This window comes from Chondromyces apiculatus DSM 436, assembly GCF_000601485.1.
GTDB lineage: Bacteria > Myxococcota_A > Polyangia > Polyangiales > Polyangiaceae > Chondromyces > Chondromyces apiculatus.
Genome location: NZ_ASRX01000055.1, coordinates 1 through 57,671 on the forward strand (window position 1 = coordinate 1; position 57,671 = coordinate 57,671).

Annotated in this window: 47 protein-coding genes and 1 tRNA gene (1 of these 48 running past the window's edge); 20 read left to right on the top strand and 28 right to left on the bottom strand. The window is 70.1% G+C overall.

Annotated features, from left to right (window positions below; translation table 11 throughout):
- The first annotated feature begins 120 nt into the window (after positions 1–120).
- Entirely contained in the window at positions 121–861 is a 741-nt protein-coding gene (locus CAP_RS51090) for a DUF6968 family protein (protein ID WP_156041242.1), read from the top strand.
- 344 nt (positions 862–1,205) lie between these two features.
- On the opposite strand, the gene CAP_RS29445 is transcribed toward CAP_RS51090, so the two are convergent.
- The 4 genes from CAP_RS29445 to CAP_RS29460 all read right to left on the bottom strand — a co-directional run bounded on the left by CAP_RS29445 (position 1,206) and on the right by CAP_RS29460 (position 6,495).
- Positions 1,206–2,612: a putative sensor domain DACNV-containing protein gene (locus tag CAP_RS29445; protein WP_052376309.1), complete on the bottom strand. Its 1,407-nt coding sequence runs from the start codon at positions 2,610–2,612 to the stop codon at positions 1,206–1,208.
- 104 nt (positions 2,613–2,716) lie between these two features.
- A complete protein-coding gene (locus CAP_RS29450) occupies positions 2,717–2,911 on the bottom strand; it encodes a hypothetical protein (RefSeq protein WP_044247002.1) in 195 nt (64 codons plus the stop codon).
- Positions 2,899–3,873: a hypothetical protein gene (locus CAP_RS51095; RefSeq protein WP_197041405.1), complete on the bottom strand. Its 975-nt coding sequence runs from the start codon at positions 3,871–3,873 to the stop codon at positions 2,899–2,901. The genes CAP_RS29450 and CAP_RS51095 overlap by 13 nt, the downstream gene beginning before the upstream one ends.
- A gap of 213 nt (positions 3,874–4,086) precedes the next feature.
- A complete protein-coding gene (locus CAP_RS29460) occupies positions 4,087–6,495 on the bottom strand; it encodes a S9 family peptidase (protein ID WP_231511755.1) in 2,409 nt (802 codons plus the stop codon).
- Between the two features lie 77 nt (positions 6,496–6,572).
- Between CAP_RS29460 and CAP_RS29465 the strand changes: the two genes are divergently transcribed.
- Positions 6,573–7,484 carry a LysR family transcriptional regulator gene (locus tag CAP_RS29465; RefSeq protein WP_044247005.1) on the top strand — a complete coding sequence of 304 codons (912 nt, stop codon included), beginning with the start codon at positions 6,573–6,575 and terminating at the stop codon, positions 7,482–7,484.
- Between the two features lie 36 nt (positions 7,485–7,520).
- On the opposite strand, the gene CAP_RS29470 is transcribed toward CAP_RS29465, so the two are convergent.
- Positions 7,521–8,078 carry a GNAT family N-acetyltransferase gene (locus tag CAP_RS29470; RefSeq protein ID WP_231511756.1) on the bottom strand — a complete coding sequence of 186 codons (558 nt, stop codon included), beginning with the start codon at positions 8,076–8,078 and terminating at the stop codon, positions 7,521–7,523.
- Between the two features lie 37 nt (positions 8,079–8,115).
- Between CAP_RS29470 and CAP_RS29475 the strand changes: the two genes are divergently transcribed.
- From CAP_RS29475 to CAP_RS29485, 3 genes are all read left to right on the top strand, one after another.
- The gene (locus CAP_RS29475; RefSeq protein WP_044247006.1) at positions 8,116–9,315 is read left to right on the top strand and encodes a hypothetical protein; all 1,200 of its coding nucleotides are present in this window, start codon (positions 8,116–8,118) and stop codon (positions 9,313–9,315) included.
- A gap of 644 nt (positions 9,316–9,959) precedes the next feature.
- A complete protein-coding gene (locus tag CAP_RS29480; RefSeq protein WP_156041244.1) occupies positions 9,960–10,979 on the top strand; it encodes an iron-containing redox enzyme family protein in 1,020 nt (339 codons plus the stop codon).
- Positions 10,976–11,521 (top strand): GNAT family N-acetyltransferase, encoded by a 546-nt coding sequence (locus CAP_RS29485; protein WP_081865381.1) that lies wholly within the window; start codon positions 10,976–10,978, stop codon positions 11,519–11,521. Before CAP_RS29480 ends, CAP_RS29485 begins: the two co-directional genes overlap by 4 nt.
- A 1-nt stretch (position 11,522) precedes the next feature.
- On the opposite strand, the gene CAP_RS29490 is transcribed toward CAP_RS29485, so the two are convergent.
- Positions 11,523–11,894: a VOC family protein gene (locus CAP_RS29490; RefSeq protein ID WP_044247009.1), complete on the bottom strand. Its 372-nt coding sequence runs from the start codon at positions 11,892–11,894 to the stop codon at positions 11,523–11,525.
- A gap of 149 nt (positions 11,895–12,043) precedes the next feature.
- Here CAP_RS29490 and CAP_RS29495 point away from each other — a divergent pair, with 149 nt between their 5' ends.
- From CAP_RS29495 to CAP_RS29505, 3 genes are all read left to right on the top strand, one after another.
- Positions 12,044–12,694 (top strand): NADPH-dependent F420 reductase, encoded by a 651-nt coding sequence (locus tag CAP_RS29495; protein WP_044247010.1) that lies wholly within the window; start codon positions 12,044–12,046, stop codon positions 12,692–12,694.
- 6 nt (positions 12,695–12,700) lie between these two features.
- Entirely contained in the window at positions 12,701–12,982 is a 282-nt protein-coding gene (locus CAP_RS29500; RefSeq protein ID WP_156041245.1) for a hypothetical protein, read from the top strand.
- A 70-nt stretch (positions 12,983–13,052) separates the two neighbouring features.
- Positions 13,053–13,865: a hypothetical protein gene (locus tag CAP_RS29505; protein WP_044247012.1), complete on the top strand. Its 813-nt coding sequence runs from the start codon at positions 13,053–13,055 to the stop codon at positions 13,863–13,865.
- 10 nt (positions 13,866–13,875) lie between these two features.
- Here the strand turns inward: CAP_RS29505 and CAP_RS52685 are convergent, their stop codons facing one another.
- Complete coding sequence (locus tag CAP_RS52685; protein ID WP_081865382.1) at positions 13,876–15,225, bottom strand: pseudouridine synthase; 1,350 nt, start codon at positions 15,223–15,225, stop codon at positions 13,876–13,878.
- A gap of 89 nt (positions 15,226–15,314) precedes the next feature.
- Here CAP_RS52685 and CAP_RS29515 point away from each other — a divergent pair, with 89 nt between their 5' ends.
- Positions 15,315–15,668: a cupin domain-containing protein gene (locus CAP_RS29515; protein WP_044247013.1), complete on the top strand. Its 354-nt coding sequence runs from the start codon at positions 15,315–15,317 to the stop codon at positions 15,666–15,668.
- 1 nt (position 15,669) lies between these two features.
- Here CAP_RS29515 and CAP_RS29520 read toward each other — a convergent pair whose 3' ends face one another.
- Entirely contained in the window at positions 15,670–16,833 is a 1,164-nt protein-coding gene (locus CAP_RS29520) for an AAA family ATPase (protein ID WP_044247014.1), read from the bottom strand.
- Positions 16,834–17,009: 176 nt separating this feature from the next.
- Positions 17,010–17,081, bottom strand: a tRNA-Gly gene (locus CAP_RS29525).
- A gap of 363 nt (positions 17,082–17,444) precedes the next feature.
- Here CAP_RS29525 and CAP_RS29530 point away from each other — a divergent pair.
- Together CAP_RS29530 and CAP_RS55855 are read left to right on the top strand one after the other, a co-directional pair.
- Positions 17,445–18,713: an FHA domain-containing protein gene (locus CAP_RS29530; protein ID WP_231511757.1), complete on the top strand. Its 1,269-nt coding sequence runs from the start codon at positions 17,445–17,447 to the stop codon at positions 18,711–18,713.
- A 217-nt stretch (positions 18,714–18,930) separates the two neighbouring features.
- Positions 18,931–19,431 (top strand): YkgJ family cysteine cluster protein, encoded by a 501-nt coding sequence (locus CAP_RS55855; protein ID WP_370865997.1) that lies wholly within the window; start codon positions 18,931–18,933, stop codon positions 19,429–19,431.
- A 7-nt stretch (positions 19,432–19,438) separates the two neighbouring features.
- On the opposite strand, the gene CAP_RS29535 is transcribed toward CAP_RS55855, so the two are convergent.
- On the bottom strand, positions 19,439–21,601 hold the full coding sequence (locus CAP_RS29535) for a RelA/SpoT family protein (protein ID WP_044247016.1): 2,163 nt from the start codon (positions 21,599–21,601) through the stop codon (positions 19,439–19,441).
- Between the two features lie 162 nt (positions 21,602–21,763).
- On the opposite strand from CAP_RS29535, the gene hemW reads away from it, so the two are divergent.
- Positions 21,764–22,948, top strand: coding sequence for a radical SAM family heme chaperone HemW (gene hemW / locus CAP_RS29540; protein ID WP_044247017.1), 1,185 nt, complete (start codon positions 21,764–21,766; stop codon positions 22,946–22,948).
- Here hemW and CAP_RS29545 read toward each other — a convergent pair whose 3' ends face one another.
- From CAP_RS29545 to CAP_RS29595, 11 genes are all read right to left on the bottom strand, one after another.
- Positions 22,949–23,779 carry a carbon-nitrogen hydrolase family protein gene (locus tag CAP_RS29545; protein WP_044247051.1) on the bottom strand — a complete coding sequence of 277 codons (831 nt, stop codon included), beginning with the start codon at positions 23,777–23,779 and terminating at the stop codon, positions 22,949–22,951.
- Positions 23,776–25,044 carry a carboxypeptidase regulatory-like domain-containing protein gene (locus tag CAP_RS29550; RefSeq protein ID WP_044247018.1) on the bottom strand — a complete coding sequence of 423 codons (1,269 nt, stop codon included), beginning with the start codon at positions 25,042–25,044 and terminating at the stop codon, positions 23,776–23,778. The genes CAP_RS29545 and CAP_RS29550 overlap by 4 nt, the downstream gene beginning before the upstream one ends.
- Before the next feature lie 20 nt (positions 25,045–25,064).
- Entirely contained in the window at positions 25,065–27,779 is a 2,715-nt protein-coding gene (locus tag CAP_RS29555; RefSeq protein ID WP_044247019.1) for an FG-GAP repeat domain-containing protein, read from the bottom strand.
- 53 nt (positions 27,780–27,832) lie between these two features.
- Entirely contained in the window at positions 27,833–29,413 is a 1,581-nt protein-coding gene (locus CAP_RS45840) for a serine/threonine-protein kinase (RefSeq protein WP_052376311.1), read from the bottom strand.
- Positions 29,414–29,504: 91 nt separating this feature from the next.
- A complete protein-coding gene (locus tag CAP_RS29565) occupies positions 29,505–31,034 on the bottom strand; it encodes an AgmX/PglI C-terminal domain-containing protein (protein WP_052376313.1) in 1,530 nt (509 codons plus the stop codon).
- Positions 31,035–31,061: 27 nt separating this feature from the next.
- Positions 31,062–31,985 carry a hypothetical protein gene (locus CAP_RS29570; RefSeq protein WP_044247020.1) on the bottom strand — a complete coding sequence of 308 codons (924 nt, stop codon included), beginning with the start codon at positions 31,983–31,985 and terminating at the stop codon, positions 31,062–31,064.
- Positions 31,982–33,946 carry a c-type cytochrome gene (locus CAP_RS29575; protein WP_044247021.1) on the bottom strand — a complete coding sequence of 655 codons (1,965 nt, stop codon included), beginning with the start codon at positions 33,944–33,946 and terminating at the stop codon, positions 31,982–31,984. Before CAP_RS29575 ends, CAP_RS29570 begins: the two co-directional genes overlap by 4 nt.
- Positions 33,947–34,204: 258 nt before the next feature.
- Complete coding sequence (locus CAP_RS29580) at positions 34,205–34,480, bottom strand: hypothetical protein (protein WP_044247022.1); 276 nt, start codon at positions 34,478–34,480, stop codon at positions 34,205–34,207.
- Between the two features lie 463 nt (positions 34,481–34,943).
- Positions 34,944–35,624 (bottom strand): GTP-binding protein, encoded by a 681-nt coding sequence (locus CAP_RS29585; RefSeq protein WP_197041406.1) that lies wholly within the window; start codon positions 35,622–35,624, stop codon positions 34,944–34,946.
- Positions 35,625–35,889: 265 nt separating this feature from the next.
- The gene (locus tag CAP_RS29590; protein WP_197041407.1) at positions 35,890–37,839 is read right to left on the bottom strand and encodes a hypothetical protein; all 1,950 of its coding nucleotides are present in this window, start codon (positions 37,837–37,839) and stop codon (positions 35,890–35,892) included.
- Between the two features lie 379 nt (positions 37,840–38,218).
- Positions 38,219–39,886, bottom strand: coding sequence for an N-acyl-D-amino-acid deacylase family protein (locus CAP_RS29595; protein ID WP_081865385.1), 1,668 nt, complete (start codon positions 39,884–39,886; stop codon positions 38,219–38,221).
- A gap of 207 nt (positions 39,887–40,093) precedes the next feature.
- On the opposite strand from CAP_RS29595, the gene CAP_RS29600 reads away from it, so the two are divergent.
- From CAP_RS29600 to CAP_RS29615, 4 genes are all read left to right on the top strand, one after another.
- Positions 40,094–41,251 carry a polyprenyl synthetase family protein gene (locus CAP_RS29600; RefSeq protein WP_081865386.1) on the top strand — a complete coding sequence of 386 codons (1,158 nt, stop codon included), beginning with the start codon at positions 40,094–40,096 and terminating at the stop codon, positions 41,249–41,251.
- Entirely contained in the window at positions 41,248–42,273 is a 1,026-nt protein-coding gene (mvk, locus tag CAP_RS29605) for a mevalonate kinase (RefSeq protein WP_063748774.1), read from the top strand. The genes CAP_RS29600 and mvk overlap by 4 nt, the downstream gene beginning before the upstream one ends.
- Positions 42,270–43,259, top strand: coding sequence for a diphosphomevalonate decarboxylase (mvaD, locus tag CAP_RS29610; RefSeq protein ID WP_044247024.1), 990 nt, complete (start codon positions 42,270–42,272; stop codon positions 43,257–43,259). The genes mvk and mvaD overlap by 4 nt, the downstream gene beginning before the upstream one ends.
- A gap of 217 nt (positions 43,260–43,476) precedes the next feature.
- On the top strand, positions 43,477–43,953 hold the full coding sequence (locus CAP_RS29615) for a hypothetical protein (protein ID WP_044247025.1): 477 nt from the start codon (positions 43,477–43,479) through the stop codon (positions 43,951–43,953).
- A gap of 168 nt (positions 43,954–44,121) precedes the next feature.
- On the opposite strand, the gene CAP_RS29620 is transcribed toward CAP_RS29615, so the two are convergent.
- From CAP_RS29620 to CAP_RS52690, 3 genes are all read right to left on the bottom strand, one after another.
- Positions 44,122–45,036, bottom strand: coding sequence for an FHA domain-containing protein (locus tag CAP_RS29620; protein WP_044247026.1), 915 nt, complete (start codon positions 45,034–45,036; stop codon positions 44,122–44,124).
- 975 nt (positions 45,037–46,011) lie between these two features.
- Positions 46,012–46,869 (bottom strand): SDR family NAD(P)-dependent oxidoreductase, encoded by an 858-nt coding sequence (locus tag CAP_RS29625; RefSeq protein ID WP_044247027.1) that lies wholly within the window; start codon positions 46,867–46,869, stop codon positions 46,012–46,014.
- Complete coding sequence (locus tag CAP_RS52690; RefSeq protein ID WP_197041411.1) at positions 46,866–47,324, bottom strand: hypothetical protein; 459 nt, start codon at positions 47,322–47,324, stop codon at positions 46,866–46,868. The genes CAP_RS29625 and CAP_RS52690 overlap by 4 nt, the downstream gene beginning before the upstream one ends.
- A gap of 256 nt (positions 47,325–47,580) precedes the next feature.
- Here CAP_RS52690 and CAP_RS52695 point away from each other — a divergent pair, with 256 nt between their 5' ends.
- From CAP_RS52695 to CAP_RS29650, 4 genes are all read left to right on the top strand, one after another.
- Positions 47,581–48,519, top strand: coding sequence for a mevalonate kinase family protein (locus CAP_RS52695; protein WP_044247029.1), 939 nt, complete (start codon positions 47,581–47,583; stop codon positions 48,517–48,519).
- Positions 48,520–48,747: 228 nt separating this feature from the next.
- Complete coding sequence (locus CAP_RS29640; RefSeq protein WP_156041251.1) at positions 48,748–49,818, top strand: hypothetical protein; 1,071 nt, start codon at positions 48,748–48,750, stop codon at positions 49,816–49,818.
- Between the two features lie 192 nt (positions 49,819–50,010).
- Positions 50,011–51,186: a hydroxymethylglutaryl-CoA reductase, degradative gene (locus CAP_RS29645; protein ID WP_052376318.1), complete on the top strand. Its 1,176-nt coding sequence runs from the start codon at positions 50,011–50,013 to the stop codon at positions 51,184–51,186.
- Positions 51,183–52,361 (top strand): tetratricopeptide repeat protein, encoded by a 1,179-nt coding sequence (locus CAP_RS29650; RefSeq protein WP_052376320.1) that lies wholly within the window; start codon positions 51,183–51,185, stop codon positions 52,359–52,361. Before CAP_RS29645 ends, CAP_RS29650 begins: the two co-directional genes overlap by 4 nt.
- Positions 52,362–52,503: 142 nt before the next feature.
- Here CAP_RS29650 and CAP_RS29655 read toward each other — a convergent pair whose 3' ends face one another.
- From CAP_RS29655 to CAP_RS29670, 4 genes are all read right to left on the bottom strand, one after another.
- Positions 52,504–54,120, bottom strand: coding sequence for an IgGFc-binding protein (locus CAP_RS29655; protein ID WP_156041252.1), 1,617 nt, complete (start codon positions 54,118–54,120; stop codon positions 52,504–52,506).
- Positions 54,121–54,226: 106 nt separating this feature from the next.
- Positions 54,227–55,273 (bottom strand): hypothetical protein, encoded by a 1,047-nt coding sequence (locus CAP_RS29660; protein ID WP_156041253.1) that lies wholly within the window; start codon positions 55,271–55,273, stop codon positions 54,227–54,229.
- Between the two features lie 301 nt (positions 55,274–55,574).
- Positions 55,575–57,107 (bottom strand): NADH-quinone oxidoreductase subunit N, encoded by a 1,533-nt coding sequence (locus CAP_RS29665; protein ID WP_044247031.1) that lies wholly within the window; start codon positions 57,105–57,107, stop codon positions 55,575–55,577.
- On the bottom strand, positions 57,104–57,671 hold the end of the coding sequence (locus tag CAP_RS29670; protein ID WP_052376321.1) for a complex I subunit 4 family protein. It continues 1,325 nt past the right edge of the window; the window shows 568 of its 1,893 coding nt (coding positions 1,326–1,893); its start codon lies beyond the right edge, outside the window; its stop codon occupies positions 57,104–57,106. Before CAP_RS29670 ends, CAP_RS29665 begins: the two co-directional genes overlap by 4 nt.

Here is a 57,671-nt window from a genome sequence, read left to right on the forward strand (position 1 = left end):
GACGCCTGGATTGGGCGCCCAAGTCGAGTCTCGTGACATGGGGCTAATGACAGTGTCAGCTCGCAACCGGCTTATCGGAGTGCAAGTAGCCACCATGATTCAATCAGCACCATCTGAACCATGACAACCCGTGCAGATACCAACCCAATCGCAGTGCGGAACTTGCAGATTCGCACTGAGGACGGGACTGTCAGGGAGCTACTCATCGAGATCTATGCGCCGATATGCAATCAGACCGGTATGCCATGGCATTGTCGCTACCGCATCAACGGCCTCTGGCAGCGGCCTGTAGAAAGTGAGAGCGTGGGTGAAGACGCTATGCAGTGCCTGCATCTCTGCATTCAGGCGGTCGCAGGCGTGATGGAAGCCGCTCTGGCGAAGGGAATGATCTCGTACCCAGACGGCGAGAAATTTGACAACCTGGAGCTGTGCAAAGAGACCATCGCCAGCAGACGCCCACAAAAAATCAGGTCGGCACTGCGTACCGATAGGTCGCTAGCGCGCGAGATTCGCAAGGCGACATTGATGATCAGCAAAGATCCTGTGGCCGCACAGCGGATGCTGCGCACGCTGCGCCGACGTGCCTCTGCACAGGGGCTGGTTCCACAGATGCTCGTGTGTCTTGATGGCGAGCTAGCCTCCGCCAGAGAGGCGCACGACGATGCTGAGGAGTTGCGACTTCTGCGCGCTATCGCGAGTTGCCAGCCGTCAGCGCCCAACCTGGCCGCGCTGGGTGGAGCCCTGCTGCGGCGTGGGGAGGGCCGTGCCGCACGAACCTGGTTCCTGAGAGCAGCCGCTGTGGTGGAGCCTGGGACAAAGCTGGAGCGTATGATTGTCAGCAAGCTCAATAGATTGCCTTGAAGCGCAGATACAAGATGCTGTGGGCGAGTCAACCGCATGTGCCCCCACCGACAACGCCAAGGCGATCACGGGTCCCTTCGGCCAGACCACCACGCTCACGGCGCACGCCGAACGGCCGATACGCAGGGCCGGGCTGCGGAGATACAGCATGATGATGACGGTTGCTGGAGTTGGAGCCTCATGGTTGCTGGGGAACCTGAAGCCGATAGTAATTTCCTGACGCCGACGTCTCCGCAGGGAGGAGACACGCGAGCCCTGGTGCGCCGGTTCATGCGGCGGCCGCAGGGGGGTGGGCTGGAGAGAGTATCTGGAGGCTGGAGAGAGTATCTGGAGAAGGAGAAGTCCTACCGCTCCCGCGCGCTGCGGGGGACGTGGTCCCAGTAGGTGACCGCGCCGTCTTTCCAGGCCACGATGCGGATGCCGCCGTCGTGGGAGGCGACGATGGCGACGGCGCCGTGAATCTCGTGGCAGAGGCGGTAAGCCGAGCGGTGACGGGTGCCCACCCAGTCCACGGGCTCCAGCTCGTAATGCGCGCCTTCGAGGTCGAGGGCCCGGCGGACGGTGGTGAGGGTCGCGGCGCCTCCGCCGATCTCGCCGCCGAAGCCGAGCAGCTCGAAGCGCTTGGTCATGACCACCGCGCCGTCGACGTCGGCGAGGCCGGCGGTGAGGTGGGCCATCTCGAAGATCGCCTCGTCGAGCGCGGCCACCTCGGGGTTGCGGGAGCGCTCGTAGGTGTCCCAGTCGATCTGGCCGACCTCGGGAGGTGTGCTCTGCGCCAGGGTGCTCATGAGGGAGAGGATCAGGCTGCGGAAGCGGCGGCGTGGCTCGGCGTCGCGGAAGCGGTACTTGAGCTTGACGTACAGCGCCTCCTCCAGGACGGCGCGGGTCAGCTCGGGGGGGAGGAGAAGCACCGTGCCGCCGTGGCGGGCGACCTGCATGGTGGCGATGATGCGCTTCACCATCTGCTGCGAGATCTGCCGGAAGATCTCGGGGCCGAGGGGGGTCCAGGGGATGGGCGCGCAGCGCTCCGCCTCGGCGTGGAGCGCGATGAGCTCGCCGCGGGTCTCGCTGAAGGCGGCGGGGAACCAGCGCGACGTGAAGATGTCCATGCCCCCGCAGGCGGCGAGGGAGCCGCCGCGCAGCTCGCCGAGGACCTCGACGTCGCGGTCCACGGCGAGGAGTCCCGGGCCGAAGCCGCGCACGACGAGCGCTCCGGAGGGAAGCTCCGGGGCCGCGCCGCGTCCGCCCACCGCGCTGCGCAGCCAGAGGGGGCCCGACTGGAGGATGCCCCAGATCTTCAGCGCGCCGCCTTCATCGAGGTGTACGCCGATCAGCGCGCGGGCGTAGGGCGCGGCCGGGGCGATGCGGCGCAAGGCGTGGGGGGTGTACGGGCGGTGGGAGACCAGCTCCAGGCGCTGCAGGCCGGAGGGCGGGCCGGCGTCGGAGGGGAAGGCTTCGGGGGCGCAGAAGACCAGGCGGAAGGTGACGGGGCGCTCTTCCTCGCGGAGCAGGGTGGCCTGGTAGGCGGTCGAGAGGAGCGCTTCGAGGGTGGCGAGGTCGGGCGGTGGGCAGGCCGGCGTCGCCTGGGCGCCGTCGCCAGGGCCCGGGTGGAGGCGCTCCACGAGGAAGCGGGCGAGATCCGCGGGGTAGGCGTGGGAGGGCGCGGGCGGCGGAGGCGACTGGGGCGGCGTGGGCGGCGCGGGCGGCGGAGGCAGCGTGGGCGGCGTGGGCGGCGTGGGCGGCGTGGCCATGAACTGCGGCGCAGGGTAGCAGCGGGCGGCGCGGAGAGGGCGAGATCGGCCTTCAGCGCGGGCCGCCCAGCTTCTCGACGAAGAAGCGGCCTGCTGCGGCCGGGTCAGTCCAGCATGCTCTCGGCATGCATGAGGAGCCGCTCCACCTGCGTGCCCTGAGCGCTCCTTCGGACCCGCTCGGCCCCCTCGGGGTGGCTGATGAGCAGGTGTTGGTAGAGCTCCACCTTGGCACCCAGCACCGACCCACGGCGATCCTTTGCGACGTCCGTAGCCAGCTCGGCGAGGATCACCTCGGACATGCACGCGAGGATCTCCTCGATGCGACCTGGTTGGTGATGTAGTCCGGCGCATCGAGCGTGGCCTCTGGCCCGAGCGTGACGAGGTCACTGCGCCCGCTGTCATGCGCTTCCTTGATGGTGATGTCACCAGAGCTGAAGGTGACGTGAGCGTCAGGGGGGAAGCACCCTGCAACGCATAGACCCAGGTTTGAAGTGCCGTCCGGCAGAGCCGTGCAGTGATTGATTTGACCATTGTTCATGGTGAGGTAGGCGCTCGTGGGCACGTTCCAGAGGCCCTGGCTCATGGCGTTGTAATAAACGGGATACAGTCGTTGTTTCAGGGCGGGATCCGAGCTGGCGTACGCATTCACGCTCGCATCGTTCAGGTATAAACTGGCATCCCTGCCCGCTCCTTGCAGATTGGTCCAGTAGAGGCTCGCGTCGTCGGCCACGATGCTGCTGGGCTCTTGCTGCCCCGTCGCCAGCACGATGGGAGTGCCACCCTCGGTCGGGACCTGCAAGACCGTCCCGGCGTCCTGATCGACCACATAGACCGTGGCTTCGTACAGCGAGAGTCCATAAGGACCGACGAGGTCGGACGAGAGGATGAGGGGCGCGCAGAACGACACTTCACAGGCCTGTCCCAGGCAATCTCGTCCACACATGCCGCAGTTCGAAGCGTCGGTGCTCGTGTCGGTACAGCGTCCTCCGCAGTAGGCCCTGTCCTCATGACAGGTGCACGAGCCTGACGCGCAGGTCTCGCCGGCGGCGCAAACGATGCCGCATTCTCCGCAGTTCTCGGGGTCGATGCCGAGGTTCACACACGCGTGTGAGCATGTCGCAAGCTCCTGGGGACAGGGTTCGACACCCTCTCTGCCGCCCGCGCCCCCGCCGCCGTCGCCGCTCACCAAGGTGAAGTCATCCAGACCGGAGATGGCGCCGCATCCACTTAAAAGGACCGGGAGTTGGGGAATAAAACGCATGAGCCGCATCGTTGCACGAAACCGCGCACGGGCCCGTGGAGGAATGAAGGGCTATCACTCCTTCTCTCGTTCCGTACGCGGCAGAACCGCGGGCATTGCGACGATGAACCGAGGCGCCGCGGCGAGAGCCACGTGGGTATGGTCACTATCGCTGTGCCGACTTGCGGGTATGACCCGAGGTTTGCCGGAATGGGAAGATCGGGAGATCCCCTGTCAGCGCGGGCCGCCCAGCTTCTCGACGAAGAAGCGGCGCACGTCGTCGGCGTAATACCGGCCGGCCGCGCCAGGGGGGTTGTGGCCCTCTCCAGGCATGATCAGCAGGTCGAAGCGCTTGCCGGCGCGAATGAGCGCGTCGGCCATGCGCATCGTGGTGGACAGCGAGGCGTTCACGTCCTGCGCGCCGTGCATCAGCTTGAGGGCGCCGCGCAGGTTGCCCGCGAGCGCGACGTTGGAGCCCGCCGCGTACCCGGCAGGGTTGTCGGCAGGGAGGCCGAGGTTCGGCTCGTTGATGATGGCCTCCTCCTCCAGCGCGCCCGGCGCTCCGGCGTAGCCCGCCTTGAAGAAGTCCGGCGCGGTGAGCATGCCGCGCAGCGCGAAGTAGCCGCCCCAGGAGTGGCCGTGGAGGCCCACCCGATCGAGGTCCAGGTAAGGGCGCGAGGCGGCGGCCTGGCGCAGGGCGGCGACGTGATCGGGGATCTCCGTCTGGCCGACGCGGCCGTAATTGACGTCCTGGAAGGCCTTGCCGCGGCCGGGGGTGCCGCGGGCATCGAGCACCATGACGACGAAGCCCATCTGGGCCAGGCCGAGGGCGATGTGCGAGGTGGCAGTGCCCGCGAAATGCCAGGGGACGACGGTGATGAAGGGGCCGGCGTAGATGCAGTCGATGACCGCGTAGCGCTTGCGGGGGTCGAAGTCGCGGGGCTTGTAGAGCACGCCGTGGAGCGGCGTCACGCCGTCGGCCGCGAGGACGGTGAGGGCCTCCGGGGGCGTGTAGGGAAGCGCGGCGAGGGCGCTCGCGTCGGCCTTTGCGTAGCGGAAGGAGGTGCGCCCGTCGGTGGAGGCCACGTCCCAGGCGCGCGGCGCGGTGCGCGTGGAATGCCCGTCGAGGTAGTACTTGCCAGAGGGAGAGAGGGAGATCCGGTGGATGCCAGGGTCGGGCGTGAGCCGCTGCAAGGGTCCTCCGGCGAGGGGCACGCGGTAGAGGAGCCGGTCGTAAGGCGCGGCTTGATCGGCGGAGGCGAGGAGGAAGAGCGCGTCACCCTCCGGGGCGACGCCGACCACCTGGTGGACGGGGAAGGCGCCGGTGGTGACCTGGCGTTCGAGTTTGCCCGCGTAGTCGTAGAGGTAGACGTGGCGCCATCCGTCGCGCTCCGACATCCAGAGGAAGCGGCGGTTGTCCGGGAGGGGCACGAGCTGCTGCGCCCAGCCTTCCGAGGCGAAGTCGAGGGCGCCCACGAAGGTCTCCGGGCGCTCCTCGCGCAGTACGAGGCGTGCTTTGCCGGTCAGGGGAGCGACGGCGACGAGGTCGAGCCGCTTGCCGTCCCGGGAGAGGCGGAGGACGAGCGCTTCGCTTGCGTCAGGGCGCCATCCAGCCAGCCAGGCATACGTCTCCTGAGCCCCGGGGGAGGTGGCCGAGGGGGCTTCCGAGGGCACCTGCGTCACCCTTCCCGTCGAGGGCTCGACGAGGTGAAGCTCGGCGCGCACCAGGGGGGTGCCGGTCTTGGTGTAGGGGGCCATGGTGACGCGCTCGATGGCGGTGCTGTAATCGACGAGGGGGATCTCGTGGACGCCACGCGCGTCGTTGCGCCAGACGGCGAGGAAGCGTCCCTCTGGAGACCACGCCCTGGGGGGAACCTGCCAGGAGTGGTTCTTCGCGCCGCTCCGCTCGATGCGCGCGTGTCCGCGGCCGTCGCGCACGGCGAAGCCGCCCTCGCGCTGCACGGCGACGGTCTGGCGGTCCGGCGAGACAGCGTGGTCGTCGGAGAAGGCCAGCGCGGTGAGATCGTCGGGCGCGAGGGGCACCACGCGGTGATCCGAGAGGCCCAGGGCGAAGGCGCGTCCCTCGACTCGGAACACGATTCCTTGTTGATCCGGCGCAATGGCGAACCGGAGGTGGTCCGGGAGCGTCACCTCCTTGCCGGTGAGCCGCGAGAGCTGGGCGCGGAGGGCGTCCGGCGATAGCAACGGGGCCACGCTCCCCGTGCGGGCGTCGACGAGGACCCAGGTCCCCCGCAGGGGGCCCACCGCGGACGCAGATGCGGATTCGGACGCGGATGCGGTTGCGGACGCAGATGCGGTTGCGGATGCGGACGCAGATGCGGACGCAGATGCGGATGCGGATGCGGATACGTACCAGGAGACGAACCGCTCGCCCTCGCGGAGCCATTGCGGTGGGCTCAGGGCGTCGCGGATGTGCTCGGGGAACCTGGCGTACCGCTCGGCGAGGTCGAGGCGCGCCTGGAGGGTGTCCTCCGGCGCTGTCGGGGGCGGCGCGATGGCCCCCGAGGTGCTGCGCGGCGGCGTGAAAGGCGTCGGCGCGACACCCACGGCTGGGGTGCAGCCCGCCGCCGCGACCAGCGCCATGGCCACGACGTCGCGCAGAGAGCAGCGTGCCCGCTTCATGCGGGGCACCATGGAGGCCGGGCACGAGCGCTACCAATACAATTTCCAGGGGAGATCGAGACGGCTACCGTCTCGATGTGGAGTTCCGTCAGCTTCAGCTCTTCGTCGCGGTCGCGGAGGAGCTTCATTTCGGCCGGGCCGCAGCCCGGGTGGGGATGGCGCAACCGCCGTTCAGCCAGCAGATCCTCAGGCTCGAAGAGGAGCTGGGGGTGAAGCTGCTCTCCCGGACCAGCCGGCGCGTGGCGCTGACCGCCGCGGGCGCGCAGCTCCTCGACGATGCCCGGGGGCTGCTCGCGCGGCGCACGGACCTCATAGCCTCCGCGCGGCGGGCTTCGCGCGGGGAGATCGGCAGGCTCCGGGTGGGCTTCGCGGCGTCGTCCGCGTTCGGGATCCTCGCGCCCGTGGTCCGTAGCTTCCGGGCGCGGTTCCCGGAGGTGAGCCTCCACCTGGACGAGTACGAGATGCCCGGGCTCGGCGCGGCGCTCGCCACGGGTGAGCTGGACGTGGCGGTGGTGCGCGCGCCGTTCCAGCAGGAAGGCGTCGCGGTGGAGGAGCTGCTGCGCGAGCGGTTCGTGGTGGCGCTCTCGACGCTGCACCCGAGGGCCCACGAGAAGGCCCTGCCACTGTCGTCGCTTTCGCCAGAGCCGTTCGTGCTGTTCCCCAGGCACACGGGGCCCGGAATGCACGACACGATCGTGGGGATGTGCACGCGCGCGGGCTTCTCGCCCCGCATCGTGCAGGAGGCGTCTTCCTGGTCGTCCGTGATCAGCCTCGTCGCGGCCGGCATGGGGATCACCCTCGCGCCCAGGTCTGCCAGGATCCTGCGGCCGAGGAGCGTGGTGTTCCGGCAGGTGCGCGGCGCCAGGGGCTGGGCCACGCTGGCGATGGCCTACAGGGTGGAGGAGCCTTCGCCCATCGCCGCGCATTTCCGGGCCATCGCCCATGCGACGGTGGCAGGCACGGAGCCGGTCACGCCGGGTGCGGGTTAGCGCGCCAGACCAGACCGGTCCGAGCTGGCCGGACCTTCAGCGCGCGGCGAGGGCGGCGAGGGCGTCGCCGGTGACCCGGTGGACGGTCCAGCCGTCCATCGCGACGGCGCCGAGGGCCCGGTAGAAGCGCAGGGCGGGCTCGTTCCAGTCGAGCACGGACCACTCGAAGCGCCCATAGCCGCGCGCGACGGCGGTGCGGGCGAGGGCGATCATCAGGGCGGAGCCCACGCCGCGCTTGCGGGCGGCAGGGCGGACGAAGATATCCTCCAGGTAGAGGCCTGGCCTGGCGAGGAAGGTCGAGTAGGTGGTGAAGTAGAGCGCGAATCCGACCGGTGTGCCGTCGAGCACGGCGAGGAGGACCTCGGCGGCAGGGTGGGGGCCGAAGAGGGTCTCCCGGAGGCTTGCCTCGTCGGCGACGCACTCGTGGAGGAGCTTCTCGTATGCGGCGAGCTCGCGGATGAACGCGAGGATGAGCGGCACGTCCTCGGCGACGGCAGCGCGCAGGACGAGGCCAGGGGCGAGATCAGGGGCGAGATCAGGGACTGGCGTGGGGAGCGGAGCGGTGGGCGTCATGACGTCGTGACACGATGACATGCCCACTCCGTGATACGAAGCCACAGAGAGGACATCCATGACCGACCAGCTCAGCGAACGGGAGACTCGGCTGCTCGAACGGTTCTCGATGAGGACGCAGGAGATCCGGCACCGGCAGGGGGTGGAGGTGCACCAGGCGATGCCTCCCGATCTGGCCACGGACGCCGAGCTTCCAGGGCACTCGCGCCACCTCCTGCGGTGTCTGAACCGGTGGGCGCTGCGCTGGGCGTCGCCGGATGGCGTGCACTCGGGCGGGATCGCGCCGACGTGCGCGCAGTGGGGTGAAGACGGCTCCGCGTACAGGCTTCCTCCGGGGAAGACGCTCATGGAGCTCGACGCGCACGTCGATGGGTGCAGGGCGTTCTTCGTGCGCGACGCGGGGGCGCCCGTGGACAGCGCGTGCGTGATGGCGACGAGGGCAGGCGGCGAGGGGGAAGCGTTGAAGGTGGGGGAGACGCTGGCGGACTACCTGGAAGCCGCCGTGGAGCACCACTTCGCGGCCGGGTGGCCGACGGACGCGGCGCGGGCGCAGGAGGCGGTCGACTGGCTCACGGGGCAGCCGTTCGAGAGCCAGTTCGAGGTGCGGGTGGCGGCGCTCGAGAACGCGACGGCGGCGGGGCTGCGCGCGCTGCGCCTCCGGTGGCTGAACCCGAGGTCGCGCCGGAGCATCGCCGTGGCGCTCAAGCTCGGGGGGTCCGCCGGCTCGGATCTGGTCCTCCTGGAGCGGGCGCTGAGGACGCCGCGCACGATCAACCCGGGGGCGGCGAAGGACATCGCCTACAGCTTGATCCTCGGCAACATGGCTCCCGAGGACACGCACCGCTTCTTCATCGCCGACGAGCCGCCTGCGGACACGGCGCTCGTGGTGCTGGACGTGACGCGGGTGGGCACGGCGTTCCTCCGCGAGAACGAGCGGCAGCCGCCCGCGCAGCACCTGCTCCAGCTCCTGCTCGACGCGCCGGGGGCCGAGCAGCTCCTCGCCACCGTCGACGCGCAGCGCGTGCGCTTCTCGGAAGCGCTGCCGGCCGAGGAGCTGGCAGGGGTGGTGCTCGATACCTTCGTCGCGCAGCGGGAGTTCTCGCTGCCCCGCGGCAAGGTGCCCGGGCAGATCCAGGTGGCGGCGGTGCTGCCACGGGCGCTGATCCCGACGGGCTGCGTGCCGGACGCGGTGTGGACCTCGGTGGCGCCCGCGAACGATGGGCGGACGCCCGAGGGGTCGGTGCTGAAGAGCGCCTGAGCCCACGCCGGGTGCTGATCGCAGGCGTCCTGCCGCGATCCCGCGCAAGAATACGTGTCGGGACTGCCGCGGTCGCGGAGTCGCGGATGGGCCTCAAGGCGTCACGCTATCGCCAGGCGATGGGCATCTCCACGCCCAGCACACGACATGGATCCGCGGTTCACGCCATCCGTCATTGGCATCGAGTGATCGATCATTCGATCGATCGCCATTGCCATCTTGGTGGGGTCGCGTGGTGTCCGATTTGTCTTTGACATTGTTCGAGACCACGTACATCCTTGCGTCTCTTCCAGAGCATTCTGGAATTGACTGCAACCCATTACCAAGGAGCAGACGACATGATCATCAAGAAGGTCACCACCGTCACCGTCAGCACCGTCAAGTACCCCTGAACGAGGGTTACTGCGCCGGCCCATCACGGCGAAACCCGTGGTGGCCGGCGGTTTTGATACGCGCGACTTTGATGCGCGCGGTTTTGATACGTAGATAAGAGGGTGAGCCCTTCCGTGCTCTCCCGCCATGGGTGGTCGGCACCGTTATCGCCCGAGCGAAGCAATGGACTCAGCGGAGGCCTCGTGTTGAATCAGCGTGTCCCATTCGACGGTTTCTCTCTCTCCTGCTCAGGGGACGCATTGAATTACTCCTTGCCCTGGCTCTCCATCGAGGCAGAACTCTCGGGGCCTGACAGGGACACGGTCCTCGCCGGTATCGCGCAGATCCAGAAGGGCGATTACTTCGCCCGGGAGGCGCAGAACTTCCTCCAGCAGCTCAGTGATTACCCCGCGAGCTACTTCGCGCCACGGAAGGGCCTGGGGCGGGAAGCGTCGCAGGCGCGGATGGAGGAGCCGCCGGGCTGCACGACGCCTGGCGCGATCCTGGCGCGGGTGGGTGCCCCCTACCCGATGCAGACGTGGATGTGGGACCTCGGGCGCATCGAAGCGCTCTCGCAGGTCGACGAGCATGTCTTCGATCCCCTGAGCGTGGTGTCCTACCTCATTGGCAAACGGCTGGAGCTGGAGGTGTTGACGGATCCCTACCGCGCGGCGGTCGAGCAGAAGTTCGACAAGCTCCGCGTGTTCGACGAAGGGACGCTCTTCGAGCTGGCCGCCCTGGTGATCCGCCAGACGCACCACATCACCAGCAGCATCCTGCCCATCCTCAGGATCGCGCACGAGGCGCACCCGCGGCTCGCGGAGTCCATCAAGCACTTCATGGACGAGGAGATCGGCCACGACAAGCTGATGGAGCGGTCGCTCTCGCACCTCGGGCGCAAGGACCCCGCCACGATCCCGGTGCTCCCCTCGACCGCCGCGATGATGAAGCTCTTCGAGCTCGCGGCGCGCCACTCTCCCCTCGCCTTCGTGAGCTGCATCGGGATGTTCGAGGGGTCGTCCTACCCGGACAGCGATCCGCTGGCCGATCTGCTGGAGAAGACGTCGATCCCGGGAGCGGCGTACGGCTACAAGGCGCACTTCAAGATCAACCGCGATCACAACCACAAGGACGAGGTCTTCGCCTTCGCCGCAGCGCTGCCGGCGCTGAGCCAGGAGGAGCTGACGCTCGGGGTGCGCCTCTTCGAACTGACCGCGCGCGCGAGCCAGATCATGGACATCGAGATCAACCAAGAGATTGACCGCACGATCACGTCGCGGCTCGTGCGATGACGGGTGCAGCGGGGCTGCCGCGCCCATCGTCGGAGATTCTCGATTTCCGACCCCCTTCCCCGGTGGACCTGCCGCACCTCGTCGCGCTCCAGACCGACGCGGCAACCATGCGGCACTACGGTGGGGTGCAGGAGCGCGCCAACATCGAGCGCCGGCTGCAGCGCGCCATCGATCACGAGCAACGGTTCGGCTACGGGCTCTGGAGCATCTACGAGCGTCAGGCCGGGGAGTTCATGGGCCTCGGGGGGTTCATCCGCTACAACTTCGACTTCGATGCGGAGACCATCGAGCCTGTCGTGTGCTTGAAATACGAGGCACAGCGGCGCGGCCATGGCCGTCACATCGTCGAGCGGCTGCACGCCTGGGCGCACGAGGCCGGGCTGCTTCACCTCACCCTGGGGCGGGTGGAAGTGGCGCACGAGCACATGGCCAAGCTCATCGCCTCGTACGAGGGGCACCCGCGGTATCCGATGATCCGGTCCCCCGCCGATCCCGAGGGCCGCTACCTGTTCTACCGGCTGGTGCCTCCCTCGGGGGCGTGAGCTACGCCGGCTCGATGAAGTTGAGGCGGTAGCCGTCGGGATCGGTGACGACGATCTCGCGGGTGTGCCAGGGCTGCACGATGGGGTCGCCCACGGTGACGCCGAGCGCGCGGGCCTTCGCGGTCACCGCGTCGACGCCCCCCTGCCCCGCCCGGAAGCCGAGGAGTACGCCCACGCCCTTCGGCGCGGGGAGTTGCATGCCCGGAGGAGGGGTGACGAGGTAGACGTCGGCGCTGCCGCCCCAGCGCAGGTGGACGAACGGGGGCTCGGCGTGGATGCGCTCGAAGCCGAGGGCCTCGTAGAAGCGGGCCGAGCGGTCGGCGTCCGAGGTGAGGAGCTTCACGAAGGCGCTGGGGGTCGGGGCGATGTCCACGGGCGTTGCGTAGCACGGGCGGGGCGGAGCGCGGGTGGAGCGCGGGTGGAGCGCGGGCGGAGGGCGAGCGGAGGGCGAGCGGAGCGCGGGCGGGGCGGAGCTGGGTCTTCGGGGGGGAGCGGAAGCAGCTCTACGGGTAGGATGCAGCCATGACGACGGTTGGACTCATCGGCGCTGGGATGATCGGTGGCACGCTCGCGAAGCTCGCGGTGGACGCGGGACACGACGTGGTGATCAGCAACTCACGCGGGCCGGAGACGCTCGCAGATCTGGTGGCCAAGCTCGGGCCGAAGGCCAGGGCGGGTACGGCGCAGGAGGCGGCGGAGGCCGGGGACATCGTGGTGGTGACCGTTCCGCTCAAGAACTACAAGCAGGTGCCGGTCGCGCCGCTGGCCGGGAAGATCGTGATCGACACCAACAACTACTACCCGGGGAGAGACGGCCGGATCGAGGAACTCGACAAGGAGCAGACCACGACGAGCGAGCTGCTCGCGGCACACCTGCCGGGAGCCAGGGTGGTGAAGGCCTTCAACCACATCTACTTCGAGCACCTGGCCAAGGAGGGGCAGCCCTCCGGAACTCCCGGCCGTCGGGCCCTCGTCATCGCGGGAGACGACGCGGAGGCGAAGAGGGTCGTCACCGACCTGATCGACGTGTTCGGGTTCGACGTGGTGGATGCGGGGCCGCTCAGCGAGGGGTGGCGCTTTCAGCGAGATCTGCCGGCGTACAATGTTCGGGGCGATGCCAGGGAGATGCGGGAGGCGCTCGGGAAGGCCAAGCGCTACGCCGAGCAGGGATGACGCCGGATGCGTCGTGATCCTGGGAGGATGCTGGTCGGAGGCATGAAGGTGCTCGTGCTGGCAGGCGTTCTGGCAGGCGTGCACACGGCTGGCTGCAGCAAGGGGGACCGGGTGGTCGGGCGTGAAGAGGCGCCGACACGCGACAAGGAGTGCAGAGAGCCTGCCCGCCCCAAGGCTTACTTCTATCCTGCGGAGGATCGCACGCACTACGCGCCCGATGATCCCTGGAAAGATGGGTGCGCGCTGCTGGTCCCCGACCACCTCTTCTGCTGCCCGCAGAGCCGCTGAGTCGCGGCGGTACGCGGCCGCCGCCGTCGGACGTGACAGGCGCGGGGGGAGTGCCTAACGTTCCTGATCGATGAGATCCGCGCTCCTGGTGCTGCTTTCCCTGGCGATGCTCGGCTGCAGCGGATCGACCCCACCCGTCGACACCAGCATGCCGGACGCCAAGGCACCCCGAAAGCGCCGCGCTGGCGGGAACGACCGCTCGATGTGCCTGTCGCAGGTCAAAGACAACAACAGCGAGGTGATCGAGGCCGCGGGACAGGGCTCGGAAGACCCCAACATCCGCCGGGTGTTCCAGTTCATCGGGACCGGAGAGGACCGGCACAAGGTCCTGGTGTGCAGGGAGATCGACACCAACTTCGACGGCGTGAAGGACGTGGTGCGTCGGTACAACGATGCCGGGGAGAGCCTGCACGAGGAGGCCGATGCGAACTACGACGGTCGCATCGATACCTGGCTGACCTTTGCCAAGGGGCGCCTGGCCGAGGTCCGCACCGATACCAACCACGACGGCATCCCGGACCAGTGGAAGTACTACAGCGAGGGTCGGCTGGCGCGGATCAAGCGGGACACGAACCGCGACGGCAAGCCCGATGTCTGGGAGATCTACCGCGACGGGAAGCTCGAGCGCATGGGCGTCGACATCGACGGGGACGAACGCGTGGATCGGTGGAACCACGACACGGATCTGAAGCGGCGCGCCGAGGAGGCAGAGCAGAAGGCGATGGCCACCAAGGAAGCGGAGGCCAAGCGTGCTGCGGGAGAAGGAGAAGGCGAGGACAGCGCCGCCGCGGGGGAGGAGAGCGCGACACCCGGTCCCTCCCCGACGAAGGCCCCCGCGACCGGCGAGAGCAAGCCTCCGCCCCCGGCGCGCGAACCGCGCTGAGGTGCAGGGTTCAGCGCGACCGACGTGGTGCGCGACGTGAGCCGGCGGGCGCGCGCTCGTCCGAGCGTCCCTGGGTCACGCGAGCGCCCGCGGGAGATGAAGGAGAGGGGCGACGCACGGAGGATGGCTGCCGGGGCGGTCGCTCCTCCGCAGCGTCCCGGCTCCTTGGCGCGGTAGGGGTACTCGCGGGACGGCGCCCAGCACCGCGGCGGTCTCCTTCCACAGCAGGGGCACTCGCGGGACGACGGCCAGGGCCGCGGCGGTCTCCTTCCACGGCAGGGGCACTCGCGGGACGACGGCCAGGGCCGCGGCGGTCTCCTTCCACGGCAGGGGCGCTCGCGGGACGACGGCCAGGGCCGCGGCGGTCTCCTTCCACGGCAGGGGCGCTCGCGGGACGATGGCCAGCGCTGCGGCGGTCTCCTTCCCATGCGGGAGCGCCGGCGTGACGACGGCCAGCCGTGTGGCTTCCTTCCATGGGGGAGGACTCTGCCGGGCGTCGCGAGGTGGAGGCGCGGGGACCTCTGCCAGCGGCAGGGGCGCTGTGCTCATGCTCGTGGCGCTTTCGCCCGCCGGCGATGTCTCTCGCGGTGGTCGTCTTGCCCTGTACGCCGGGCGTCATCATGGCGCCGCGAATGCGCTTTGGCACGCCGAACTGCTTGCGCATCTCAAGGAGCTCGTCAGGCGAGAGGTGGCGCCACTGCCCAGGTCGGAGGCCTTCGCTGGTGATCTCGGAGAAGGCGAGACGCGCGAGGCGCAACACAGGCCAGCCAGTGGCGTCTCCCATGCGGCGGATCTGCTGGTTCCGGCCCTCGCGAATGGTCAGCTCGATCCAGGTCCTGTCCGGCTCGTGACGGAGGATGCGGGCCTCGGCGGGGAGGGTGAGTCCGTCCTCGAGCTGGACGCCCTTGCGCCAGGGCAGGAGATCTTCCTCGCTCATGACGCCGCGGATCTTGGCGACGTAGGTCTTCGGGACGCCGCCCCGTGGATGCAGGAGGGCGTTGGCGAACTCGCCATCGTTGGTCATGAGCAGCACACCGCTCGTGGCGTAATCAAGGCGCCCGACCGGGTACAGACGCACCCCGATGTCCTTCACCAGCCCGGCAACCGTGGGCCTCCCTTCGGGGTCCCGGACCGTCGAGACCACGTCGCGCGGCTTGTGCAGGACGATGTACGCCGGCTGCTCGGGTGCGAGCCGCTTCCCGTCCAGCTCGACGCGGTCACGCCCAGGGTCGGCCTTCTGCCCGAGCTCGGTGATCACCCGTCCATTGATGCGCACGCGCCCCTCAAGGATGAGCGCCTCAGCGGCGCGGCGCGAGGCGATGCCTGCGCGGGCTATGATCTTCTGCAGTCGCTCTTCCATGGGCTCCTCGGGTCGCTCACCGCAGAACGGTGGCGACACCAGCGTCTCTCGCAGCTCACTGCCTAGCAAAGCTGTGATAAGCAAGATAGATGCGCCGCGTCGATAAACCCTGGGGTCATGAGCTGATCTGGGCCCAGACGGACCGCTATGTCGGCAAGGTCCTCCACATCCGCGCCGGGCAGTGCCTTTCGCGCCAGTACCACCGGGTCAAGGATGAGACGCTGCTCCTTCAGAGCGGCGAGATGGACCTGGAGATCGGTCCCGCAAACGCCGTGGAGCGACGCAGGATGACCGCAGGCGACGTCTTTCATGTGACCCCGGGGACCATCCACCGGATGGCCGCGGTGACGGACGTCGCGGTGGTCGAGGTCTCCACCCCGGAGCTGGATGACGTGGTTCGCCTCGAAGACGTGTACGGGCGCGAGGGAACCAGCGCTCCCTGATTCAGATCTGGGCGAACCGGCCGCTCTGGAAGGAGGCCTGAAGCAGCTCGCCGACGCGCCGTTCGAGCTCCCGGGCGCGGGGGTCACCAAGGCTCGACAGCGCCACCTTGATCTCGCCGAGCGTCTTGAGCTGGCTGAAGAGCTGCACGTCGCCGAGGGCAGCGCCACCGGTCAGGATCTGACGGATGCGGTCGATCTCCGCAGCGAGCGCCTCCACACCCACGCTCAGGACACCCACCCGACGGCGATCAGGGTGCTCGCGGAAGAACCCTTCAAGCACCGGCTGGATGATGCCTTCGAGGATGGCTGCCTGATCGCGGTTGTTCCAGATGTGCTTCAGGACGAAAAAATCGCTCAGATCGGGGGCTTCTCGACCTTCGAGGTAAGCGCTCGCAGCGAAGAGCTTCAACATCTTCACGACGCGCCGATCGGACAGGGAGATGCCCTCTGCACGGATCTGGAAGACCAGTCCCTTGTAGGAGGAGAGAAAGCTCTCGGAGAAGCGCATGCGCGTCCCGAAGGAGCGGTTCAGCTCGGCGAACTCCTGGGCCGTCACCAGGGGCCGGAGGGGTTCCCCGGAAAGCTGCCGGATCTCGTGCTGGATGCCGCGCTGGAGCAGCTCGTTGAAGTGGTAGGCGTCCAGGTTGTCGGAATGCACCCGGATGAGAAAGCGGTCGAAGATGGCGGTGAGGGTCTCGTCACCGGGCACTTCGTTGGAGGCAGCGAACACGCTGATGAGGGGGCAGCGGAGGACCTGACCCCCGCTCGTGAACTTGCGCTCGTTGAGGAGGGTCAGCAGCGCGTTGAGGATGGCGCTGTTCGACTTGAACACCTCGTCGAGGAACACCACCTCGGCCTCGGGGAGCATCCCCTTGGTGTTCCGCCGGTAGACACCGTCCCGGAAAGCACCGATGTCCACCGGGCCGAAGATCTCGTTCGGCTCCGTGAAGCGGGTGAGCAGGTACTCGAAGTACCGCGCCTGCATCAGCTCGGCGAGAGACCGGATGAGGGCGCTCTTGGCAGTGCCGGGTGGCCCGAGCAGGAGGCAATGCTCTCCGGCAGCGACGGAGATCATGAGGAGGCGAATGATCTCGTCCTTCCCCAGGAACTGCTGCTCGAGGCTACCGGCCAGCAGGTGGAGACGCTCGAACAGGGGTGCCGACATCGGCGCGACTGATTAGCACAAGCGGCGAGGCGCTTACGCGCGTTTGGCGGCGCGGCGCGCAGCACGACGAGGCCTCAGGTCAGCGCGTCTGCAGCACACGCAACAAAGCCCGAGGGGATTGTGCCTCGGGCTTCTCTCGCGCCTATCGTTCGGCGCTCATCGTTACTGCTTTCCGGAGCGGGAGACGGGATTTGAACCCGCGACGTCAACCTTGGCAAGGTTGCACTCTACCACTGAGTTACTCCCGCAAATCAGGTCGGGACCGGCCTGATCTGGTACTGCATCCCTCCGGACCCCCCTTGCTGGGGTCCCCGTCGGAACGAGGGGATTGCTACCAACGGCCCTCCTCCAAGTCAAGGACTCGATCACTTTCGTTGCGAACTTCATCTTCCCAGCGGTTGCACGGCCGCTCTGGTCGAGTATGGTGTTGAGAGTCGTCAGCGAGGAGGTCGTCCGGGTGGCCGGAGCCGAGCTTCTGGTTGATGTCGTAGCCTGACGGGTGGGCGGGGTTCAGAGGCGGGGTGGTCCCGCCAAGAGCTGGACGTTGACCACTGGCAGGTCTTGAGGGGTTGGGGGGATTCATGAGTGAGCAAAGCGTTTTGAGGGTGGAGATGGCGGAAGCAGCGGCCCCCGCCATTCAACAGAAGGAATATCGCTCCGGAATCCACGCCAAGCGCCGGGACGCGGCCGGGGGTTGGGGACTGGTGATGGTGGGCGTCGACAGCCCCCCTCAGGTGGTCGGGCTGACGGATGGCGCCGTCGTCGGGAGCGCCGACAAAGAGAACCAGATCGGGCTCACCGGTATCGCCCCGGAGCACGCCCGAGTCAACGTCCGCTCTGACGGCTGCTACATCGAGGATCTCGGGACCCAGGAGGGCACCTGGGTGAACGGCGTCCGCGCCAGACGCATCAACGTCATGCACGGCGACGTGGTGCGGCTCGGTGAGCAGATCGCCGTGTTCGTGGAACGCGAACTCAACCTTCATGAGGGAAGCCCGTCGCGGCTTGGTCCTCTGGTCCACGGCTCCAAGCAGCGCCGCGACTGGATCGAGCCCGCGCTCGACCTGGTGCGGCGTGGGTCGAACATCTGCATTGAGGGCTCACCGGGTGTGGGCAAGCGGACGCTCGCCCACCAGGCAGCGATGCTGCGGCAGCACCTGGGCGACATCTTCGTGATCGATGGGGCCGTCGAAGGGAAGCCCACCGCCACCGTGTTCGACCCGAATGCCCCGGGCAAGATGGGGAGCACCCCTGCACCCACAGGGGTCCGACCGGTCACCTGGCTCATCTACAGCGCCGATCGGTTGCCGAGGCCGCAGCAGCTCGAGGTAGCCCACGCCGTGGGGCGGATGAGCGGTGCCACCCTGATCATCACCACCGAGCAGCCGCTGGACCGCGCCGCGGGGGATGGGCACATCGCCCCCTGGTTCGCGTCCCTCTTCTCCGGCAAGCGTCTCACGGTGCCCTCCCTGGAGGTCCGGCGCGAAGACATTCTCCTTATCGTGCGAGACATCGCTGAGCGCATGGGAATCGGCCTGAATCGGTTCACGCCCGACCTGCTGGAGGCGCTCGTGCGTGCAGGCTGGCCAGGGGGCGTCCCGCAGCTCGAGAACGTGCTCACCACGGCCGTGCAGGCCACGCCCGAAGGTCCGCTCTCGCTGGCGACGATCGCGGACTCGCTCTCCCGGGGTCCTCGGCTCAAGCCGAACCTGCCGCCTGCCACGGATCCGTCGCTCGCGCGGGCCCGGCTGGAGGACGCGCTCGCTCGCGCCAACGGTTCGGTGGCCTCCGCCGCACGCGCGCTGGGCATGTCGAGGCAGGCGATCTACCGGGAAGCCGACCGTCTGGGACTCGACATCGCCCGTCGCAAGGTTCGCTGAAGCCGCTCGCGTCCGCCAGAGGGCACCCCGAAGCCTTTCCCACGAGCGCGGCCCGGACCCGGGCCGCGGAACCCGCACACGACCCTCTTCATGGCTGCTGGCTGTCGAAGACGCCGGCCAGCACCTGGTGTCCCTTGTCGCCTCGCCCCGGTGACCGTGGCCTGCTCGGGAGTCCTGGGCTACGACTGCCCCCGTGAGAGCGGACAGGCCACGCGCGGTGCAAGACGAAGCCCGATGGCTCGCCGACCTCGCGGAGATCTATCGAGATGCCGATGAGGCCTTCTCCGGCTGGAGTTGCCCGGCGTCCACCGAGTGCTGCCGGTTCGGGATCACCGGCAGGGAACCCTACGTGACGAGCATCGAACTCGCGGCCGTTCGGCGTGCGCTGGCAAAACGTGGCGGGGCTCGCTCGTTCCGGCATGCCGCCCCCCTCGCCTCGGGAGATGCTGCTCCGCAGCCCTCCACGGGTGGGCCGCGGCGTTTGCCCGTCACGGAGCGCACGTGCCCGATGCTGACCGAGCAGGGACGCTGCGCGATCTACGCCGACAGGCCGCTCGGGTGCCGCACTTTCTTCTGTCACCAGGCCGAACCGGGCACTCCGGTGCGCCACCGAGACCTGCTCGCACTCGTGCGCCGGATACAGGAGCTGGCTGCGCGTCATCAGCCTGGAGGCGATCAGGGTCGTCCTCTGACTCGCGCTCTTCAGGGTGGGGGCTGAGCGGGTCTCAGGAGCGCTCGACGGCAATCACCCCAGGAATTCGCTGGAGCTGCCGGATCATGTTCTTGAGCTGAGCCAGATCCGAGCAGAGGAACGTGAACGTGTTCATGGCGCGGCCGTCATCGCTGGCACGGCAGGTGGCCTCGCTGATGTTGATCCCCTGCTCGTGGAACGTGTGGCTCACGGTGGCGAGGATGCCCGGGCGGTTGGCGGTGGTCACCTTGACGGACACGGGCCGGTTGATCTTGGCGCGGGCGTCCCACGAGATCTCGACGCGGCGCTCGGGATCGGTGTCGAACGCCTTGGGACAGTTGCGCCGGTGCACGGTGACGCCGCGACCGCGGGTGATGAAGCCGATGATCTCGTCACCGGGCAGCGGGTTGCAGCACTTGGTGTAGCGAACGAGGACGTCGTCTATCCCGTTCAGGCGAATGCCCTGGCTCCCCTTGCCGGTGACCTTGCGCACCAGCGACTCGATGCGCCCTTCCCGGATGGAGTCGGGCGGAGAGGCCCCCTTCTCGTCCTCGGCAGGCGCGAGGAACTCGCAGATGGTCCGCGCGCTCAGCTTGCCGTAGCCGATGCCGATGAACAGCTCCTCCGAGGAAGACACCGAGAACCGCTCCAGCACCCGGCGCATCTCCGCCTCGTTCTTGCTGAGCCGGTTCAGGCTCATGCTGCGCTGGTGCATCTCCTTCTCCAGCAGCTCTCGCCCGAGCTTCAGCGACTTGTCGCGCTGCTCCTGGCGGAGAAAGGCGCGGATCTTGGAGCGGGCACGTCCGGTGCTGACATTCTCGAGCCAGTCCTTTGAGGGGTGCTGGTTCGGGTTGGTCATCACCTCGACGACATCGCCATTGCGCAGCTTCGAGCGCAGGGGAACGAGCACTCCGTTCACGCGCGCTCCGGAGCAGTGCTCCCCCACCTCCGAGTGGATCGCGTACGCGAAGTCGATGGGGGTCGCACCACGCGGAAAGACGCGCACGTCGCCCTTCGGCGTGAACACGTACACCTCGTCCTGGAAGAGGTCGACCTTGACGCTCTCCAGGAACTCGGCCGGGTCCTTGAGTTCCTTCTGGAACTCCATCAACTGGCGGAGCCAGCTGAAGCGCGCCGCGTCCTTCGGGTCGACCCCTCCGGAGCCGTGCTCCTTGTACTTCCAGTGCGCGGCGATGCCTTGCTCGGCCACCCGGTGCATCTCGCTCGTGCGGAGCTGCACCTCGATCCGCTCCCTGCCCGGACCGATCACCGTCGTGTGCAGTGACTGGTACATGTTCGGCTTCGGCAGCGCGATGTAGTCCTTGAAGCGACCAGGGATGGGCGTCCATTGCGAGTGGATGACGCCCAGCGACGCATAGCAATCGGCGACCGATTCCACGACCACGCGGAACGCGATGGCGTCGTAGACCTGATCGAAGTCACACTGCTGCACCTGCATCTTGCGCCAGATCGAGTAGAGGTGCTTCGCGCGCCCCGCGACGTCGACCGCGAACCCCTGCTCGGCCAGCTTCGACGACAGGATCTTGGAGGTGTCGTGGATGTACTTCTCGCGCTCCTTCGCCGTGGTGGCGATCTTCCGCGTCAGATCGGCGTACGCCTGAGGCTCCAGGTACTTGAACGAGAGGTCTTCGAGCTCGCTCTTGAACCGCGCGATGCCGAGCCGGTTCGCCAGCGGGGCATAGATGTCCATCGTCTCGCGGGCGATGCGATCCTGCGCCTCTGGCTTCATGAACTCCAGGGTGCGCATGTTGTCGAGCCGATCGCACAGCTTGACGAGGAGCACGCGGATGTCGCGCGCCATGGCGACCAGCATCTTCCGGAAGTTCTCGGCCTGCCGGTCCTCCTTCGAGGCGAAGTTGATCTTGGAGAGCTTCGTCACCCCGTCGACGAGGAACGCGATCTCCTGCCCGAATGCTGCCTCGATGTCGGTGACCGTGGCGAGCGTGTCCTCGACGACGTCGTGGAGGAGCCCCGCGCAGATGCTCGCCGTGTCGAGCCGGAGATCGCTGATGATCCCGGATACCGAGGCGGGGTGGGAGAAGTAAGGGTCGCCGCTCTTGCGCTTCTGCCCTTTGTGAGCGTCGAGCCCGTAGTTGTAGGCTCGGGCAATCAGGTCGACGTCGGTGTGTGGCTGGTAGCTGCGAACGCGATCAACAAGCTCGGTCAACGTCAGCATGAAGACACCCGGCGGTTATCCCGCCTCTCTTGTTGACGCTAACACCGCGATCCAGACACCGCAATTATGTCACCATGCCAACCCCTGCCCTCTCGCCCCTTCACAATCCATCCCATCACGCCGAGCGGGCCAGCGGATGGCGCGCTACCACCCTCCACCTCGATGAAGTCCATCACCGCGTACATACACTTCCCCTGGTGCCTCCAGAAGTGCCCCTACTGCGATTTCGTCTCGTTTTCGAAGGCCCGTGAGGCCATCGAGCACCGCCTCTACGCCGACGCCGTGCTGGCGGAACTCGCACGCCGCGCGCCCGCGCTCGCCCACCGACGTCTTGAGAGCGTCTTTTTCGGTGGGGGGACACCGTCGCTCTGGGAGCCGGAGCAGCTTGGCCGCGTGCTCGACGGCATCGTCGCTGCGGCCGGCGAGGTCGCCCCCCACCTGGAGATCACCGTCGAGTGCAACCCCTCGTCCCTCGACGAAGACCGCGCCCGTGGCCTCCTGCAGGCCGGCGTGAACCGCTTGAGCGTGGGTGTCCAGGGCCTCGACGAAGAGCGTCTCCGCTTCCTTGGACGACTCCACGCTCCCGAAGGCGGCCTGTCCGCCGTGCGCGCCGCCATCCAGGCAGGGCTACCCCGCGTCAGCGGTGACCTGATCTACGGCGTTGCCAGCGGAGACACCGCTCGACCCCGCGAGCAGGACCCCGGCGAGGCCGCCCGGGAGGCGCGCACCCTCGCACGTACCGGCGTCGGGCATGTCTCGGCCTACAGCCTCACCATCGAGCCAGGAACCCGCTTCGGGGAACTCTCTCGCCGCGGGCGCCTGCCCCTGGCCGCCGAGGATGGTGTGGCAGATGCATTCCTGTCCATCGAGGCCGTGCTGGAGGAGGAGGGCTTCACCCACTACGAGGTCTCGAACTACGCCAGGAAGGGCGAGGAAGCACGGCACAACCTGGGGTACTGGACCGGCGTCGACTACGTCGGCCTCGGCTGCGCCGCCGTGGGTACCGTGAGCGATGCAGAGGGCTCGGCCCTGCGCTACCGGAACCTTCCGAACCCCGACCGCTACATGGCCGCAGCACGGGCCGGGACCCCCACGGCCGACAGCGAGGAGCCACTGGACGCCGAGACCCGCCTGCGTGAGCGGATCATGCTCGGCCTCCGGCTGCGCGCTGGCCTCGACCTGGAAGCGGCGGCCGCAGAGCTGGGCATCCCGGCCTGGTCCGAGCCACGCCGACGGGCAGCGGACCGCCTCGCCAGAGATGGCCGCCTGGAGATCCACGGAGGTCGGCTCACCATCCCCGCCCGTTCCTGGCTCCTCGCCGACGGCATCGCCGCGTCGCTCTTCTAACTAGGCCTTCTCTTCTCGGGCCTGCGCTTCATCCCCATCGCCCTCGCCCGGTCCGGTAGACACGGTCGCCCGCACCACCGCGGCCTGCGCCCCCGGCGCTGCGCTCGCCACCAGCCGCCCTCGCGCATCGAGGATCCGTGAGGTTCCCTGCCCCGCCAGCGCGTGCAGCGTGCGCTGCCGTGGCGGCCCCCAGTTGGCGTTGACCACCCCGATCCGGTGCCGGCGCGCCACCGCGGGCAGGATCTTCCGACGCAGGTCCACGTGGGCCGGACTGTCCACCCAGGCCGAGGGAAACAGCAGCACGTCCGCCGCATCGAGCGATGCCCCGGCCTCCTCGCTCACGAAGTGGATGTCGAAGCAGATGGCCGCCGTCACCCGCAACCCCACCACCTCGACCACTGGCGTACCCAGGTTCCCCTCGGACGCCCAGCGCTCCGGGAGCCACGGATGCCGCTTGCGCCAGTGACCGACGCGCCGTCCCTCTCCGTCCACGAGCACGAGGCTGTTGTAGAAGCACGCCCCATCCACCTCGATCAGCGGCGCTGCGATCGCGACCCCGGACCGACATGCCAGCGCGGCCACCTCCGCCAGCGTGGGTCCATCCAGCGGCTCCGCAAACCGACGCAGATCGAAGTTGCCCCTGCCCGACACGTAACCGGTGAAGCTCGCCTCGGGCAGCAGCGCGAGCTGCACGCCGTGCAGCGCCTCGGCGGCGAGCAGCGCCGAAAGCTCCGCCAGGGCCCCTGCAACCTCGCCAAACCGGTGCGGGAGCTGGATCGCCGCGACCTCGACTCCGGCCTCCCCTCCCGGAAGCCTTGCTCCCCCGCTCAGAAGCGCCCCACCACGAGTGCTCCGCCCATTCCCGGACCCACCGACGGGACCACGGACACCTCCAGCGACGGGTCGCTGTACCGAGGCAACGGCGAGGGCGCCTTTGGCTCCGGCTCCAACCTGCCAGGCGCCGGCACCGAGGGGTTGTCCATCAGGTACAGCAGCACGCCGGCACCCCCCATGATCACGCCGCTCGTTGCCGTGATGGCCCCGATCTGCCGCCACCTGTCGCGTTGTTCGAGCGCGTCGTTGTACCTGGTGCGCTCACTGGACGGCAGGTTCTTCGTGTCCTTTGCACTGTCGTGGATGTCCGCTGCCACGCCCTGCTTGTACAGCGCGAGCCCCGCGAATACGCCCCCGGCCACCATGCCGGCGATGCCCGTGCCCAGGAACGCGTAGGCGACGTAGCGCTGCGGCGTGCGATCGAGGGGGATGTCGAGGTGCAGCATCTGCCCCCGCCGCAGCTCGATCTCGCGGGAGAAGGGCTTGCGACCATCCCGGGTGATGGTCAGGAGGTGCTTGCCGGAGGGCACCTCCACGGGCTGGACCAGCGGCGCCTGGCCCACCGTACGTCCGTCGATGGACAGGTCGGCGCGCGCGTCCGTGCTGACCTCCAGCCTCGCCGGGCGCTCCTTCATCGCCACGTCGAGCGCCACCACGGCTCCTTCCAGGGTGACGACCTCGCGCTCGTCGTCGAAGTAGCCCGGTGCGCTCACCTTGATCCGGTGCTTGCCGGGCGTCACCTCCTCGATGAACGGCAGATCCTTCATCTCCCCGCCATCCATCCAGAGGACCGCCCCCTCCGCGAGCGCCGAGATCATGAGCTGCGTCTTCCGCTTCACCGGCGCAGGAGCCTCCGGAGCAGGCGGCGCCACCGCCCCTGCCTCGGCCGCGTCGAGCCGCGCCGCGATGGGCTCCAGCTCCGCGAGCGCCTGCACCACGTCGCTGCGCCGCCCCCCCTGAGGAACCTCTGCGAGGTAAGCCTGGTAGAGCAAGAGCGCCTTCCGGACATGCTCGGGCTGCTTGTCCACGTAGTACTGGCGGCGCTCCGCCTGCGCGATGGAGAAGCGAATCCCCGGCCGCGGGGAGAGCCGGTAAGCCTCCTCGAACGCCTGGATGGCCGCCTGGTACTGCGCGCGCTCGTACGCCTTCGCGCCTGCATTGAAGAGGTTCTTGGCCTGCACCACGGCATCTTCCTGAGCCATGGCCCGGGGCGCGCCGAGCATCATGGCAGCCAGGAACGCCGCCTGCGTGGCACGAAGCACTGGACGAAGCGCGTGGGCCTTCACGGATTCTCTGGCTGTCGGAAGAAGACACGGAACGACGTCGCGTCCGCCGCGATGAGATCGAGCAGCCCGTCACCATCCACATCGCCCAGGGCGAGCGTCGCACCCTTGAACAGCGCCGGCTCCTTGTCGATGAACGCACCGGCCGATTTCAGGATGGTGACGCGATTGCATGCAGTCCCCTCGCTGGTGTCCGTATCGCACTCCCCTTCCGACGGATCGGGAGGCGCGATGATGCAGCCCCCGTCGGCCGCGAGGACGACGCCCTCCAGCATCTCGTAGTCGCTCGAAAGCTCGGTCCAGACCACGCTCGAGATGACTCCGGACGAGTCCGCGCACGACTGCAGCAGCGGCGAGTCGAGAGGAACCGAAAGATCATTTTCATCCCCCCAGAGCACCCGGAGCTCGTTCACCGCAGAGTTGGGTCCGCTATCGGTGATCAGCGACAGGTCGTCGGTCCCATCCTTGTTGATATCGACCGCGGTCAGGCTCCCCGGTACGAGCCTTCCGGTGAGCTCCACCGGGTCGAAGGCAGGCACCCACTGCAGAACCGCGCCGTCCGTGACCAGGTCGAACACGTGAATCTCGAACGCCTCGTCCGACACCGGGACCCCCAGCACCAATCGATCCGGCTTCTCTGATCGTCTCATGATCGCAACCTGCGCCTCGATGACCCGCTTCGTGGCGCTGTCCTGCGGCACGGTGACCTGACGCTCCGACGGCGGCGGGGGATCCCCATCCTTGTCCAGCCCGATCCACCACATCCGGGACGAGAGCTCCGAGGCCCCTCCACCGAGATCCAGGCCCACCGCCGCGATCCCCTTGGTTGCCGTGCTCTCCTCGCGGGGCTTGCGAAAGTACCCGACCGCGATCAGCTTGGGCACATCACCGCTCACCAGCAGATCGGTGGACAGCATCATCGTGGACTGCAGCGAACGGCTCGCATTGCCGGCAAAGAAGGTCATGAAGGATCCCTCCTCGCCGCTCACCGCATTCCCCACCGACAGCACTGCCAGATCGGTCATCCCGTCGCTCGCTGCCGAGAGCGGGCGGTAGTCGCCCGTGACGAGCTGCACGCCATCCTGGACCCTGCCGACCAGGACTGGCGGCGCGGGAGCCGTCAGGTGGCGACCGAAGGCGAGCCGGACCCCCGCCTCCGAGCCGCGCGCGACGTCCTCCAGGAGGCCGATGTCGGCGATGCTATCCCCGTCGAAGTCGCCCCTGACCATCTGCCCCACGGCCATGCCGGCGGGAATGCCGCTGGGATTCAGGAGCCCCTCCTCCGTCCCACGGAAGAAGGCGAGCGCCGTCCCTCCCGGTGACACGGCCACCACATCGGGATGCGCGTCGCCGTTCAGCTCGTGCATGATGGCCGCGCCCCAGGGCCTCTCGGTGTTGTAGACGCGGTAGCCGGCCGACTCCCCGCCGGACAGACACTCTCCAGCCGGAGTGGCGGGAGACGAGAGGTTCGCGCTCATCACCACCTGGCAGGGGTCCACGTAGTCGGGGACGAGGTCGCCATCGAGGTCACCGATCGCCAGCAGCACCGGCGCAGCGCCGCACAGCGAGGCCACTGCGGGAGTCAAAGCGTCGACGCAGATCCCTTCCTCGAAGTGCCCGGAGACGTGATGAAGGACGTGGATCTGGATCTTCTCCTCGCCCCCCACCTTCAACCCGACCGCCACCTCGGGGTGGCCATCGTGATCCAGATCGAAGGCCTGGACGGGTCCGGCGAGCTCCGGGGCGACGCCGCCCTCACCGTCGAACGCCCAATTCAGCGCCGGCGCGCCCGGGTCAGCGCAAGGATCGTGGACGTGCAGGACCAGCGACCCGGCGCGCTTCAGCGGGATCAGCAGCTCTTCACAGTCGGTGCTGGGATCGACGTTCGCCACCGCGATGGGCCAGCGCAGGTCGACCTCGTCGTCCTGGAACTGCTGCTCCCCTGGTTCCTGGTCGATGGCGATCACGCTCCTGCTGGTGACGATGAACACGTCATCCAGGGTGTTGGCATGCGCATCGCCGTTGCTGGCAAGCACCATCTTCCAGTCCCTCTCCGACACGAGCGGCTCGTCCATGTCGGTGAGCAGCTCGACCGGGTAGACCCGCGGCGTGAACACGTGTTCTTCGTCCGCGTCGAGCACCCCGATGCCGTTGCCGATCGCGAGCAGCAGCTCCTCCCTGGGGAACGCGTCGACCTTGGTGGATGCGTTCAGATCGGCAGAGATCACAGCCTGACCTGCGAACGCGGTGCGCAGGGACTCCCGCATCACCTCTCCGTCGAGGTGGTGCACGGTGACGGTGGTCGCCGTGGCCGCGAGGACCTCCTGCTTGCCGTCGCCATCGAAATCGGCCGTGAAGAGGCGACCGACTTCGGTCTCGACCTTGGGACCGGGGCGAAACGTCGTGCCGGCCTGGCGACAACTCCCGTCGGTCCCGCATCCCCACCCAGGCGGGCAGCACGGATCCTTCATATCCTTGCTCACGAGGTCATGCTGCTGGAGGCATGCGGGAGACTTCGGCTCGCACTTGAGCCGGCAGGCGTCGGTGCATTCGAAGGAGGGCCCCTCGTATCCAGGGATGTCGGGCGTGATGGAGGCTCCATCGCAGTCCTCGCCTTCCGCTTCATCGATGAACCCGTCTCCGCAGACGCCACCTTCCAGCCGGGGGTAGTCCACGCACCCGGACGGCGCGAGGAGCGACGCTCCCAGCACCACACCCCCGGCCCATCTCCACGGCGCCCTCTGGCGGCTCCGTCCCGCCCTCCCCTTCACCACTCCACCTCTCCGCGTCCCGAGCCGTTCCCTTTTGTCGGCAAGCGGGTCAGCACCACCGGCAGCACCACGTTGGCCGAAGGAACGATCTCCACGTCCTTGCTCACGTACCCTGGCGCGCGGAGCGTCAGCGTCACCGGCGCCTCACCCCGGGGCAGCACCAGCGTCTCTGCCGAGGTGCCCAGCTTCCTCGGGCCGAGCAGCACCTCGACCACCTTCGGCGTCGCCTGCACGGAGAGCGTCACCTCGGCGGCCTCGGCGGGCTTCACCTCGGGCGGCGCGACCTTCGGCAGCGTCACCACGGGCACCCCCGGCAGGTGCAGCGCCGAGAGCGGCACCGCCTGCGACGCCCCCCGCTGCGAGGCCACCGCTGCAGCGCCCACGATCCCGGCCACCAGCGACACCATGGCCACGATCACGGCCGTCCAGCGCCTCCCGCGCGGGGCCACGTCTCCCGACGCATCGAGCGGCGTCTGGCCGCCCGAGCGCGGATCGACCAGCGTCTGGGCGCTTGAGATCGACCGCAGCTCGGCCGGAGTCAGCCCGCTCGGGGTCCGCCCTCCCCCGGAGCCGCCGCTCTTGCGCGAGGTGCGCGCCGCCGGCAGCGCCTGCACGTCGTACCCCGCCTCCTGGGCCGCGCGCGCGAGCGCCTCGACCGCGGCGCCCGCAGAATCCGGACGGGTATCGGGCTCCTTGCGGAGCATCTCCAGGATCGGCGCGTCGAGCTGCTTCGCCAGCTCCACCCGCACGCTCGACACCTTCGGGGGCGCCTCCGTGGTCTGCTTGAGCATCACGTCCATCACGCTGTCGCCGGTGAACGGCACGTGACCCGTGAGCATCTCGTGCGCGAGGATCCCGAACGAGTAGATGTCCGTGCGGTGGTCGACGTGCTTGCCGCGGCACTGCTCGGGAGACATGTAGTAAGGCGTCCCCATCGGCTGACCCGTCCGGGTCTTCACGCTCACCCCCGAGTCCCCGAGCAGCTTCGCGATGCCGAAGTCCAGGAGCTTCGGGAAGATCGCCCCGTCGTCCTCGAAGATCAGGAACACGTTCTCCGGCTTGAGATCGCGGTGCGCGATCCCCGCTGCGTGCGCCGCGTCGAGCGCCCTCGCGACCCCGCGCAGGATCGGGACCACCTCCTCCGGATCCAGCCGCCCCTTCTGCTTGAGGTAGCGATCGAGCGGCAACCCTTCGAGCAGCTCCATCACGAAGAACTGCCGCCCATCGTCCGTGGCGCCGAAGGAGAAGATGTCGATGATGTTCCGGTTGCGGATCTGGTTCACCGCCCGCGCCTCGGCCACGAACCGCGACATCATCTGCGGATTCGCCGAGTACTGCCGGTTCAGCACCTTGACCGCGGCAGCCTTCCCGATGAGCGGGTGCATCGCCCGGTAGACGCTACCGAACCCCCCCTCCCCGATCTTCCCCTCGATCCGGTACTCGCCCGCCATCTGCCCGGCGCTCAGATCGGCGTCCACCTGCTGGAACGACTCGTCCTGGAGGAGCACCGAGCCGTCCGCCTCGCAGATGGTCGCCTCGTCCGGATAGCGCTTGCGGCAGCGGGGGCAGGTGGCCATGGAGAGACCTGGACGTTCGCCTCGACAAGGTAAGAGCAGCGCTAGACTACACGAGGCGCGCTGGATGACCAGGCCGAGGCCCGCTCCGGGGTCACTCTGCGGGGGAGAACACGATCGGATACACCACCGTCACGATCCCTCCCTCGGGCTGTGGGAAGCTGATCCCGTAGAACGCGCGCACCACGCACGAAACCACGGCCTCATCGGGCAGATCGGAGCCGTTGCTCTGCGCGGCCCCGACAGAGCCGTCGCGCCCGATGACGAACCGCGCCGTGACGCGGCCCGCGAGCGCCGGGTTCCGCCGCAGCCCGTCCTCGTAGCACGCCCGGAACCTGCCGAAGTTCTGCCGGATGATGCGCCGGATCGCCTCCGGCGGCAGCCTCCCGGTGACCTGCGTCAGACCCCACCGGATGGTCGGGGGGCGGGCCCGGCGCCCGTATCCGCGCGGCCCGTGCCACGAAGACCACCACCCCCTCCCGCCGCCCCCTTGCAGCGGCACACCCCCGCCCCCCGTATACTCCCCCGGCAAGCCGCTCGTGTGTCCCACCGTCCCGATCCGCTCGAGCCCTACTCCGAGCCCCGATCCGCCGCCGCCGAGACCCACGCCCGAGAGCCCCAGCGCCTCGTGCCCGCTGCGATCCCCCAGCACCCGCGCCCACATCCCGCCATCGGCCGCGATCGCATCGGCCCCCTGTGCCTCCAGCGCGCCGAACGCCGAGGCTGGAGCGTGCTGACCTCCCGTCGCCAGGAGCCCGATCATCCCGAAATCCCGCGCCTCCTCGACCGCCCTCGCCGCCGACAGCGCCGCCTCACCTTCCGCCTGCTTCGGCAGCGCGAACCGCCGAGGCGCCGACTGCCGCGACAGCCGCGAGCCCATCGCGCCCTCCTCGCCCGCCGCGCGCGCCCCTCCACCTGCCTTGCCGTTGCCGCGGCGATCATTGACCCGGTGTCCCTCGCTGTCTCCGACCTCTGCTTGGCTTACCGGATCAGCAGCCTGGGTCTTCCGCTCCGCTGCCGCCAGGTAGCCGCGCAGCACCTCGGCCTCGGGTGTCGCCTCGTCCACGAGACCCGCCGTGAGCCCGGTATGGGCCGCGAATCCGAGCGCCCCCGCGTGCACCGCCGCCGCCACCGCCACGTACGGCAGCGCGCCGAGCGAACGCCTCCCTCCCGCTGCAGCCCACACGGGCCGTTCTGTGCCCTCCGCAGCCACCGTCACCAGGAAGCCCTCGATCCACAGCGTCAGCTCCTCGCCGCCAGCGAGCCGCACCTCGGTCGGCCCGGCCAGCAGGCGCGCCCGCCCGATCACCGTGCCCTTCCCCTCGCGCCCTCCCTCGCCCACCTGCCGCAGCGAGCCCACGCATCCCGCTGGCACCAGGGCGACCCCTTGCCCCCCGCGCAGCCTCGCCACGCAGACCGACGCCTTCCCCAGCGACGCACACGGCATCGCCACGAGCGCCCCCGGCGCCGCGCCGATCACCGCCTCCTCGCTGCCCCGGAGCTGCTTCGAGACGAGGACGTCGTCCCCCCACCGCACCGTCACCAGCAGCGCCACGCGCCCCCCCGTGCCCTCACGGCCATCCGCGCTCACGCGGGCCTCACCGGCGTTCTCGAAAGCTCTCATGGCACCCCTCGTCTCCTGCCGCATGGCTCAGAACCCCGAATCCCCGACTGGCTGCACCCGCCGCGATGCCGCGAGCAGCAGCGCTCCCCTGCGTTCTCCGGCGCTGCCGGAGCCCACGCCCTCGTCGCCGTCCCCCCCTGCGCCCCACACCACCTCCGCGCGCACCACCACCCCCTCGACGCCGCGCACGTAGGTGATCGCCCGCCCCTCGGCGAGCGCCTCGCCCCGGGGCAGCTCGAGCCGCGCCACCCTCCACCGCCCCAGCGGCTCATCCACCACCCAGGCTCCTTCGAGGGGCCTGCTCCCGGTCACGTTCACCGCGCGCGCCCTCCGCGCCTCGCGCCCGAGCCGGCAGAGCACCACGAACCCCCCTGCCCCATCCCGGTGCGAGACGCAGTCGTGCACCTTCGCCGGATCCGAGAGCGAAGCTCCTCGCTTCGGGGGCGCCGACGGCACGAGCCGCGCGGCATCGCCGTCCACCTTCACCAGCCCCCGCACCGTCTCCAGCGTGCGCAGCTCCGTCGCCTCCCAGACCAGCACCGCGCTCCCCGGCGACGCCGCGCCCGGAGCCGTCCGCAGCTCCAGCGCAGCCCAGTCGCGCCCCGCGCTCGCCGTATCCCGGTGCCGCAACGCAACCAGGTGGCCCTCGCGCGTGACCCGCACCGAGACCCCCCCACCCGCGAGCGGCGAAGCCTCGAGCGTCACGTCACCCGGCACCTCCCCGGACACCTCGCCCACCTCGGCGGGGGGCCAGGCCTGCGACAGCCCGCGCATCCCCGTCGCGGTCCCCGCCTCCGCCTCTCCTCGACGCGGCTCCGCCAGCACCACCTGCCCTCGCGGCTGCGCGCCTTCCGACCTGCCACCGAGGAGCGACCACGGACCGAACGCGAGGAGACCACCAGCAGCGATCGCCACTGCCACCGCCCCGACGATGCCGCGCCCCGCCCTCACAGCGTCCTCAGGAACGCGACGAGATCCTGCAGCTCGCCCGCCGACAGGTGCGACGTGTGCCCCATCCGATCGAAATTGTCCTCGAGCAGCGCCTCCAGCGTCGCGTAGCGCCCATCGTGGAAGTAGGGCGCCGTCCCCCCCACGAACAGGAGCGGCGGCGTCCTGAACCCCGACGTGGTGTCCTTCCCGCCGCGCGACCCCACCTCGTGCACCGTCCGATCACTGGCCTCCGCATCGAGACGGTGACAGTCCCCGCACCCCACCTCCGCCGACGCGAACAGCTCCTTGCCCCGCCGCGCGTCGCCTGCGCCGCCTGCTGTCCCCTGCGTCCCTTGCGTCCCCTGCGTCCCCTGCCCCGCCTCCGCCGCCACGGCGCGCCCAGGTGCATGCAGACCCTTCCGCAGGAACGTCGCCAGGTGCTGCAGCTCGACCTCGGGCAGCCCCGACCCCCCGAGGCGCGTCATCGTCTCCTGCATGTTGTCCTCCAGCCGCGCGTGCTTGCCGAGCCAGCCGTACGGCCCGCGATCGAGGCGCCCCACCAGCGTCGGCGTCTGCCGCGGCCCCGCGCCGAGCTTCCACACCAGCCCGTCGTCGCGCCCCTCCGGGTGACAGCCCGCGCATGCCCGTCCATCGCGCGAGATCCGCCGATCCCGCTCGGTCACGAACAGCCTCCTGCCCGCTGCCACCTCGGGCGGCAGCGGATCGTCCGCGATGACCGCCGTCTCCACCGCCCCCGAGACCAGATCCACCACCGACAGCGCGTGGGAGAGCTGGCTCCACACCACCGCGATCCCCGCCATGGCGTCCACGTCCACCCCTGTTGGCCCCGCCCCCACCGCGAAGACCCGCCGCACGCTCATCGCCGGATCGATCGCGCGCGCGTCGAGTTCCACCAGCTCGTCCGTACCCATCGACACCACGAGCAGCGCCTCCCCCGCGAGGGCCACCCCGCGTGCCTGACGGCTCGGCGCGGTCTCCGGCGCGACCGCGAGCCCGTCGCCGCCCTCCGTCGCGATCGACGCCAGCCCCCGCACAGGATGACTCCCCGCGGCCGGCTCCCCCACCAGCCGCTCGGCCACCGTCGCCACCACGGCCACCGACGCCACCGACGTCTCCTCCTCGACCGGCACCCCGCCGTAGGCCCCCGGGATCGCGCGCACCGTGTCCGCGCCGTTCTGCTCCGCCACGTGGGGCACGAACAGCATCCGCCCGTCCTCCGACAGCACCGCCGCGTAGGCGAGCGCGGCCGATGGGTGCAGCGTGCCGGCGCCGAGCGCGCCGTCCACCTGATTCCGGTAGCGCCCCCCGAGCACCGCCAGCCGCCGCGCGCGTGCCGGCACGCCGTCCACCGGCAGATCCACCACGCTCACCGCGTCTCCCACCAGGTGGGTCACGAACGCCCGACGCCCGTCCGGCGTCACCACCACCCCCCGCGGCTCTCGCGCGAGCGGCACCGACCAGCGCTGCTCCAGCGTCTCCGCGTGCAGCGACGTCAGCGCCCGCCCCCACGCCGACGTCACCAGCAGCTCGCCCCGCGGCGACAGCGCCATTCCTGCCGGCTCGACGGGCACCGTCACCGTTCCGAGCGGCGCGAGCGCCTCTCCCTCGCTCCGCGCGAACAGCGCCACCTCGTTCACATCCCGCAGCGTCACCGCGACCCTGTCGTCACCGATCAGGATCACCTGCTCCGGGCTGCCTCCGAGCAGCGTCGTCATCACCTCTCCCGACGCGAGCGCCACCGCATGAAGCGCCCTGTTGTCCCCGTCGGCGACGTACGCGACCTGCGCCTCCCCATCCAGCGCGACAGCCCCACTCCGCGACGGTGCAGAGAACGAGGAGAGCGGCGTCAGCGCGCCGGACGCCGCGTCGTCGTCCATCCCGCCGCACCCTGCGAGTGAGGCGAGCGAGGCGAGCGACCCCGCGAAGAACGCACCGAAAGCAATGCGGGCCGAGGACAGCACGGCAGACCAGACAGCGCCCGCGCCGCCCGGTTCCACCAATTGTCGAGTCAACCCTTATTTCAACGGATGTTCACGTTTCCAGAAGGGCCTGGCTCCCCCGCCGCGGCCTTCCTCCAGACGCACGAGGACGAGGATCCCGACGTGACCTGGTCTCCCTCTGGACGCACAAAAGCAAACGACCGCGATCGTCTCCGATCGCGGTCACTCGCTCCATTGCGGGCCGGGTATTGCTACCCGGTCAGCGCTGGCTGGCGCGGATCAGCACTCCGCCGCGCACTCGGCGTACGACGCGAGGGCCTCGGCGTCGTTGTCCGTGAACGCGCTGCAGTCGGTCTCCATGATGCAGTTGGAGGCACACTCGAGCTGCGCGGTGCACTCCGCGTCGCTATCCTCGCCGCCGTCACCCTCGGGGAGGCCGCACTCGTCGACGAGGTAGTCGGCAGCGTCGTCACACGGGGTGCCGCCGCAGCCCATGGCGAACGCGCTGGAGAACGCCATCAGAGCAGAAGCCATCAGAGCAGTCTTGAAGTTCATTGTCAGGATCTCCTTCAGTCAGTGTCTCGTGACGTATGAGGGCGGCCACACCGTCGACTCGAGGCCAACAGCGTTACGAGCAGCTCGCGAAGAGCGGCTCGTTCCTCCCCAGTTCTTTGCCCGCCAGGCGACGGGGTTCCCGTACAGCCTGGTAGTGCAAGGCCTGAGCCGTGCGTGCAGTACGTACAACGACGAGGATCGTCCCGTCAACTCTTGTGCGCCTGTATCAAATTCACCACAGGCCCTGCCCACACCCTGTGGTGGAAAGTATACGGGCGTCGCAAATACGCGCCGATCCTTGGATTTGACCGTCGTCCGCCGGCATCACGGCGCAGGACGCGCAGGACGCGCAGGACGCGCAGGACGCGCAGGAACTCAGCGGGCGCCCCGCCGCGCGAGGCCCCACCCTCGGCCCATGGGGTCATCTGCCACGACGCGTGGTGGGGTACCTGACCGCGCCGCCTTATGCAGACACGTCGCGGCACGACCCCCGCTGCGAGACCGGACTGCGCCACGCACTCGCTGGACCTCGCGCCGACGAGGGCGGACCGTCGAACCGCGGACAGGCGCCGGTCCGCAGCATCTTCTCCACCACCTGGCGCGAGACCGCCTTGAGCGGCGCGAACACCCCCACCCCTTCCCTGGCGGAGGCCTCGAAGTCGAGGGCGCCCTCCAGGTTGAGCGCCCCGCGCAGCTCCTCCACGGGGACCGCGTCCGGCAGGTCCACCTTGTTGTACTGAAGGACGTGGGGGATCTCGCGCAGCGCGTGCCCCTCCTCGGCCAGGTTCTCGCGCAGGTTCGAGAGCGACTGCGCATTGTCGGCTTCCCGCCCCCGCTGCGCGTCCGCGACGAATACCAGCCCGTCCACCCCTCCGAGAATGAGCCGCCGGGTATCGTTGCATTCCGTGCGCCCTGGCACCGTGTAGAGCTGGAGCCGCACCTTGCACCCCCACAGCGCCCCTACCTCGAGCGGCATCGCGTCGAAGCACACCATCCGCTCTGCGTCGGCCCCGAGCGTCATCAGGGTGCCGCACGTCGCCCTGTCCGCGTGGGCGTGGACATGGCGCAGGCTCGTGGTCTTCCCGCCCATTGCCGGACCGTAGTAGACGATCTTGCAGCTCATTTCACGCAGCGGGTAATTCACGCACGGCATGCTTTCGGCTCCACTGGACTGGACGTTGGGTGCCCAGAGGATGCGCCCCGCCCTGCCCCTGCGCAATGACGTGCACATTCATTCTGCAGGGACGCCGTGGACGGCGGGACTCGCGCCCGAGAATGGTCAATCGTTGCCAGTGCTCCGTTTCCCAGGTTCGTCCCGAGTCCTCCGCTCGGCGTTCGAGCGAAGAAACGGGGGTAGCGACCATCGGGAGCGTAGGGACCGAAGGTCCCTGATTCGCCGTACGCAGTACTCAGGGGCAGCCGGCGGGTTGCACTGCGCCTTGCACGATCTCGGGGACTTCGATGCCTGCCTGGGCGAGGAGCTTGTGCTGGAGCAGGGCGTAGTTGAACCACCAGCTATAGCGCCGCTGCGGCATGTTCACGTGCGACGGGAAGCCGATCCGGTTCTGCGCGATGAACCCTGCCGGGTCGCCCGCGCCCGCCGCGAGCTCCGCGCTCGTCCAGTTCGCCGGATCGCGCCGCTCCCGTGTCGCATTCTCGAACCCCCGCTCCGCGCAGGCGGCGAGTTCGTGGTGCATCGCGAGCAGCGCCTCGCCCTCGCTCGCGAACGGCCCCACAGCGCCTTCCTCGTAGATCCCCGCCTGCTTCAGGGCCCGGAGCCCCGCCGCCGTGATCGCCGTCGCGTCCGCGCAGTGCTGCCAGTCGTCCCACTCCCCGAACGTCGCCCGGCTCCCGTCCGGCCGGATCCCCGCCCCGTAGAGCGGCACCAGCCGCCGCCGGTTCTCCCCGGCGCTCGGGTCGTCGCACACCGACGGTGACAGGAACGAGTCGTTGAGCAGATCGTTCGTGAAGTAGCTGGTCCCCACGTCCCGCAGGAACCGCGTCAGGTGGATGAAGATCGTCCCCACCCGCTCGTCGCCCGTCTGCTCTTCCCAGGCCAGCAGCGGCTCGATGAGCATCGCGCTCATCCAGGGCGAGCACCACGGATCGTTCGCCATCGCGTCCGCGTGCTGCTCCCCCGAGTGCACGAAGCAGCTCTGGGGCGGGAACGACGCCCCCGGGTTCACCTCCCCGAGCGCCCCCGCGTCCCCGGTCACGTGCCGGTAGGCCGTGTCCACCATCTCGCCGAGCGCGTCTCGGAACGACACCTCTCCGGTGAGCTGGTGGCCGTAGTAGAGCCCCTCCATGCTCGTCCCGAGGAGCCGCTCGGTCCACAGCTTGTCGATCCCCCGCGCGTGCCCCTCCCGGTAGGGCACCACGAACAGCGGATCGTCCCGCCACATCTCCGCGATCGCCTGCCCTGCCTCGAAGGCTGCCTCGTCGCCGGTCAGCGCGTAGTAGGCGTACAGCCCGCGCAGGTGCGAGTACTTGGTGTCCGGGTCCGGCTTCCCCGTGAAGATCCCCCGGTTCTCGCCCGAGAGCGCGATCTTGCCCGCGTAGTACGAGCAGTTCTGGTAGCCGTGCCGCAGCACCTCGGCGTCGCCGAGGTGGCTGTACGCCGTCAGGAACGTCGCGCACCGGTCGTAGAGCCAGGCGCTGTAGTCCTCGATGGGATCCATCACCGACTCCGGGTCGGGGTTCAGGGCGTAGCTCTCCCGGTACATCGCCGAGCTGGTGAAGTCCCCGAGCGCCTTCGAGAAGAACCCGAGCCCCTGCTGCACCTCGGCTGCCGCGACCTGCGGCCCGAGCAGCCCGGTGCGGGCCACGTATCCCTCCGGGAACGTCGCCAGCACCCGCGGCTCCCGGCTGGTGAACAGCGGCAGCTCCTCGGCCGTGCCCTCCACCAGTGCGTAGGAACCGCCCTGCTGCGCGATGGTCCGCGTCGCCGTCCGCGCCGTCGCCGTCGACGCCGCGCTCACCTCGTCCGACCCGAAGGGCACGATCTCGCCGCCCGCGTCGCCATTTCCACCGGCCCAGCGCACCTCCACATCGAGGGTCTCGCCGGTCATCAGCGCCGCGGGGAACTGGATCACCACCGCCCGCGTCCCCTCTTTCCCCCCGGCCGCGTCGTGGAACGCCAGCGTCTCGCGGATCGTCGCCGCGACGGGCTCCCCGCCTGCGAGCACCAGCATCTCCTCCGCGTCGCGCACCGCGCCCCGCGGCAGCGGCAGCCCGAAGGACACCACCGATCCACCCGCCACGGCGCGCGTGAGGCGCACCGTCACGCCAGTCCCTGGATCCTCGACGCCACCGCCGATACCCCCGGGGGTCTGCCCTTCGCTGCCCGGCCCCCCGGGCACGTCATTCCCCCGAACTGTCGTTCCGCTGGGATCTCCACCGCCGCAAGCAGCGAGCGCAACAAGACCCAGGCACATTGCAATGCGCATTCATCCTCGCACGATGTGATCGGCACGCCGCGTTCGGGCGGCGGTGCGGTGACGGATATCGCGACATGCCTGGATCCGTAGGTCGTTTCCCGGCCTGGCCCGATAACCAGCTCAGGTCCGGACTGTACGCGCCGGGTCGGATCCGGTCCAGCGAGAACGCCCGCGGCGGCATTGCGGCCCACGCAACCCTGGGTGATTGCAGGCTTGAAACCGCGATCTCTGGTGAATGCGGGAAATAAAATCGAGACCCTCGCCCCAAGAAAGGAAAAATCGAGGCGCCAGCGAGCCTGGCTCAGCGCCGCAGCAGACGCCCGTGGCGCGACGCTCGACGAACGTGCTGAACGATGTTTCCCCCCTCCCCTGCGGTTTCCTGCCTGCTCTCGGCCACCACCTCGCCCGAGATCATCACCGTCCGGATCCCGGAAGGCGGCGCATCCGCGTGTCCTGGCCGGGTGTTGTCGGCCACCTCGGCCGCGTCGAACAGGACCAGATCCGCCCGGTAGCCCGGCGCGATGCGCCCCACCTCCGTCAGCCCGATGCGCTCGGCGGGGAACGAGGTCATCCGGCGGACCGCCTCCTCGACCGAGAACAGCCCGAGGTCCCGCGCATAACGCCCGAGCACGCGCGGGAAGGTCCCGAAGGAGGCAGGGTTGTGCTTGCCGCGGCTCGTGAGAATGGTGTCCGTCTCGATCGCGCAGCGCGGGTGCGACAGCGTCGCCCGCAGCGGCTCGTCCTGCTCCCCGTACCCCGAGTAGGTATCGATGAGGATCCGCGCCTTGCCGTCGCTGAGCCGCGCCAGGTGCACGTAAGCGTCGAAGGGATCCATGCCGAGCTGCGCTCCGATCTCGTCGACGCGCAGCCCTTCCAGGGCCGTGAGTTCCGGGACGTCTGCCCCCCATAGCAAGGTGATATCGCTGTACTCGAGCCCCAGGAACAGGCGGAACATCATGAAATCACGCCGCAGCCGCGCGATCGCCTGGCGGTCCCGGATCTTGGCGCTGAATCCGTCGAGCAGCCAGGCCGGGAACAGGGCATTGGTGGTGGTATTGCCCGCCGTGTACGGGAAGGCGTCGAAGGCCGCGTCCACACCCTCGTCGATCGCCCTGTCGATCGCGCGCAGCACCGCCCGATGCGTCGGCCACGTGCGCCTGCCGATGGCGATCTGGTGCGAGAGCTGGATGCGCGCCCGGGCGTCGCGCCCGAGGCGAAGCAGCTCCCGCACCGAGCGCAGGTTGTGCGGCACCGTGAGCAGCATCGGCCGGTAAAACGGCGACACCCAGGTGAAGGCCCGTCCGTGCACCGTGAACACCGCCCCCTCCTCCGCCGTCACCCGCGCGAGCGAGAGCAGCTCCTCGTTGTCGGCGAACACCCCCGGCGCGTAAGCGAGCCCCGCCGACAGGCCGAACGCCCCCTGCCGGATCGCCCCGCGCGTCTCGTCCCGCAGCGCCCGCATCTCCCCCGCGCTCGGCGGCCCCGGGCGGTTGCCCATCACCGCCTGTCTCACCGTCCCGTGCCCCACCAGGAAGGCCGCGTTGAGCAGGAGTCCCCCCGAGCCCAGCGCGTCGAGCATCTCCCCCATCGACCGCCAGCGGTACGGGAACGCCCGGTCACGCAAGAGCTCCGAGGAGTGCTCCACGAGCGGCTCCGACGCCTCGGTCACCGGCGCCGGCGAGTGTCCGCAGTTGCCCGCCACCACCGTGGTGATCCCCTGCGCCACGAGCGGCGCGAGCACGCCGCCGTGATCCGGCAAGGTGAGCACCCAGTCCGCGTGCGAGTGGATGTCGATGAACCCCGGCGCAACGCACAGGCCCGCGGCATCCACCACCCTCGGCGCCGTCATCTGCTCCGGCATCCCCACCGCGACGATCCGACCCGCACGCACCCCCACATCCGCGCGAAACCGTGGCGCCCCAGTCCCATCCACCACCGTCCCACCCCTCACCACCAGCTCAAGGTCCATCGGTACTGCGTACCCTAAATCAGGGGCCTGTCGGCCCCTACGCTCCCGGTACTGCGTACCCTAAATCAGGGGCCTGTCGGCCCCTACGCTCCCGATGGTCGCTACCCAGGTACTGCGTACCCTGGACCGGACCCCTGAACTCCCGCGGACTGCTACCCCGGGTTTCTTCGTGGCTCGGAGACCGGATGTACTAGGCTCCGCGCCCTCATGGCAGAGCAACGAGCCGCCTCCACCGGCACCCCTGGCCTCTCCGGCGATCCCGCCGTTCCTTCCGCAACGGACCGCGCCGACCACGCCGATCGCACCCTCGAAGGCGCCGAGGGCGCCGCTGCGCGCACCTTCCTCGACTTCCTCGCGTCCATCCGCCCTGCCGTGGAAGCGCGGCTGGAGCAGCGCTGGCAAGCCGAGGTCTCCCGCGTCGCCCGCTACGGGCGCGAGGTCGAGGCCATGGCCACCGAGGCCCGCAGCCTCACCTTGCGCGGGGGCAAGCGTTACCGCGCCGGCCTGGTCGTGGCCGCCCACCTCGGCCTCGCCCCCGACGCCCCGCTCGACGCCGCCTACGACGTCGCCGCCGCCCTGGAGCTGATCCAGACCTACCTCCTCATCCAGGACGACTGGATCGATGAGGACCCCACCCGCCGCGGCGGCCCCAGCGTGCACACCGCCCTCGGCCACACCCTCGGCGACGCCCGCCTCGGCGCGGTGAGCGCCTTGCTCTCCAGCGACCTCACCTGGAGCCTCGCCATCGGCACCCTGGCCCACGCCCCCGCCACCCCCGAGCGCATCGTCGCCACCCTGCGCGCCCTCTGCGACATCCACCAGGACGTGGTGGTCGGCCAGCACCTCGATGTGCTCGGCCGCGCCGAGGACGTCGAGCAGATGCACGCCCTCAAGACCGGCAGCTACACCGTGCGCGGCCCCCTCGTCCTCGGCGCCACCCTCGCCGGCGCCTCCGCCGACGTGCTCGCCGCCCTCGATCGCTTCGCCGCGCCCGTGGGCATCGCCTTCCAGCTCCGCGACGATCTGCTCGGCACCTTCGGCAGCGAGGCCGAGACCGGCAAGCCCGTGGGCAACGACCTCCGCGCCGGCAAGCGCACCGCCGTCATCGCCTGGGCCGACGGCCGCCTCGACGCTGCCGCCAGCGAGGCGCTCCGCAAGGCCTTCGGCCGCAGCGACGCCACCGCCAACGAGGTCGCCGCCGCCACCGCCGCCCTCGTCGCGAGCGGCGCCCGCACCGCCGTCGAGGACCGCCTCGACGCCCTCTGCGCCGAGGCCGAGGCCCTCGCCGCCTCCCTCCCCGTCTCCCCCCGCGCCCGCGAGATCCTCGCTGGCGCCGCCGCCGCCCTGCGCTGGAGGCAGCGGTGACCCCCGCGCGCGGCGCCGCCTGCGGCAAGGTCATCCTCCTCGGCGAGCACGCCGTCGTGCACGGCACCCCCGCCATCGCCGCCGGCATCGAGCGCGGCGCCGAGGCCACGGTGATCCCCGCGCCCGAGGGCCGCAGCAGCCTCCACCTCGCCGGCATCGAGCACCTCCCCGGCGAGGCGAAGACCCCCCTCTGCCACGCCTTCGCCGCCCTCCTCGCCACCTTCCCGGACCTCCCTCCCGTGCGCATCACCGCCGAGAGCCGCCTGCTCCCCGGCGGAGGCCTCGGCAGCTCCGCCGCCCTCGGCGTGGCCATCGCCCGCGCCGCAGCCACGTTCGCCACCAGCACCGGCAGCGCCACCAGCGTCGACGCGGCCCAAATCCTCGCCGCAGCGGGCGCCTGGGAGCGCGTCTTCCACGGCAACCCCTCGGGCATCGACACCACCGCCGCGGCCCTCGGCGGCTGCTTTCTCTACACCCGCGCCGAGGGCGCCTCGCCCCTGGCCCTGCGCCACGACGTGTGGCTCGCCGTGGGCTCCACCGGCACCAGCGCCTCCACCAAGTCCATGGTCGAGTCGGTCGCGCGCCTCTTCGAGCGCAAGCCCGAGGTCCGGGACCACACCCTGCCCGCCATCACCGCCCTCGTCCGCAACGCCGCGCTCGCCCTCGAAGCCGGGGACCTCAAGGGCCTCGGCCACCTCCTCGACCTCAACCAGATGCTCCTCGCCGGCATCTTCGTCTCCACCGAGGACCTGGAGCGCATGTGCCTCCTTGCGCGCGAGGCCGGCGCCCTCGGCGCCAAGCTCACCGGCGCCGGCGGCGGTGGCTCGCTCATCGCCCTGCTCGACGCCCGCAGCGACGACGACGCCGCGCGCGCCGCAGCCCCCGTGCTCGCCGCCTGGCGCGCCGCGGGCTACGACGGCCAGCTCGCGCGCATCAGCGACCGCCGCGCCACCCCCACCAACGGCCCCGCCAACGGCCCCGCCAACGGCCCCGCCGCGGCCACCTCCAAGGACCCCTCATGAGCATCACCGGCCGCGCCACCGCCGTCGCCCACCCCAACATCGCCCTCGCCAAGTACTGGGGCAAGCGCCGCTTCGGTCACAACCTGCCCGCGGTCCCGAGCCTCTCGGTGACCCTCGCCGGCCTCTCCACCCTCACCACCGTGGAGTTCGACGACACCCTCACCGCCGACGAGCTCCACCTCGGCGGCCGCCCCGCCGCCCCCGGCCCCCTCGCCCGCGTCACCGGCCTCCTCGATCGCGTCCGCGCCGCCACCGGCCGCCGCGAGCACGCCCGCGTGGTGAGCCACAACGACTTCCCCACCGCGGCCGGCCTCGCCTCCAGCGCCTCCGCCTTCGCCGCCCTCGCCTTCGCCGCCTCCGCCGCCACCGGCCTCTCCACCGCCCCCGACGCCGTGAGCGACCTCGCCCGCCGCACCAGCGTCTCCGCCGCGCGCTCGGCCTACGGCGGCTTCGTCGCCCTCCGCGCCGGCGAGCCCGCCGACGAGGTCCTCCCCGCCACCCCCATCGCCCCCGAGGACCACTGGCCCCTGCGGGTGATCATCGCCGTCACCGCCGAGGGCCCCAAGGACGTCGGATCGAGCGAGGGCATGAAGCACACCGTCGACACCAGCCCCTACTTCCCCGCCTGGGTCGACGACGCCCCCGCGCTCTACGCCCGCATCCACGCCGCCGTCCTCGCCCGCGACATCGCCGCCCTCGGCGCCGCCGCCGAGGCCAGCGCCCTGCGCATGCACGCCTCCGCCATCGCCGCCGATCCCGGCCTCCTCTACTGGACCGGCCCCACCGTCGCCGTCCTCACCGAGGTCCGCCGCCTGCGCGCCCGCGGCACCCCCGCCTTCTTCACCATCGACGCCGGCCCCCACGTCAAGGTCTTCACCCTCCCCGAGGCCGAGGCCGAGGTGACCGCCACGCTCCTCCAGATCCCTGGCGTCCTCCGCACCATCAGCGCGAAGCCCGGCGGCGGCGCCCGCCTCGACGGCGGCTGACACTCCGGACTGGCGAAAGCGCCTCGCCCTGCACGATTCCGACGCCCCAGCGCTCCCCGTGCGCGGCGGCGCTCCGGAGCGCCGCTGAAATACCCTGATATAGCGTGTCATAGCCCGGCCAGCGGCGGCGTCCCAAGGTGCCTGTGCCGGGAGCGCTGAGGCTCCCGCCCCACAGAAAGTCCCGTGGCCACAGCCAGGGGAACCAGGAGGAGACGCGATGAAAACCATGCACCATACCCTCGTTCCGTTCATGCTCATTGCCGCTTCCGCCATGCTCGGCGGCTGCATCGGCACGGAGGCGGACGAAGAGGCTGACGACCTCGCGAATGAAGACGAGATCCTGGTAGACGACGTGGAGCCCACGGCAGAAGCCGTTTCCGCGGCTACCTACAACGGGGTCTGCGGCTCGGGCTACCACGTAATCGCCTCCCACGCGCTGTCCGGAGGCACCGTCTTCCTCACCTACAACAGCAGCACCGGGAAGAACTGCGTGGTCACCGTCCGCAACACGTCGGGCGCTCGACTTCCCATGACGGCGCGGGTGTCGAAGGCAGGCCAGCCCTGGATCGTCGACTCCGGCCAGTTCACGACCTACGCCGGCCCGGTCTACGTGTACGCGCCCCATGCCTGCATCGACTGGGGTGGCTCGATCAACGGGTCCAACTTCAACGACTACGGGGTGTTCTGCGGCTGAGCAGATGCCCTCGGCCCTCGCCTGAGCATCCGACCTCGCCCCTCGGCGACCGCTGGCCTCCGGACGCGACGTCCGCGCCCGGTCGCCGGGGCAGTCTTCACCCCGCTCAGCCCACTCACCCCACTCAGCCCACTCACCCCATGCCTCGCCGCCTTCCCGCGGCGTGCATCATGGCGACACCACCTCGACCCGCGCGACCCCGAGCCGAAGCTGACCGGTGGTCGGGCGCCGCTCGATGAGCCCCGCAGCCCCGCGGATGCCGGCGTCCCCGAGCTGCTTGCGCGCGCGAGAGACGTCGACGTTGAGCTTCAGAGGGTCCACCGCGAGCATCTTGCACAGCGCCCCTCGGTCTATCCACCCGCACTCGATTGGCGGCAGCTCCGCGTCCTTCAAGCGCTGCCGCGCCAGCGTGAGCAGCAGGTAATGGTAGCTCCGCGGCGCGAGCAGGATGGGGTGCCCCCCGCGCAGGACCGTGACCTCGACGTGCTCCTCGTCGCGGCTCACCACGAAACGCATCGCGACGGTCTCCAGCGCCGTGTCCACGAGCCCAACCCAGGTCGCGGGCGCGCCCGCGGGCAGCTCGACGACCCACGTCTGTCCGTCGACGATGAGCAGCTCGTGATCGACCACCGGTTGGGGCGCTTCGTCCTCCCGCTCGACGACCCACTGCCCCGCGGCATCCTGAAAGACAAGCGCGCGCGGGTGCGCGTCGTCCGGCAGCGCGAGCACGTGATCGGTGGCCGTCTGGGTCTGGCCCGTCTTGCGCTGGCGGGCCAGGAGGAGCGGAGCGCCTGCGCCGACGAGCGTGAAGCCCATGGCCAGGCCGCCCAGCGTGAAGACCGCCCCCTCGTGGAGCAGGGCGCGCTCCCCGGCGTCGAGCCTGCGCCCGTCGACGAACGTTCCGTTGCGGCTGCCCAGATCGCGCAGCTCCCAGCGCTCCTGGAACCAGCGCACGATGGCGTGCTCGCTGGACACCCCGGGCTCGTCGAGACGCAAATCGCACGAGGGATGGCGGCCAATCATGCACCGGGACCCCAGCGCGAAGCGCCCCTGCCGGTTTCCGAGCTCCTCCAGGACTCCCATGGCGATGCTCAGGCCTCCGGCGCCCGTCGATAGAAGAGATGGAGCCAGACCTCTCTCTTGCTCACGTCGCCTCCCCCGACGTTGTGAAACGGCCCGGAGGTCATGGCAACCACGGACGGCTGCGACGGCTGCGACGGCTGCGACGGCTGCGACGGCTACGACGGCTGCGACGGCTGCGACGGCTGCGACGGCTGCGACGGCTCGGACTGAGTCGCCAGCTTGCCGTCCTCCGAGGTCAGGCCGTCAGCGAAGACCATCCCCTACCTCCGCGCACAACCGGCGCAGGTCGCAAGGCAGCACCCGTGCCCTCGGGCATGCCGGGCAGGTCTCGGCGCGCCGGAGCGCCCCCGGCCATCAGGGACGGGGGCATTCGGAGCCCTCGGAACCTCCCCTGTTCCGGGGACGGGGGCATTCGGAGCCCTGGGAATCCGTCCGGCCCAGGGACGGGGAGATTCTCGGGCCCGAAGAGTCTCCGCCGACGGGGACGGGGGCATTCTCACCGCGTGAGCCTCCCCGAGCGCGGGTCGGGACGGGGGCATTCGGAGCTGTCGGAGTCCACCCGGCCACCGGGGACGGGGGCATTCGGAGCTGTCGGAGTCTGCCCGGCGCCGGGGACGGGGGCATTCGGAGCTCTCCGAACGCGCTCCTCCCAGGGACGGTAGGATTCTCGGCGCCGAAGGGAGGCGTCCTCCGGGGACGGGGGGATTCCTGGCGCGTCCACACTCCCCCGGACCGCAGGGGCAGGGGGGATTCGGAGCTGTCGGAATGAGGGCGTCCGCGGTGGCCGGGGGGATTCCACGCGCCGGAGGGGAGGTCGGGAGGTGGGCAGGCGCGGGTGAGGCGCTCGGGGAAAGGGCGTCCGCGCAAGGAGAGGGCACTCGGGGAAGGAGAAGGCGTCCGAGCAAGGAGAGAGAGGGCGCTCGGGGAAGGAGAAGGGGGTGCTGCCGGGAGGAGCCTGGCTGGGCCGCGACCCGCTCAGGGCTTGACGACGTCTTCCATGTAGGCCTCGAAGGCCTTGGCGTGGTCGGGGTGCCAGCGAGAGAGGGCGGGGCGGTTCTTGATCAGATCGTCGGCGGCCCACTGGATGCGGCGCTCGTCCATCTCCCGGGTGACGGCGTTGTCGGGGCAGAGGATGTAGAAGTCGCCCCGGGCCATGCTCTCCAGGAGCAGGTCCACCACCTGGTCGGCGGTCCAGGCGGCGGGGGGCTTCTCGGCGCGCCCGGTCATGCCGGTGAAGGTGAAGCCCGGGACGAGGAGGTGGGCGGAGACCTGGCAGCCCTCGATGCCGCGCAGGTCGTGGGCGAGCTGCTCGGTCAGCACCTTCACGCCGGCCTTGGAGATGTTGTAGGCGGTGTCGCCCGGCGGGGTGGTGATGCCCTGCTTCGAGCCGGTGTTGACGATGGCCGCCGGGGTGCCCTGGGCGATCATGGCCTCGGTGAAGGCCTGCACGCCGTGGATGACGCCCCAGAGGTTGACCTCGAGGAGGCGGCGCCAGCGCTCGGGGCTCTCCCAGAGCTTGCCGCCGCCGCCGATGGCGGCGTTGTTCATGAGCACCGCGACCTCGCCGAAGGCGTCGTACGCGGCCTGCTTGAGGCGCTCGACGTCGTCGAGCCTGGCGACGTCGGTGGGGACGGCGCGCACGTCGGACTCGCCGCCTTTCGCGAGGGCAGCGACGCGGGCGGCGGCGCTCTCCAGGGCCGGTCCTTCCAGGTCGGCGAGGCAGACCTTGAGGCCGAGGCGCGCGAAGCGCTCGGCGGCAGCGAGGCCGATGCCGCTCGCGGCGCCCGTCACCACGGCGACCCGGCCGGGGGTCAAGGCAGGGTGCGCGCTCACGGCTTGCACCCCTGAAGGCAGGCCTGGAGGGCCGCCTGGCACGCGGCAGGGTCCTTGATCTGGGGGATGCCCGCGTCGTTGAAGCTCGGGGTGAGGCAGCTCTGGAAGGCCGGCTGGCACTTGTCGGAGCAGGCCTTGATGTTCGGCGCGGTGATGCCGGCGTCGGTGATGACACCCGCGTCGCCCTTGCCGGCGTCGGAGGTGCCCGCATCCGTCGGGGTGCCCGCGTCGGTGATGACGCCCGCGTCGGTAGGCAAGGAGTTCGTCTTGGTGCCCGTCCCGACCGTGGAAGGGGGGACGCCGGTGATGTCTCCGGCCGCGCTCGGGACATGGGCCGGCTCGGCGCCGAGGGGCGGGGTGATGGCCGAGTTGGTCGTGACGGGGGTCGTGGGGTCGGAGGTCGCGGTCTCGTCCTTCGAGCATCCGCCCAGGGCGAGGACCCAGGGTGCAAGCATGACGGCAAGGCACTGGCTGAGGTGCATGTCTTCCGCATGCGTCCACGAGGCGGCGAGCGCAAGCGGGATGGTCCCGTACCTTCCGTCGGTGGTCCGCGGCAGGTGGGTTCGACGCGCGCCGAGCCGCCCTCGCGCAGGAAGGGTCTGCGAGGACCGCCCTGCTCACGTCATGGTTTCAGTCCGGCGCGATGGACTTTCTCGAAGGGCGAGGTGCGCCTACTGTGCAGCGCGTGGTGGGCCGGGAAGGAGACGGGGCGTGATCGCGAAGGCGCCTGGGAAGCTGGTGCTGTCGGGGGCCTACGTGGTGCTGGAGGGAGCGCCGGCGCTGGTGGCTGCCGTGGACAGGTACGTGGTGGCGGATACGCGGAAGCCTGCCGATCGGATCACCGAGGAGGTGCAGGCGGCGCTGGATCTGGGGATGCTCACGCGGGCGCCGTGGTTCGACGCGGGGGCGCTGCGGACGGCGCTGCCGGAGGGGGGGAGCCGGAAGCTCGGGGTGGGGTCGAGCGCGGCGATCCTGGTGGCGTCGCTCGCGGCGGCGTGGGCGGAGGAGGGGCGGGCGCTGGACGGGGAGGCGCTGCTCGATGCAGCGCTGCACGCACACCGGGTGGCGCAAGGGGGCGGGAGCGGGCTCGACGTGGCGGCGAGCGCGCTGGGGGGCGTGCTGCGGTGCACGCTGGAGATGACGAAGGCGGCGCGTTCGGGGCCAGGGGCGCGGCTCGAGGCGGTGCCGCACGCGCTGCCGGCGGGGACGGTGATCACGGTGCTGTCGAGCACGTCGGAGGCGCGGACGTCGGCGATGCTCGCGCAGGTGCGGGCGTTCGCGGCGGAAGATCCGGAGGGGTACCGGGCGCTGATGGACGAGGCGACGCATGGAGCGGTGGCGGCGGTGGCGGCGGTGGACGCTGCGGGCGTGGAGGCGCTGATCGCGGCGCTCGCGCAGCAGGTGAAGGCGCTCGGGGCACTCGGGGATCGGGCGGGGACGCCGATCGTGACGCCCGCGGTGCGCGCGCTCCAGCCCGCGACGGAGGCAGAGGGCGGGGTGGTGCTCCCGAGCGGCGCAGGGGGCGGGGACGTGACGATCCTCGTGGGGAGCGCGGCGCCGTCTGCCGCGCTCCTGGAGCGGGCGCGCGCGGTGGGGCTCACGCCGGAGCCGATGGTGATCGGCGTGGTGGGGGCGCATCTCGACGTCTGACGAGGATGTCTGACGAGGATGTCTGACGCGGAAACATGGGGAGAGCCCGCGCGCGATTTGAGCCGGGGGGTGCCTTTCGAGGCTGGCACGGCACGCGCTCTGGGAGGGAGGAGAGGGGACGGGGCGTCGCAGAGGGGCGCCTCCAGCACAGCAGGTGCGCTCGGGTGACGCGGTGACCTCGTGGTCGGCGCGCCCCGGACACGCCTGAGGCGAGAAGGGGGGAACCACATGGCTCGGAGCGAGGAGCGGCGCAGTCATCCGGGGGACGTGATGTTCGCGGCCCTGAGCGAACCGAGGATCTCGCTGGATCCCGAGGTGAGGGACGCGTTGCAGCGGATACGGGGGTATCGCCGCACGCCGCTGCTCTACCTGCGGTGGGCGGCGGTGCATCCGTACAGCGTGGCGCTCCTCTGCGCCGTGGGGCTCGCGGCGCTGGTGAGCTGGAGCTTCCCGGTGCTGCTCGCGGGGCTGTCGCTGTCGTGGGTGCTGCTCGGGATCTCGCCCTGGGTGCGGTGCCTCCGGGCGGCGCTGGACGAGCGGCTCGACGTGCACGAGCAGGCCACGGTGGAGCAGGCGCGCGACGCGCTGGTGCAGCAGATGGGCGCGCCGCACCAGGTGGAGTTCGCGCGGCTCGAGCGGATCATGGAGCGGACGCGGGAGAACGTGGCGCGACGCCTGGACGTGGCGCCGGAGCTCGCGGCGATGCCGGACGGGAGCCGGCTCGGGGCGAGCTACATCCAGCTCGCGATCGCGCTCCGGGCGGGGCGGGAGTCGCTCGCGTCGACGAGCTACCACGAGCTGATGGAGACCATCGGGGCACTGGAGACGGTGCGCGTGGCGTCCACGGACAGGATGCGGGCGCTGGCGGAGCGGCGGCTGGAGGTGGCCTACCGGCGGGTGTCGTGCTGGTGCAGGACGCGCGATGGGATGGAGGCGATCGAGCAGCAGCTCGCGACCGTCGTGGAGCTGATCCAGCTCCTGCACGAGCAGTCACTCGCGCCCGAGCAGCTCCAGCTCGACGGGGTGGAGGTGGGGCGGTTCCTGCGCGAGCTGGACGACAGCGAGGGGGCGCTGCGGGAGATCGCGGCGCTCGCGATGGAGGAAGCGCGCAATGGTGCGAGGCTGCGAGGGCCCGTGCGGGTGGGTGAGGTGGGAGGCGTGGGCGAGGTGGGCGACCTGGACCGGGCCCTGGCCGAGGTGATCGCCGCGGAGGAGATGCTCGACGCAGAGCTGCTGGAGGGGCAGGGAGAGGCGAGGGCGTCGCTGCCCTGTCAGGTGCCGCACGTGGCAGCGGGCTGAGCCAGAAGGTCCCGCAGGCTTTGCGCACCCCCGGTGAGGGGCGTAGGGGCGGCGGAGGCGCGGCGCAGGGGCGGCGGAGGGGTAGGCGCGGAGATTTTCCGCGGGCCCGTCTTTCGTCCCCGGTCGCTGCGAGGAAAACCCATGGAGTCTCCAAACAAATCGGGGGCTCCGCTGGGGTATAGGTCCTCGGTCATGCGCGTCTCCACGTCACAGTTCCCCGGGTTCCGGACGATGACCCTCGAAGCGCGGCTGCGCTGTCTGGCGGAGGCCCTGGGGCGTGAGCCGGGGCAGCTCGCGGAGGCGCTGGCGAGCGGAGGGCTCGACGAGGGGACGGCGAACGCGATGGTGGAGAACGCCATCGGGGTGCTGGGGCTGCCGTTCGGGGTGGCGCTCAACTTCCAGGTGAACGGTCGGGAGGTGCTGGTCCCGATGGCGACGGAAGAGCCGAGCGTGATCGCGGCGGCGTCGCACGCGGCGAAGCGGACGCGGGCCGGCGGGGGGTTCGAGGCGTCGGTGGATCGGTCGATCATGGCGGCGCAGATCGAGGTGCACGACGTGACGGACCCGGAAGGGGCGCTCGGGCGGCTGCGGGAGGCGCAGGGGGAGCTGCTCGCGGCGGCGAACCAGGCGGTGCCGGGGCTGGTGGAGCGGGGCGGAGGCGCGCAGGAGGTGGAGTGCCGGTCGCTCGGCGACGGGTTCGTGGTGGTGCACGTGCTGGTGGACTGCTGCGACGCGATGGGGGCGAACCTGCTGAACACCATCGCGGAGACGCTGGGGGCGCGGGTGGCGGAGCTCGCAGGCGGGTCGCTGGGGCTCCGGATCCTGTCGAACTACTGCGACCGGCGGTGCGTGCGGGTGCGGGCGCAGGTGGCGTTCGAGGCGCTGGGGTGCAACCGGGCGCCCGGGGACGTGGCGGCGCGGGGGATCGCGTCGGCGTCGCGGTTCGCGGAGCTCGATGTGTACCGGGCGGTGACCCACAACAAGGGTGTGATGAACGGGGTGGACGCGGTGGCGCTGGCGACAGGGAACGACACGCGCGCGATCGAGGCGGCGGCGCACGCCTACGCGGCACGGAGCGGGGTGTACCGGCCGCTGGCGACGTGGCGGCTCGCGGAGGGAGGGCTGGTCGGTGAGCTGACGATGCCGCTGTCGGTGGGCACGGTGGGGGGCGCGCTGCGGGCCCATCGCGGGGCGCGGCTGGCGCTGGATCTGGTGGGAGCACGCTCGGCCGGGGAGCTGGCCATGGTGATGGGCGCGGCAGGGCTCGCGACCAACCTGGCGGCGCTGCGCGCGCTGGCGACGGAGGGGATCCAGCGCGGCCACATGTCGCTGCACCACCGGGCGACGTCGGGCAAGGTGGGGGCGTGATCGGGCGTTGCCTGGCGGCGGCGCTCGCGCTGGGAACCGCAGCGGGGTGCGCGGCGCCGACGGTGACCCGGTCGGTGAACGGAGAGCTGATCGAGGGGCGCTTCGTGTCGACGCGGGCATACGCGCTGTACGCGATCGGTGCGGTGGCCGAGGCGGAGGGGAACCTGCGGCTCGCGCTGGAGGCGTTCTCGGAGGCGGCGGGAGACGACGGGGAGAGCGCGGAGATCTGGACGCGGATCGGGGCGGTGCGCTGCAAGCTGGGCGGGGACGCGGAGGGGGCGTTCGAGAAGGCGCTGGGGCGGGACGGGGACTACGAGCCGCTCTTCCGGGCGCAGGCGCGGTGCGCGCTGCACCGGGGGCAGGAGGAGAAGGCGCTGGGGTTCGCGGAGCGGGCCGTGGCGCTGGATCCGGAGCAGGAAGCGGCGTGGTTGCTGCTGGCGGAGCTGCTGGAGAAGCGGGGTCGGGTGGTGGAGGCGCAGCGGGTGCTGCGGGGGTGGCTGAGGGAGCGGCCAGGTTCGGTGGAGGGGTGGATGCAGCTCGCGGGGCTGTCGCGGCGGGCCGGCGACGAGGCAGGGGCGCTCGCGGCGGCGCGGCGGGCCGTGGCGCTGTCGCCGCGGTACGCGGGGGGGTTCGCGCAGGAGATGCCAGGGTTCACGCCGCTCAGGCAGGTGGACGAGGCGCTCGGGCGGGGAGACCTGGAGGCGGCGCGGCGGTTCGCACGGAAGGCGCGGGTGTCGGCCGCGGAGCTGTCGGTGCGCGCGGCAGCGCTGGGGCGGGTGGCGGAGGCGCGCACGCAGGCGGCGCTGGTGGTGGGGGCCGATCCGGCGAGCAGCTCGGCGCGGATCGCGCTGGCGGTGGCGGCCGATCTGGCCGGAGACGCTGCGGGTCTGAGAGAGGCGCTCGGGGGGATGCCCGAGGCGGGCGAGGCGGTGACGCCGCCGTCGGCGCTGGCGCGGCTCCTGTTCGCGGAGCTGCTGGCGCGGCGGGTCGACGAGGACGCAGCGCGGGCATGGCTGAAGGAGATGCCGGAAGGGCGCGAGGACGCGCTCACGGCAGGGGTGGCGGAACGGGTGCGGCGGCGGCTTTCGAGGGCCGAGGGCGGGGGCTCCGCGGGAGGGGTGCCGAAGGCGGCGGGGGCCGGCGCGGGGAGCGTGGAGGGACGCGGGGGAGGCTGAGGCGGGACGCGCAGGAGAGGCTGAGGCGGGGCGCGCAGGAGAGGCTGAGGCGGGGCGCGCAGGAGAGGCTGAGGCGGGACGCGCAGAGGCCGACCGAGGTCGGGGGGCGCGCCGCAGGGTTGCCGGTCAGCTCTCCAGCGCTTCAGTTGCCGCTGGGGATGGGGTCGTTGATGCGCGCGAGGTTCATGGCCGCCGGGTAGTGGTAGGCGACGCGGGTGGCGTAGCCGATGACCTGGACGCTGACGTCCCTGGAGGCTTCCACGACGTGCATGCTCCCCTGGCCGGGGCTGATGGGTACGCGCACGACGTTGAAATCGTCGCTGATGCGCTCGGGCTCGCTGTTGATGGGAACGCCGTCGAGGGAGAGCGTCGTCTCGCGGGGGGTGACGATGCTGAGGTAGATCGCGTCGTACCCCGACGGCGTGAAGAAGCTCTGGCGGGCGCGGAACTGCTCGAGAGGGACGACGTTGCTGTGGGCGGGACCGCCGGTGCCGCCGTTGGGGTTCACGGTGGAGGCCGCGAGGAGGAAGGTGGAGACGCCGAACGGTTGGTTGCCGCTGACCTCGAAGTTGTCCTCGACGAGGCCGAGGTCCACCACCTGGCCCGCAGCGAGGCTGACGGGGGCGTTAGGGGGGATGGTGCCGGGATAGGTGAGCTCGGTGTTGTCCACGTGGCCGTAGAGGCGCACGGCATGCCTGGTCTGAAGACCGATGGGCCCGGTGGGGACAGGGACGAGGTAGTGGCTGCCGAGGGTCTCGACGGGGAGGACGACCTCTTCGAGGTGGTTGCACCCGAGTGCTTCGAAGGGGATCCTGGAGCAGGGGATGCCCGCGATGATCTGGACCGGCTTGCTGGCACTGACGGTGCTGCCGCTGAAGTCGGAGGTTTGGGTCCCGAAGATCTCGGCGACCTCGCCCTGCTGGAGCGTGAGCGAGGTGCTCTCGCCGGGATTCGTGGCCGTGATCTGCTCTCCGGCGATGATGTGGGCCCCGCTGCCGAGGTGGATATCGACCACCGTCTCGGGCTCCGTGGCGGTGATGGCGAGGTAAGGCGAGGTGAGGACCTCGGTGCTGCCGCTGTAACTGGTGATGCGGTAGCTGCCAGTCATCGAGGTGCTCGGCAGGAGCAAGGTGGCCTCGTTGGAGTAGGAGAGGCAATCGAGAAAGGTCGATGGGCACGATGCCCAATCCTTGCCCTCGGGTCCCGCTTCCGGGCTGGGTTGGACGGCGTTGAGCTGGTAAACGCTCACGGGGCGGCTGCTGACGAGGTGGTAGGCGCCGTCCGGTGCGCGGACGCTCTGGGTGGGCAAGGTGAGGTCGGTGTACTCATTCCAGTCCTCGCCCTTGAGCGTCTGCACCCAGGGGAGATAGAGGGTGCTCGCGGAGTGGGGATCGATGATCGCGGAGAGGACCTCCTGGTCGCCACGAGTCACGATCACCTCGGCGGGTTCCTCGGTCACGTTGGCGACGCCGACGCCGAAGTCGAAGACGCTCCAGACCGGGTTGGCGATGACGGTGGGCCAGAAATCGCAGCCCATGTGGGTCTTCATTTCCGCGGCTTCATCGCAGGTCGCCGGATCACGCGCCTCGGGTGCTGAAGCGCCACTGCCACCGGCGCCCCCCGCTCCTCCTGGGCCTGTGCTGCCAGCGCCGCCTGCTCCTCCCGCCTCGGTGTTGAGGCCGTTGTCGAGGCAGGCGCCGAGGGCGACGAGGGGCGCCATGGCAAGGAGCACTCCGAGGAAAGCTACCGATCGGGGCATGCGAGGGATTATCACCTGTTTGCCGAACCGCAGAAAAGGATCCGGGACGCCGCGCAGGCTTTTGACGCCGGGGTCGGGACAGGCTGCTTTGTAGGTGCAGGGGTGCTCAGTGCCGCGGCGGCGAGGCGGACGCCGAACTCGAAGGCGCAGGGGCCGCGTGCTTCGTGGTTCGCGCCTTCCACTTGCCGAGATCGAAGGAGAGCTCGAAATCGAGCGTGTTGGCGCCCTCCACGATCTTGATCTCCTGCTTGGCCTCGTCGTTGAGCGCCGGGAGATAAGCGACGGCCTGCACTGTGCCCACGGGGATGCCGGTGATCTCGTAAGTGCCGTCGAGACCGGTGACGTCGTGTGTTGCGTACTTGAGGACGAACACGTCGGCGGTCATGAAGGGTTTGGGCATCTGGTCGCGGATCAGGTAGTGCCCGGCCTGCGGCGGGTAGAGCTTCACGGCGTCGCCTCGGGGGACGGCGACCATGACCGCGCGGCTGGAGCCGCCGTCGAGGTACGGCATGTAGCTCTCGAGCACGTCGAGGTTCGCGATCTCGATGCGCTGTCCGAAGGTCGCGACGACCGTCCGGCGAGACAGGGCGCAGCCATGGATGGTGACCTTGGTCGCCTCTTCCTTCTCGGGGACGTAGCCGTCGTAGCCGACGACGCTCACCAGTGCGTCCCCGAGAGCGCCACCCTGGCCCACCCGGAACAGGTGGCTGTACGTGGCCGCGGCCTCTCCGCACTTGCCCGAGGGAAAGGCGAACTCGGTGGGAGGCGGCGGGTCGCCCTTGATGCGCACGCGGCCCTTGAGGGTGCCGGTCGGGCCGCTGTAGGGGGCTTCTTTGCGGGGATTCACGGTCCGGGCCACGACCTCCGGCGGGACCGGGGAGCCCACGACGGCCGAGGGAGACTGGGCAGCAGCCTGTGCGCTGCTCGCCGGAGCGGCAGAGGTCGCGGGCGCTGCGACAGAGGAGCTGGCGGTCGCCGAGGGAGGAGCCCCGCCCTTCCCCTCTCCGCCACACGAGGACAGCCCGAGCAGCAGCAGTGCAGCGCTGGAGGCTCCGAGCGTCCGCGTCGCGCCGGCCAGGGGGCGGTCCAGGCGTGATGGGGTTCGTTCCAGGATCGGGGGGTGGCTGTTCGTGCCCTGCTCTTGGCTACGCATGCTCATCCTTGGCAAACCTCGTTGGCGGTCCCCGTGGGGGATCTCCGCTGGCGATCTCCCAGGGCAATCTTCACGGGTACTCCTCAAAGGCAATCTTCAAAGGCAATCTTCGAACCAGGCGCATGATGCGCGCTGCCCCCAGGTTCTGGATAGCGGGATTGGCAACCCGGTTGTCGGATCGCCAGGGTAGTTGAGGGCGTGAGGGGCGTGGACAGGTCTCCCCGAAGGGAGGCCCTCGACGGGCCGCCCGTCGAGGGCTCCGGAGACGCCCGCAGAGGTGCGCACCCGGAGCGGGAGATGTTCAGCGAGAGGCGAGCGCCGCCTGGGCGACGATCTCGAGGTAGGTCGAGGGGAACACGCCGAGCACCAGCACCAGCACGGCGGACAGCACCAGGGCGGTGGTCACGTAGCCGGAGCGCATGGGGCGCGCGAGAGGAGCGCCAGGGGCGGGCTCGCGCATGTACATGAACACGAGGACACGCAGGTAGTAGTAGGCCGACAGCACGCTGTTCAGCACCAGCACCACCACGAGCACGTAGTGCTCCGCGCCGAGCGCCGCCTTGATGATGTAGAACTTGCTGAAGAAGCCCGCGGTCGGGGGCGTGCCGGCGAGAGAGAGCAGGAAGAAGGAGAACGCCATGGCCGCTGCCGGATGGCGGCGCCCGAGGCCTGAGAGGTCCTCGTAGCTCACCGCCTCGGCGCCGCGGCTCCCGCAGAGGATCAGCGCGCCGAACGCGCCCACGGTGGAGGCGGTGTAGGCCAGCAGGTAGAACATGATGCTCGCCTGCGCGTCGCCACCCACCTTGATGGTGGCGACCAAGCCAACGAGCACGTAGCCGGCATGCGCGATGCTGGAGTAGGCCAGCATGCGCTTCACCGACTCCTGTCGCCCGGCGATGAGGTTGGCGACGGTCATGGTGAGCAGCGCCATGAACGCCAGCAGGGGAGGCCACCCGGAGGCCCAGGAGGTGAGCGCCGGGTCGCCGAATGCCTCAACGAGCACGCGCAGCAGCGTGGCGAAGGCCGCGCTCTTCACGGCCACCGCCATGAAGGTGGTGGCAGGCGTCGGGGCACCTTCGTAGGCGTCCGGGGTCCACATGTGGAAGGGGACCGCGCTCACCTTGAAGGCGAGGCCGACGATGACGAGCGCGACGCCGATCAGCAGGACGGCGGGGTTCGCTGCGCCCTCGGTGGCTGCCGTGGAGGTGATCGCGGCGCGGATGCCCGCGAGATCGGTGTGGCCGGTCGCGCCGTAGATGAGCGCGCCGCCGTAGAGGAGGATGGCAGCCGCGAACGATCCGAGCAGGAAGTACTTGAGGGCCGCCTCGGTGCTCCGCGGCGAGGCGCGGCGGAAGCCGGCCAGCGCGTACACGCCGAGGGACATGGTCTCCAGCCCGAGGAAGAGCGAGAGCAGGTCACCCGCGGCGGCGAGCATCATCGCGCCCAGGGTGGAGAAGATGAGCAGGGGGTAGAACTCGCCGCGATCCAGCTTGTGCTCGGGCAGGTAGCCGCCGGCGAGCAGCGCGGAGAGCGCGCCGCCCACGCAGAGGACGAACGAGAAGAACAGGCTGAAGCGGTCGAGGATCAGGTAGGGCTCGAGCGCGCGCGAGCCCTCGAGCTTGTCGGGGCCCACGAACCAGATGCCCGCGGAGAAGATGGCGCCGGTGATCAGGGTGATCGCGGTACCGAGCGCGAGGTCGCCACTCGGGCCGGCGCTCCGGGAGTCGTTCTCCTCCCGGCCGTGCTTGGAGAAGGCTTCCGCCACCATGAGGAGGCAGCCGCCGAGGGCCACCACGAGCAGCGGCGACGCCGCGAGGAACGGATCAAGGTTCATCGGTCGCCTCCACGATCCGCGAGCACGCCATCCCGGCGCGTCGGGGCGGCGCCTTGCACGCCTTCATCCCCTGCTTCCGGTGGCGCCTCCGGCTCGCCCTCTTCCTTCACTCCCGGCGCCCCCTTGAGGAAGGCGGGAGAGAACGTGTCGGCGGGCAGGAGCTTCGCCTGCTGCTCGTCGGCGAAGAGGATCGCCTGACCAGATACCGTCTTGAACTGGTCGTAAGCCATCGCGACCGAATCCTTCATCCGATCGAGGAAGATCGAGGGGAACATGCCGAGCACGAAGATCATCAGCACGAGCGGCGCGATGGCGACCATCTCCCGGGGGCTGATGTCCGAGAGGCCCTTGTTCTTCGGGTGGGTCAGGGGGCCGAAGAAGACCCGCTGCACCGCGCTCAGCATGTAGACGGCCGCCAGGATCACGCCGGCCGAGGCGCCGATGGTGTGGATGCCGGCGAAGGTGCCGAGGCGCTCGGAGGTGAACGTGCCCATGATGATCATGAACTCGCCGACGAAGCCGTTCGTGCCCGGCACGCCGATCGACGAGAAGGTCACCAGCACG

Bases quoted from the DNA above. Each gene is read 5' to 3' on its own strand.
- CAP_RS51090 (WP_156041242.1), top strand. From the start codon at position 121: ATGACAACCCGTGCAGATACCAACCCAATCGCAGTGCGGAACTTGCAG.
- CAP_RS29445 (WP_052376309.1), bottom strand. From the start codon at position 2,612: ATGGCCACGCCGCCCACGCCGCCCACGCCGCCCACGCTGCCTCCGCCG.
- CAP_RS29450 (WP_044247002.1), bottom strand. From the start codon at position 2,911: ATGTCCGAGGTGATCCTCGCCGAGCTGGCTACGGACGTCGCAAAGGAT.
- CAP_RS51095 (WP_197041405.1), bottom strand. From the start codon at position 3,873: ATGCGTTTTATTCCCCAACTCCCGGTCCTTTTAAGTGGATGCGGCGCC.
- CAP_RS29460 (WP_231511755.1), bottom strand. From the start codon at position 6,495: ATGAAGCGGGCACGCTGCTCTCTGCGCGACGTCGTGGCCATGGCGCTG.
- CAP_RS29470 (WP_231511756.1), bottom strand. From the start codon at position 8,078: ATGTCATCGTGTCACGACGTCATGACGCCCACCGCTCCGCTCCCCACG.
- CAP_RS29475 (WP_044247006.1), top strand. From the start codon at position 8,116: ATGACCGACCAGCTCAGCGAACGGGAGACTCGGCTGCTCGAACGGTTC.
- CAP_RS29485 (WP_081865381.1), top strand. From the start codon at position 10,976: ATGACGGGTGCAGCGGGGCTGCCGCGCCCATCGTCGGAGATTCTCGAT.
- CAP_RS29495 (WP_044247010.1), top strand. From the start codon at position 12,044: ATGACGACGGTTGGACTCATCGGCGCTGGGATGATCGGTGGCACGCTC.
- CAP_RS29500 (WP_156041245.1), top strand. From the start codon at position 12,701: ATGCGTCGTGATCCTGGGAGGATGCTGGTCGGAGGCATGAAGGTGCTC.
- CAP_RS29505 (WP_044247012.1), top strand. From the start codon at position 13,053: ATGAGATCCGCGCTCCTGGTGCTGCTTTCCCTGGCGATGCTCGGCTGC.
- CAP_RS52685 (WP_081865382.1), bottom strand. From the start codon at position 15,225: ATGGAAGAGCGACTGCAGAAGATCATAGCCCGCGCAGGCATCGCCTCG.
- CAP_RS29515 (WP_044247013.1), top strand. From the start codon at position 15,315: ATGCGCCGCGTCGATAAACCCTGGGGTCATGAGCTGATCTGGGCCCAG.
- CAP_RS29520 (WP_044247014.1), bottom strand. From the start codon at position 16,833: ATGTCGGCACCCCTGTTCGAGCGTCTCCACCTGCTGGCCGGTAGCCTC.
- CAP_RS29530 (WP_231511757.1), top strand. From the start codon at position 17,445: ATGGCGGAAGCAGCGGCCCCCGCCATTCAACAGAAGGAATATCGCTCC.
- CAP_RS29535 (WP_044247016.1), bottom strand. From the start codon at position 21,601: ATGCTGACGTTGACCGAGCTTGTTGATCGCGTTCGCAGCTACCAGCCA.
- hemW (WP_044247017.1), top strand. From the start codon at position 21,764: ATGAAGTCCATCACCGCGTACATACACTTCCCCTGGTGCCTCCAGAAG.
- CAP_RS45840 (WP_052376311.1), bottom strand. From the start codon at position 29,413: ATGGCCACCTGCCCCCGCTGCCGCAAGCGCTATCCGGACGAGGCGACC.
- CAP_RS29565 (WP_052376313.1), bottom strand. From the start codon at position 31,034: ATGAGAGCTTTCGAGAACGCCGGTGAGGCCCGCGTGAGCGCGGATGGC.
- CAP_RS29580 (WP_044247022.1), bottom strand. From the start codon at position 34,480: ATGAACTTCAAGACTGCTCTGATGGCTTCTGCTCTGATGGCGTTCTCC.
- CAP_RS29595 (WP_081865385.1), bottom strand. From the start codon at position 39,886: ATGGACCTTGAGCTGGTGGTGAGGGGTGGGACGGTGGTGGATGGGACT.
- CAP_RS29600 (WP_081865386.1), top strand. From the start codon at position 40,094: ATGGCAGAGCAACGAGCCGCCTCCACCGGCACCCCTGGCCTCTCCGGC.
- mvaD (WP_044247024.1), top strand. From the start codon at position 42,270: ATGAGCATCACCGGCCGCGCCACCGCCGTCGCCCACCCCAACATCGCC.
- CAP_RS29615 (WP_044247025.1), top strand. From the start codon at position 43,477: ATGAAAACCATGCACCATACCCTCGTTCCGTTCATGCTCATTGCCGCT.
- CAP_RS29620 (WP_044247026.1), bottom strand. From the start codon at position 45,036: ATGGGAGTCCTGGAGGAGCTCGGAAACCGGCAGGGGCGCTTCGCGCTG.
- CAP_RS52690 (WP_197041411.1), bottom strand. From the start codon at position 47,324: ATGCTTGCACCCTGGGTCCTCGCCCTGGGCGGATGCTCGAAGGACGAG.
- CAP_RS29640 (WP_156041251.1), top strand. From the start codon at position 48,748: ATGGCTCGGAGCGAGGAGCGGCGCAGTCATCCGGGGGACGTGATGTTC.
- CAP_RS29645 (WP_052376318.1), top strand. From the start codon at position 50,011: ATGCGCGTCTCCACGTCACAGTTCCCCGGGTTCCGGACGATGACCCTC.
- CAP_RS29655 (WP_156041252.1), bottom strand. From the start codon at position 54,120: ATGCCCCGATCGGTAGCTTTCCTCGGAGTGCTCCTTGCCATGGCGCCC.
- CAP_RS29660 (WP_156041253.1), bottom strand. From the start codon at position 55,273: ATGCGTAGCCAAGAGCAGGGCACGAACAGCCACCCCCCGATCCTGGAA.
- CAP_RS29665 (WP_044247031.1), bottom strand. From the start codon at position 57,107: ATGAACCTTGATCCGTTCCTCGCGGCGTCGCCGCTGCTCGTGGTGGCC.